We start from the raw sequence: 57096 nt of genomic DNA, 5'->3' as shown, positions 1-57096 counted from the left end.
GGGCCGGCGGCATGACCGGTCCGAGCGAGAACCCCGCAGACCTCGACCGGCAGGACCCCGAGGGCGAGATCGCCGCGCGCGCCGAGGCGTTCCGCAACTGGGGCCGCTGGGGCCAGGACGACGTGCTGGGCACCCTGAACTTCATCGACGAGGCCAAGCGGACAGAGGCCGCCGCGCTCGTGCGCAGCGGCGAGGCGATCTCGCTGGCCCAGGCGTTCGACACCAACGGCCCGCAGAAGGGCTGGCGCCGGCGCACCAACCCGGTGCACACCATGACGGACACCGGCACGGACGCCGAGCGTGGCAACCAGGGATTCCCGCACGGCATCGGCGGCGCGGACGACGTCATCGCGATGCCGCTGCAGTGCTCGACGCAGTGGGACGGGCTCGGGCACATCTTCGACCACGGCAACGCGTGGAACGGCCGGCGGGCGGGCGACGTCGTCACCAGCGACGGCGACCTCGTCACGGGCATCGAGCACGCGGCATCCGTCATCGTGTCCCGTGGCGTGCTGCTCGACGTCGGCCGCCACCTCTCGCCCGCGACCGGCGAGCTCGCCGACGGGTACGCCATCACCGTCGCCGACCTCGAGGCGACCATCGCGGCGCAGGGGGAGTCGAGCCGGGTCGGCCGCGGGGACATCGTGCTCGTGCGCACCGGCCAGTACGCGCGCACACGCCGCGACGGGTGGGGCGACTACGCCGGCGGACCGGCGCCCGGCCTCTCGCTCACCACGGCCGGGTGGCTGCACCGCAGCGAGATCGCGGCGATCGCCACCGACACCTGGGGGTTCGAGGTGCGCCCGAACGAGTTCGACGCACCCGCCTTCCAGCCGCTGCACCAGGTGGTGATCCCCAACATGGGGCTGACCATCGGAGAGATGTGGAACCTCGACGCCCTCGCCGACGCCTGCGCGCGCGGCGGGCGCTACGACTTCCTGCTCTCGGCGGCGCCGCTGCCCATCACCGGGGCCGTCGGATCTCCGATCAACCCGATCGCCATCCTCTAGCCACTTCATCCGCACCATCCAGAACAGGGAGGTTCTGACATGACCGCAGTCCGCAAGGTCGCCATCGCCGGAAGCGGCGTCGCGGGACTCGCCGCCGCCATCCAGCTCGCGAAGGCCGGCGTCGACGTCGACGTCTTCGAGGCCAAGCCCGAGCTCACCGCGCTCGGCTCGGGCATCTCGCTGCAGGGCAACGCGCTGCGGGTGTTCGACGCCCTCGGCGCGTGGGACGACATCAACGCCGCCGGCTTCGCCTTCGAGGGGCTCAACCTGCGCGCCCCCGGTCCCGGCGCCCCGGTCGTCGCGGCGCTGCCGGACCTCAAGACCGGCGGACCCGACTACCCGTCGAGCATGGGGATACCGCGGGCAGACCTGGCGCGGATCCTGTCCGAGCACGCGCAGAGGGCCGGCGCACGCCTGCACTTCGGTGCGGACATCAGCGGTCTCGACGCGCGCGCCGACGGCACCGTCGAGGTGTTCGTCGCCGGCGAGTCCGTCGGAGAGTTCGATCTGCTCATCGGTGCAGACGGACTCAACTCGAAGGTGCGCGGACTCATCGGCATCGAGACCAAGCCCGAGCCGACGGGCATGGGCATCTGGCGGGCCTTCGTCTCGCGTCCGGCGGAGGTGGAGAGCACGGAGCTCTACTACGGCGGACCGATGTACATCGCCGGCTACACGCCCACGGGCGACGACAGCATGTACGCGTTCCTGGTCGAGAAGGCCCAGGACCGCTTCGGCCTGTCCGACGAGGAGGCCAGCCGCATCATGCTCGAGGAGTCCCGCGCCTACGACGGGCCCTGGAACGCGATCCGCGCCGACCTCGAGAACGGTGCGCACGCGAACTACACCTGGTTCACCCAGCACATCGTCGAGGAGCCGTGGAACCGCGGCCGCGTCGTCATCATCGGCGACGCCGCGCACTCGTGCCCCCCGACGATCGCGCAGGGCGCCGCCCAGGGCTTGGAGGACGCGCTCGTCCTGACCGAGCTGCTGGTGCAGCGCGACGCCGTCGACCAGCAGCTGTGGGACGAGTTCCACGCGCGACGCCTGCCGCGGGCGAAGGCCGTGGTCGAGGCATCCGTGCAACTCGGCCAATGGCAGCTCGACGGCGTCCGCGACGCCGACGCCGGTGGTCTCATGTTCGGCATCGCACAGATGACGGCGCAGCCGGCATGACCACCGACGTCCACGCGCACCTCCTCCTGCCCGCCCTGCACGACGAGGTGGTGCGCCGTGCGCCCGAGCTCGTCGCCGAGGCGGCGGAGCTGGAGCGGCGCCGCAACGGCGTCGAGAGCCTCCAGGCGTCCGGCGCCATGGTCGGGGCACGCATCCCGAAGCTCACCGACGTCGGCGCCCGGCTCGCGGCGATGGACGCGCAGGGCGTCGACCGGCAGTGGGTGAGCGTCTCGCCCAACCACTTCTATCCGTGGGCGCCCGAGGGCCTCGCGGTGTGGGTGGCGGGGGAGACCAACCGGCTCATCGCCGAGCACGTCTCCCGTGCGCCCGACCGCCTCACCGGATTGGGCGTGGTGCCGCTGCAGCACCCGGAGCGGATCGTGGAGTACCTCGACGACGCTGTGCTCGGCCGGGGCCTCGCGGGCGTGGAGATCTCGTCGTTCGCCGGCGACGTCGAGCTGTCGGACGAGCGTCTCGAGCCGTTCTGGGCGCGCGCTGCCGAGCTCGGCTGCGTCGTGTTCCTGCACCCGTTCGGCTGCAGCCTCGACGAGCGCCTGGACCGGTTCTACCTGTCCAACACCGTGGGGCAGCCGACCGAGAACGCGGTCGCGCTGTCGCACCTCATCTTCGCGGGGGTGCTGGATCGTCACCCTGACCTGAAGATCGTGGCCGCCCACGGCGGGGGATACCTTCCGTTCGCGATCGGTCGCTCCGACCGCGCGTGGCACGTCCGCCCCGAGGCGCGCCGCTGCGCGCACGCGCCCTCGAGCTACCTCAAGAAGCTGTGGTTCGACACCGTCGTGCACGACCCGGTCGCGCTGCGGCACCTGGTCGAGGTGGCGGGCGGCTCGCGGGTGCTGCTGGGCAGCGACTTCCCGTTCGACATGGGCCTGGACGACCCGGTGTCGTTCGTGCGCGGCGCGGATCTGCCGCCGGAGCTGACCGAGCGCATCCTCTCGAGCAACGCCGAGGCGCTCCTCCAGACGCGGGTGCGCGCATGAGGATCGCGCGCTGGGAGTCCGGCGGCGCCGTCGGCGAGGGGTTCGTGGTCGGCGACCGCGTCATGCCGTTCCACGACGGCGAGACCGTCGCGGGGATCCTGGCGGGAGGGCTGGATGCTGCGCGCGCCGCGTTCGCGCGGATCGACCGGTCCGGCGGCACAGCGCTGGCCGACGTGCGCCTGCTGGCGCCGCTGGTCCCGGCATCCGTCCGCGACTTCGTGGCGTTCGAGGAGCACGTCGAGGGCGTGAGCGCCGGCGTGGAGGGCAAGAGCTTCGTCGCGCCGGAGTGGTACGAGGCTCCGACGTTCTACTTCACCAACCCGCACACGATCCTCGGCCCCGGCGACACGCTCCGGCCGCCCGTCACCGAGCGGCTCGACTTCGAGCTGGAGCTCGCCGTCGTCGTGGGGGGAGAGCCCGGTGCGAACCTCGACCCGGAGGCCGCGGCATCCCGCATCTTCGGCTACACGATCATGAACGACTGGTCGGCGCGCGACCTGCAGGGCCGTGAGATGAAGGTGCGGCTCGGGCCGGCCAAGGGCAAGGACTTCGGCACGAGCCTCGGCCCGTGGATCGTCACGGCCGACGAGCTGGAGCCGTTCCTCGACGCCGACGGGTTCCTCGCGGTGCGCGCCGAGGTGCGCGTCAACGGCGAGCTGATCGGCGAGGACCTCGTCTCGAACATGGGCTGGCCCTTCCCCGAGCTGGTCGCCTACGCGTCGCGCAACTCCCGCGTCGTGGCGGGCGACGTGCTCGGCAGCGGCACGGTCGGCAACGGCGGATGCCTCGGCGAGCTGTGGGGCCGCAACGGCGGCCTCGTCCCCCCGCCGCTGGGCGAGGGCGACGAGGTGCGCATGACGGTGGAGGGGATCGGCGAGCTCGTCGGTCTCGTGGGAGAGTCCGTCCCCGCCCCCCAGCCGACTGTGGCGCGCCCGCGCCCGCGTGTGCGGCACCGCGGCTGACAAGGCGTGCACTTATGTTGATTTCTTGCTAAAGAATGGCTAGAATCGACGGTGACGTCGGGGCCGCTGCCGGCCCGTCCCCTGCCGCGAAGGCGCGCGGGGGCACATCCCGTCGCGTCGATCGCCCGGTCGTACGGGCCACAACGCGTATGAGCATGTCACCCTGGCGGATCCGCCTCCTGATCGTCTCGCTGCTGACGGTCGCGATCCTCGGAGCGCTCGACCACACCATCGTCGCGACGTCCCTCGCGACCGTCGCCGGTGACCTCGGCGCCCTCGCCCAGATGGGCTGGATCGTCGTCGGCTACACCCTCGCCAGCACCGTGCTGCTGCCGATCCTCGGCAAGCTCGGCGACGCGGCAGGCCCGCGGGGCGTGTTCCTCGTGTCGCTCGTGCTCTTCCTCGTCGCATCGCTGGCGTGCGGCTTCGCGCAGGACATGCCCCAGCTGATCGCCGCGCGCGTGGTGCAGGGCATGAGCTCGGCGGGGCTGCACCTCATGTCGCAGACGATCGTCGCCCGGGTCACCACGCCGCGCGAGCGACCCCGGTACCTGGCGATCATCGGCGCCGCCTTCCCCGTCGCGATCCTCGTCGGCCCCGTGCTCGGCGGCCTGATCACCGACTACTGGGGCTGGCCCTGGGTGTTCTGGATCAACATCCCGTTCGGGGTCGCGGCGCTCCTCCTCGCGCTCATCGCCGTCCCGCGCCTCCCCGGCTTCGGTCGGCGGCGCTTCGACATCGCCGGCGCGCTCTCGTTCGCGGTCGGCATGGTCGCACTCGTGCTCGCCGTCACCTGGGTCGGCGATCCCGCGCGGGCCGCGGCATCCGTCGTCTCGTTCGTCATCGCCGCCATGGCCTTCGCGGCGTTCTTCCTCATCGAGCTGCGCGCCCCCGAGCCGCTCGTGCCGCTGCGGCTCTTCGCCGACCGGACCATCGCGGCCGGGACGGCGTTGTCGGCCATCATCGGCATCGGACTGTTCTCGATCACGGCGTACCTGCCGACCTACTTCCAGATGGCCTACCGCACCAGCGCGACCGTGTCGGGCCTCGTCCCCATCGCGACGGTGTTCGGGATGCTGGTGTCCAACCTCGCGACCGGATGGCTGGTGAGCCGCACGGGCCACTACCGCGTCTACTGCATCGTGGGCACCGCGCTCGGCGCAGCGGGACTCTTCGTGATGGCGCTGCTGCCGGTGGGGCTGCCGCTGTGGGTGCCGATGGTCGTCATGGCCGTCGTCGGGATCGGCACCGGGGCGTTCATGAGCCTCGTCATCGCCGTCGTGCAGAGCGCCGCGCCGCGCCGCGACACCGGCAGCATGACCGCTGCCGTCAACCTCGTGCGGCAGATCGGGTCGACCGTCGCGACGGCGATCGTCGGCGGTGTCATCGGGCTCGGCGTCGCGGCGCTCCTGCCGTCGTCCCTCGACGCCGCGACGCTGACGCCCCAGTTCGTGCACGAGGCATCCGTCGCCGTCCAGACGGAGGTCGCCGCCATCTACAGCAGCGTCTTCGCCCCGGTCTTCGCGGCGCTCGCCGCCACCTACGCCGTGGGCGTCGTCGCCGCCGTCCTGCTTCCCGCCGGGCGGCTCTCGGACGAGTCCGAGCACGCCCCCGCCCCCAGCTCCGAACCGCTCACCGCGTGACCAGAAGAGGTACTCCGATGTCTCACACCCCCATCGTCGCCATCGTCGGCTCAGGGCCGATCGGCTCCGCCTACGCCAGGGTGATCCTCGAGGGCTCTCCCGAGGCTCGGGTCGTCATGTTCGAGGCCGGCCCGCAGCTGACAGCGGTGCCCGGCGAGAGCGTCCGCAACATCGCCGACCCGGACGAGAAGGCCCGCGCCCGCGAGATGTCGCAGGGACCGCAGTCCGGCGCGTTCCGTGAGAGCCTCGGCATCCCCGCCGGGGTGGTCGTCGAGGGCATGTTCACGGCACGCCAGGGAACGCACCTGCTCGACTTCGGGGGACCCGGCTCGGCGCACGCCCCCACCTTCCCGGCAGCCGCCGCGGCCACCAACGTCGGCGGCCAGGGCGCGCACTGGACGTGCGCCATCCCGCGTCCCGCGTTCAGCGAGAAGGTCGACTTCATCGACGACGGCGAGTGGGAGGAGCTGATCACGGCGGCCGAGGCGCTGCTGCACGCGCAGAGCGCCGCGTTCGCCGACTCGCCCATCGGCTCTGCCATCCGCTCCCTGCTCGACGCGGAGTTCGGCGCCGAGCTGCCGGAGGGCTACGGCGTGGGCACCCTGCCCGTCGCCGGCGACCCGCAGCCCGACGGCTCCATGGTGTGGGCGGGCGCGAACACCGTCCTCGGCCCGCTCATCGAGGAGGGCACGCCCGAGTCGGCACGATTCGAGCTGCGCGACCTGACGCTCGTGCGCCGGATCGAGCACGAGGGCGGCGAGGTGACCGGCGTCACGATCGAGGACCTGCGCACGAAGGAGACGTCGTTCTTCCCGGCCGACGTCGTCGTGGTGGCCGCCGACGCGTTCCGCTCGCCGCAGCTGCTGTGGGCCAGCGGCATCCGTCCCCGCGCCCTCGGCCGCTACCTCACCGAGCATCACGTCGTCATCACGACCGTCGCCCTGGACGAGGAGCGCATGAGCGGCCTCATCTCGGAGGAGGCGTTCGCGGCCGAGCTCGCGCGCCGCGCGCAGAACGCGGCCGACCCGGTCGCCGCCGTCAACCGCATCCCGTTCTCGGAGCCAGACCACCCCTTGTCGCTGCAGGTGATGTACGCCGAGAACCCGCCGTTCCCGCTCGACCCGTCGCACCCGGCGGCGGGCAACCGGTGGGGCTACGTGAACATGGGCTACGGCGTGCGCAAGCACCCCCGCGTCGAGGACGGGGTCACCTTCGACGACGCCGAGCTCGACTACCGCGGCTTCCCGAACATGACGATCGAGTACGCGCTGACCGATGCCGAGCAGCCCGAGCTCGACGAGGCCCACGAGCGGGTACGGCGTGCCGGCGCGGCGCTCGGGGCGTTCGTCGCCGAGCCTCGGCTCCTACCGAACGGCTCGAGCCTGCACTACATGGGCACCATGCGCATGGGCGCTGCCGACGACGGCACGTCGGTCGCCGACCCGTGGTCGCGCGTGTGGGGGTTCGACAACCTCGTCGTCGGCGGGAACGCACTCATCCCCACGGCCAACACGATGAACCCGACGCTCATGAGCGTCGCGATCGCGGTGCGCGGCGCGCGCCGGGTCGTCGAGCAGGTGTCGGGCACGCGGGTCGAGGAGGTCGCCCGCTGACGCCGATCGTGCTGTCGAGATCGTGCGTTCTCGCCGAGATGACACGACGCGGGCGCCCAGGACGTGTCATCTCGGCGAGATCATGCGATCTCGGCGACGGGGCCGGGCGCGGCGGCTCCGTCAGGGCCTGCCGATGCGGTCGGCCATGAACTTGGCGCCGGCCGACGAGGTGGCGCCGCCGTCGACCGGGATCTCGGCGCCGGTGAGGTAGGACGCGGCGTCCGAGAGCAGGAACGCGACGAGCTCGGCGACCTCGTCGGCGTCGCCCAGCCGCTCGAGCGGCGTCAGCGTGAGCTGCGCGTCGCGCATGACCTCGGGGGCGCTCGCCGTCATGGGCGTCTCGATGAAGCCGGGGTGCACGACGTTGACCCGGATGCCCCGTGGGCCGAGCTCGGTGGCAGCCACGTGGGTGAGTCCGCGCAGGCCCCACTTCGACGTCGTGTAGGCGACGGGGTAGTGCGCGTTGAGCGCCGCCGACGATCCGATGTTGACGATCGACGACCCGCTGCCCATCAGGGGTGCGAGCGCCTGGATGCCGAGCATCGGCCCCGTCAGGTTGACCGCGAGCACGCGGTCCCAGTCGGCGCGCGCGACAGCGCCCAGCCGGGCGCGATGCGTGATGCCGGCGTTGTTCACCAGACCGCGCAGCGGCTCGCCGTGGAGGCTCTCAGCGAGCTCGGCGGCGAGGTCCGCCCAGCCGGCTTCGTCCGTGACGTCGAGCCGACGGTGCTCGATTCCCGGCGCCTCGGCGGTGGCATCCGTCACGTCCGTCGCGATCACGCGCGCACCCGCGGCCGCGAGCAGGCGGGCCTCGGCAGCCCCCTGCCCGCCGCCCGCACCCGTCACGACGACCGTGCGTCCCTCGAGCCCCGGATAGCTGGTCATGGGGCGACCGTAGCCCGTGCCCCGGGCGCGCGGGAACCCGCATCCGCTGATGGCCCGCATCGGAATCCGCGAATCCACCGTGCGGCGCGGTGGTGAGGGCGGCCTGGCGCGGTCACCCGTCGTGTCGAGCCGAGGATCAGAGCCCGCGCGCCGCCCGCACGAGCTCCGCGTAGACGCCCGCGCTCGGCTTGGCAGTCCGCTCGAAGGTCTCGCGGTCGACGGAGTGCAGCCCGAGCTTCGGGCCGTAACCGAAGATCCACTCGAAGTTGTCCATCAGCGTCCAGTGGCAGTAGCCGATCACGGGCACCCCGTCGGCGATCGCCTGCGCGAGGCCATCCAGGGAGGGCCCGATGAAGGCGGCGCGGATGCTGTCATCCTCGGTCCCGATCCCGTGCTCGCTCACGAGCACCGGCACCTGGGCGACCGAGTGCACGTATACGACGGCGCCGCGCAGCGATTCCGGCTCGACGGCCGTCCCCATCCCGTTCACGGCGACGCCGTCTGCCGGACGCACCTGACCATCCGGGCCGTAGATGATGCGCTCGTAGTTCTGCACTCCGATGAAGTCGTCCTCCCGGGCGAGTGCGAGCCAGTGCTCGTAGACCTCGGCGCGCTTGCGGTCGCGCAGCTCCTCGCCGCCGGGGGCGGCGACATCGTCGACGACCGCGAGTGACAGGCCCACAGGCAGCTCCGGCCGGCGCGCCTTGATCGCGGCCTTCGCCGCCTGATGGCCGGCAGTCATCCCCGCCCGCATCGCGGCGAAGTCCTCGGGCAGCATGACGTTGCCGGCGCGGTACCGCTCGACGCCCGCCGCCGCCGAGGCGGCCGCGAGCGTGGCGCGCTCGAGGTCGGCGACGAACGACGGCAGATCCGCCCACGTGAGCATCTCGGGCAGGTCGGGCTCGTTGAAGGTGACGGCGAGGCGGATTCGGTCGCCGAAGCGATCCATCACCGCGCCGCAGTAGCGGGCGAACAGCTCGGGCGCCTCGGGGTCCAGCCACGCTCCGCGCGCCGCGAACCAGTGCGGCGACGTGAAGTGATTGAAGGTGACGATCGGGGCGAGCCCGCGGGCGTGGCATCCGTCGACGACCGCCTCGTAGTGCGCGAGCGCCTCTTCGGAGAGCTCGCCCTCGGTGGGCTCGACGCGGGCCCACTCGACCGAGAAGCGGTAGGCGTTGAGGTTCATCCCGGCGACGAGGTCCAGGTCGGACTCCCACAGCTCCCAGCCGTTCGTCGCCTTGCCCGACCGGTCCTGGAACACCGATGGCGTGACGTTCTCGAGGAACCACGTGTCGCTGTGGACGTTGTCGCCTTCGTTCTGGTGGCCGGCGGTGGCGACTCCCCAGAGGAAGTCGGCGGGGAAGGATGCTGCGGGCATGAGTGGTCCTCTCTGACTCTCGTCCATCCTCTCACAGTCGTTCAGTGTGTGAAAACCTATTTCACTGTAAGCAACGCCTGAGATGGGCAGCGTTAGGCGTTCGCTAACGCAGCCCAGCCCGGATCCGAATGGCCAAACCGGCCGCACCGGGTCAACCTGTACCGAAGGATCGACTCCCGATCAGCGATCCGCGACCACTGAAGTCCGCACCAGCACACCACGATCACAGGAGATCAGGATGTCTCTAGTCACCACAGCGCGCGGCGCCGCCGTCCTTGCGGCCGTCGCCGCCTCAGCTCTGGCCCTCAGCGCCTGCACGGCGCCCGGCGGCTCGGGGGGCACCGGCGGCGAGCCCGCCGACACGTCGGTCCTCGTCATCGGCCTCGACTCCGACCAGGCCGCGCTCGGCTACGACCCGCTGCGCTACGGCAGTGGCCAGCGCATGTTCTTCGAGGGGATCTACGACTCCCTCTTCCTCCTCGACGAAGAAGGGCAGGTCGTCCCCGACCTCGTGACGAACTTCGAGTACAACGAGGACCAGACGCAGCTCACGCTCGACCTCGACACGAGCGCGGAGTTCGCCGACGGCTCCACCGTGACGGCCGATCTCGTGAAGCAGAACCTCGACTTCCGCGGTGACCCCGACCTGTCGGCGTACAGCGGATTCGCGGAGGGCGGCGAGCAGGAGATCTCGGAGGTCGCCGTCGTGGACGACGACACCGTCACGCTGACCTTCGCGGCTCCGCAACCCGGGTTCGAGGCCAACCTCGTGCTTCCCGCCGGCGCGATCGTGGGCGCCGCCGGCGTCGCCGACCGCAGCACCCTCGATGCCACCGCCGACGGCTCGGGACCGCTCGAGGTCGACACCGATGCCACGATCAAGGGCAACTCGTACCTGCTGGTCAAGAAGGAGGACCACCCCGACGTCGACGCGTACCCCTACGACTCGTACGAGTTCCGCCCGATCCTCGACCCGCAGGCGCGCGTGAACGCCGCCATCTCGGGCGAGGTCGACCTGGCCTTCATCACCAGCGCCACGCAGGACCAGGTCGAGGCCGCCGGGGTCGGACTCGTCGCCAACGGCGGCGTCGTGCAGAACCTGCTGCCGTTCGACAAGAACGGCAGCCTCGCGCCGCAGTTCGGCGACCCGCGCGTGTGGAAGGCCCTGTCGATCGCGATCGACCGCGAGGCCTACGTCGCCGCGGTGCACCCGGGTGACATCCCGACCGCGAACGCGCTGCCTGCCGAGAGCCCCGGCTACATCCCCGAGCTCGAGGACGACTACGCGTACGACCCCGAGGGGGCCAAGGAGCTCCTGGCGGAGGCGGGCTACCCCGACGGCTTCGCGTTCGACTTCACGATCAGCCAGCAGAGCCAGCGCGACCTCGAGGCGCTGCAGCCGTACTGGGCCGAGATCGGCGTGGACGTCTCGCTGAAGAACGCCTCGTCGACGGAGGAGATCTTCGCCGCCGTGCAGACGCAGCCCCTGGGTGGCCCGATCGCGCTGACGTGGACGAACCCTCCCGGCAACGTGTTCGGCGTGCTGTTCGGCTTCGCGAACTTCCACGGCGCCGAGAACGCCGAGATCCAGGCGGCGGCCGGCGCGTACGGCGCGGCGGCGGGCTCCGGTGATGAAGACGCTCAGGCGGCGGCCCTGACCGATCTCAACGCGGCGATCGTCGAGTCCGGCTGGCTGCTCCCGCTCTTCGAGCAGCTGTCTCCCTGGGCCTACAACGAGGCGGTCCTCGAGGAGCCGACCTTCCCCGGGACGGACTCGTTCCCGATCCTCTCGGCGCTCCAGCCGGCGTCCTGACAGGCTCCGGTGCGGCGGCGGCCCTCGCCGCCGCCGCGCCGGACACACCAGGGAGTGATGATGCTCACCTTCGTGCTCAGGCGGATCGCGTTCGCGATCCTCACCCTCGTCGTGGCCACGATGCTCGCCTTCGTGCTCGTCCACCTGTCCGGGTCCACGCCCGGCGGGGTGGCGCTCGGCATGGCGGGCACCCCGGAGCAGGTCGAGGCCTACAACATCGAGGTCGGCTGGTACGACCCGTGGATCGTGCAGTACCTCAGCTGGTGGGGACAGGTCCTGCAGGGAGACCTCGGCGTCTCGCTCATCGACGGGCGCCCGATCGGCCCCGACATCGCCAAGCGCCTGCCGGTCACCGCCGCCCTCGCCGTGCTCGGCACGCTCGTCAGCGCCCTCTTCGGGATCACGATGGGCGTCGTGGCCGCCGTGCGCGGAGGAGCGGTGGACCGCGGCATCACCGCGCTCTCCGGCATCCTGCTCTCCCTTCCCGCGTTCTGGGTGGGCGTCCTGCTCGTATACGTCTTCGCCGTCCAGATGCGGCTGCTTCCCGCGACGGGATTCGTGCCGTTCGCCGTGAACCCCGAGGCGTGGGCGAGGTCGCTGGTGCTGCCGGTGCTGACGATCGCGATCACCTCCGCGGCCGGCCTCGCGCGGCAGACCCGGGCCTCCATGGGAGAGGCACTCACCCAGGAGCACATGCGCACCCTGCGCGCCGTCGGCACGCCCACGTGGCGCATCGTCTACGTCCATGCGCTGCGCAGCGCAAGCCTGCCGATCCTGGCGAGCGTCGCGATCCAGTTCATCATCCTGTTCGGCGGCTCGGTCATCATCGAGGTGCTCTTCGCGCTCCCCGGCATCGGGCAGGCCATGCAGGCGGCGGTCGGCTCGGCCGACCTGCCCTTCGTCCAGGCGCTGGTGCTGGTCGCGACGCTCGTCGTCGTGGTCGTGAACCTCGGCCTCGAACTCCTCAACCGCGTCCTCGACCCGAAGCTGCGTGCATCATGACCATCGACACCACCTCGATCCTGCGCATCCGCAAGCCGCAGCGGCGGCTCGGCGGTCGCGTCCTGCGCTCGCCGGCGGCCGTGCTGTCGATCATCTGGCTGGTGGGACTCGTGCTCGCCTCGCTCACGTCGCCGCTGTGGCTGCGCTACGGTCCGCTCGAGCAGGACCTCTCGGCCGTACTCCAGGGCCCCTCGTGGGCGCACCTCCTCGGCACGGACGAACTCGGCCGCGACCTGCTCTCCCGCATCGTCACCGCGGCCGCCCCGACGCTGCTGATCGCGGTCATCACCCCGATCGTCGCCGTGCTGGTCACCGTCCCGATCACGCTGTGGGCGGCGCGCTACGCGCGCGCCGAGGGCGTGGTCAACCGGGTCAGCGAGATCGTGCTCTCCCTTCCCGGCACAGTGATCATCCTGGCGTTCATCGCCGCGGTCGGCACCAACATGCCGCTGGTCATGGTCGCCTTCGGGCTGCTGCTGTTCGGCGCGCTCTACCGCGTCTTCTTCGGTCAGGCGAAGTCGCTGCACCAGCAGCTGTACGTCGAGGCGGCCGCCGTCGACGGCGTGAGGCCGATGACGGCGAGCCTGCGCCACGTGCTTCCGAACATGTCGACCACGGTCATCGTCCAGTTCGTGCTGCTGTTCGGCGCGGCGATCGGGCTGCAGGCGGGACTGGCCTTCATCGGCCTCGGCCCCCAGCCGCCCGAGCCCACGTGGGGCGGCATGGTGCAGACCGCGTCGCAATACATCTTCCAGCAGCCCTGGATGATGATCCCGACAGGCGGCGTGCTCGCGCTCACGATCATCGCCGCGCACTCGCTGGCCGATGTGCTCGCCGGGGGCTCCGCGATGCCGCCCTCCCTCGTCTCACTGAAGCGCAGGAAGGCGCCGACGGATGCCCCGGCCGCTGCGGTGGGAACGCCCGCCGCGGCGCCGGCGCCGGTCGCGGCATCCGAATCCCTCGTTCCCGCGGATGCGGACGGCGCGCTGCTCGTCCAGAACCTGGTCATCGGCGTCGACGACGGGCCCGAGCTCGTCTCCGGTGTCTCCCTCCGCGTCGGGGCCGGCCGGGTGCTGGGCCTCGTGGGCGAATCGGGCTGCGGCAAGAGCGTCACGTCGTACGCGATGCTCGGGCTGCTCGCCCCGGGGCTGTCGGTGCGGTCCGGCAGCATCCGCTGGAACGGCGTCGACCTGGCCCGTGCCGACGAGAAGACGCTGCAGCGCACCCGTGGGCACGAGATCGCGTTCATCTCGCAGGAGCCGACCCGTGCGCTCGACCCGATGTTCACGGTCGGGTGGCAGCTCGCGGCATCCGTCAAGCGGCTCCGCGGCGTGGGTGGCCGCGAGGCGAAGCGCATCGCGCTGCAGCTGCTGACCGACGTGGGGATCGTCGACCCGCCCCGCGTGCTCAAGAGCTACCCGCACCAGATCTCGGGCGGCATGGCCCAGCGCGTCGCGACCGCCCTGGCGCTGTCGGGCACGCCGAAGCTGCTGATCGCCGACGAGCCGACCACCGCGCTCGACGTCACCGTGCAGGCGGAGATCCTCGGACTGCTGCGCGGGTTGATCGCCGAGCGCGAGATGTCGATCATCCTCGTGACGCACGACCTCGGCGTCGTCGCCGACCTGTGCGACGACGTGTCGGTGATGTACGCCGGGCAGATCGTCGAGTCCGGGACCGTGCGCGATGTGCTCGTGCGCCCCGAGCACCCGTACACGATGGCGCTGCTGGCCGCCGACCCGCACGCGATCATCGACTTCGAGGGGACGACCCGCCTCGCGTCCATCCCCGGTCAGGTGCCCCTGCCGGGATCGTGGACGAGCGGATGCCGCTTCGCCGCGAGGTGCCGGTTCGCCCGGGACGAGTGCAGGACAGCGATCCCGCTCCTGCCGCGCGCGGAGGGCGAGGGCGGCGTGCGCTGCATCCGCCGCGACGAGGTCGAGGGCAGACAAGAGGAGTGGCGCCGTCCGGTGGCCGTCGGAGGAGAGCTATGAGTGCGCTACAGCCTGTCGTGATCTCGCCGGACGCCCCGCTGCTGGAGGTGCGCAACCTCTCGATCCGCTACGGCCGGAAGGGGCCGCTCGCCGTCGAGGACGTGTCGTTCACGATCGGCCGCGGTGAGACCCTGGGCCTGATCGGCGAGTCGGGTTCGGGCAAGACCACGATCGGGCGCGCCATCCTCGGGCTGGTGCCGGTCACGAGCGGGCAGATCATCTTCGAGGGACGCGACATCACCCGGCTGAGCGCCGCGGATCGCCGCACCCTGCAGGGCGACCTGCGCGCCGTCTTCCAGGACCCGTTCTCGTCTCTCAACCCCCGCAGGCCCATCGGCGACGCGCTCGGCGAACCGCTGCGCGTCGCGGGCGTGCCGCGCGCGGAGCGCACGTGGAGGGTGCAGGCGGCGCTCGAATCCGTGGGCCTCGCGCCCGGCTCGGAGGATCGCTATCCGCGCCAGTTCTCGGGCGGTCAGCGCCAGCGCATCGCGATCGCGCGCGCGCTCGTCACCGACCCGCGCCTTGTCGTCTGCGACGAGGCGGTCAGCGCGCTCGACCTGTCGACGCAGGCGCAGGTGCTGAACCTGCTCTCGGACCTGCGCGCCGGCGCCGATCTCGGCTACCTGTTCATCGCGCACGACATGGCCGTCGTCGAGTTCCTCGCCCAGCGGGTGGTCGTGCTGAACCGCGGCCGGATCGTCGAGCAGGGCGAGACCGCCGAGGTGATGCGCAACCCGCAGGCCCACTACACCCGCGTCCTCATGGCGGCATCGCCCGTGCCCGATCCCGACGAGCAGGCCCGCAGACGCGAAGCATGGCAGGCGCTCAGGGCGGCGGCATCCGTCTCCGCCGCCTGAGCGGGGTCAGTGGAACGTCGCGTCGACGATCGGAGACAGGGCCTGGGCGGTCTCGCGGAACGACGTGACCATGGGGTTCGGGCTGTCGCTCAGGCTGCACAGCACGATGGTCGCCGGTTCGATGTCGGAGATCGGGATGAACGCCAGTTCGTCGCGGCGATAGTGCTGACTGGCCGACTGCCCGGCGATGTTCACGCCCGCGCCGGCGGCGACCAGCTCGAGCAGCCCCTCGACGCTGTCGGCGGTGGGTCCGCGCTGGGGTCGCGTGCCGTCGGGGCGAGGGTCGACGAGCCACCAGTTCACGACCTCGGCCGGACCGTTCGCCACCGAGACGAACATCTCGTCGCCGGTCTCGAGGATCGAGATCGACTCGCGTCCGGCGAACGGATGATCGGCCCGCACGACGAGCACGCGCGCCTCCCGCCAGAGCGGTTCGGCGCGGACGCGCGGCGGCAGCAGCATGGGCCACGGTGCGAAGACGACGTCGACGCGCCCGCCCTCGAGCTCCTCGGCGACGTCGAAGAAGCCCAGCCGGCGCATCTCGATGCGCGCCTGCGGGATCGCCTGCATCGTCGCCGCGATCGCCGCGGTCGTCAGGCTGCCCGCCCCGGCGGCCACGACCCCGACCCGCAGCATCGGAGCGTTGCGATCGCGTCGGATCGAGCGGCCCCAGCTGAGCAGCTGGTCGTGGTCGTCCTGCACCCGACGGGCGAGGGGCAGCAGCTCGCGCCCGTAGGCGGTCAGCTCCACCTTGCGGGGGCTGCGATCGAACAGCTTGACGTCGAGCTGCTGCTCGAGGCGGCTGATCTGCTGACTCAGCGACGGAGGCGTGATGCTGAGGCGTTCCGCAGCCCGTCCGAAGTGCAGCTCCTCGGCGAGCACACAGAAATAGCGGATCACGTGGATAGGCACATCCATGCTCCGAATCTTAGCTTCCGGCTAACGCCGGGTAGGGAGCTCGAACTTCCGCCTGCCGCGCGCTCTGGCGAGACTTGAGGCACCCGGAGCAGTTGTTCGGAACGACCCGATGCTCCGTCTGCCTAACGGCACCGCGTTCTTACAAGGAGGTAAGCATGACCACTTTCCCTGCTGACGACCCCGACAAGGTCCCCTTCGCAGGCGTCCTACCGGCGTCGCCCAGGCCGTTCGTCCTCGGCGAAGGGCAGGGGGAGAAGTCGCTCGTCTTCGACCAGCTCTTCTCGATCCTGCTGTCGGCCGACGAGACCGACGACCAGTACGGAGCCTTCACCATGGTCGGCCCGAAGGGCGACCGCATCCCGGCCCACAAGCACTTCAAGACGCACGAGATCTTCTATGTCGTGGACGGCGAGATCAGCATCTGGATGGACGACGAGGCCGACTACCACTCCAGGACCACGCTGACGACGGGTGACTTCGCATACATCCCCGCGAACATCGTGCACGCGTTCCAGATCCACAACACGACCAAGGTGTTCGGTGTGGGCACGGCCGGCTTCGAGCGGTTCTTCCACGCGATGGGCCAGAAGACCGATCTCACCGAGCCCCAGGGCGTCTACGTGCCCGACTACCCGACCATGCGTGCTGCGGGCGAGAAGTACTGGACGCAGTTCATGCCCGAGTTCCGGTTCCGCGACTGACTCCGATGCCCTCGATCCTCGAGGTCGACGTCGCCCAGCCGGAGGGATCCCGCCCGCTCTCGCTCGATCTGCGCACACCCGGCGCCGCCGGCGCGCCCCTCGTCGTGTTCCTGCACGGCGGGGGGTGGCGACGCGGCAGCCGCAAGGTGTTCACGCCCGGCATCGGCGACGCCCGGTCGTTCGACCGCATCGTCGCCGCAGGGTTCGCGGTCGCCTCGTGCGAATACCGACTGAGCGCCGAAGCGCGCTTTCCGGCGCAGCTGGACGACGTGGACGCCGCGCTCGCCTGGCTGCAGGCCCACGGCGCCGAACACGGAGCGGATGCCTCGCGCATCGTGCTGTGGGGGGTCTCGGCCGGTGCGACGCTCGCCGCGCTGGCGGGACTCCGCCGAGACGACATCTGCGGCGTCGTGGATTGGTTCGGACCGGCCGACCTGTTCGCGATGGCCGAACACGACACCGGCGAAGCGCCCGAGGACACCCGGGAGGCGCGGTGGCTGGGTGGCCCTGCAGCAGATCGCCCGGAGGTCGCACGTCTGGCTTCGCCGGCGCTGCAGGTGCACGCCGGGGCGCCCCCGTTCCACATCGCGCACGGCACGGCCGACGAGCACGTCCCCTTCGCGCAGAGCGAGGCGCTGGCCGCGGCCCTGCGTGCGGTCGGCGTCGGCGTCGAGCTCCGCCCCGTTCCCGGCGGCAGACACTTCTGGAAGGGGCTCGATGACACCGACGTGGTGTTCGATCGGGCCATCGACTTCGTCGCCCGCGTCACCGGGCACAACCGAGAGGATCACCGATGACCCGAACGCATGACGTCGCACTGGAGGGTGGCGGCTACGACTTCCGGGTGCGGGTCTACCCAGCCCGCGAGCCGAACGGCGCACTGCTGGTGTGGCTGCACGGCGGCGCATTCATGTTCGGCACGCTCGAGATGCCCGAAGCGGACCAGGTCGGCCGGCGCCTCAGCGCGGACGGTGTCACGGTGGTGTCGGTCGACTACACGCTGGCGCCGCTGGACGCCCTCGAGGTGCTCGGTCCGCCCGACCCCGACGCCGACACCCCGTCTCCCGAGCAGATCCGCGCCGAGATGGAGGCCGCCGGTCCCCGGGCGCGATTCCCCGTCGCCGGCTTGCAGATCGTCGCCGCCTTCGACTGGGCCGTCGCGAACGCCCGCACGTACGGCGCGGACCCCGAGCGGGTGTCGCTCGGCGGCGCGAGCGCCGGCGCGAACCTGTCCGCCGGCGCCGCGATGCGGCTGCGCGACCGCGGCACCACGGCGCCACGCGTGCTCGCCCTCGTCTACCCGTCGCTCCACGACGGCATCCTGCCGCCGAACGACGAGACCGCCGAGCTGTTGAAGGACGTCCCTGCGGCGCATCTGTTCACGCCCGAGAGCCGGGACGCGATCAACCGCAACTACCTGCCCGACGGCCACGACCCCGACGGCTACGCGTTCGCGGGCGGCCACGACCTGGCGGGCCTCCCCGAGGTGCTGATCGTCAACGCGGAGCTCGACAGCCTGCGGCCGTCGGGCGAGGCCTTCGCGGCCGAACTGGCCGCAGCGAGCGTCGACGTCCGCGTCGTACGCGAGCGCGGCGCGATGCACGGCTACCTGAACGAGATCGGGCATCCCGCCGCGGAGCACACTCTCGCTCTGCTCGCCGAGACCCTTTCTCCGCCGAGTGACCGCGTTCTCGACGAATGACCACGGTGTCGGCGCCGAGGACGTGGTCTCTCGACGAGATCGGGGTTACTCGACGAAGCCGGGGCTGGGGCGCCGGACTCAGGTCGAGCGCAGCAGCCGCGAGATGTCGTCGGCGGTCGCGTGCAGGCGCGTGAGCAGCGGGCCGCGCAGAGCGGCGACGTCATGACGCGACGACGCGACCGCGATGTTGATCGCCGCGGCGGGCCTGGAGGCATCCCGGCCGAAGACCGGCACCGAGACCGAGCGCAGGCCGGCGGCGACCTCCTGATCCTGCAGCGAGTAGCCCTGCTCGCGGATCTCCGTGAGCCGCGCGCGCAGCTCGTCGAGCGACCGGGCGGCGTTGGGGCCGGCATCCGCCCCGAAATCGTGGTTCGAAAGCGCCGCGGCCAGCTCGGCGTCGCTGAGATAGGCGAGCAGGAGTTTGCCCATGGAGGTGTACGCCGCGGGCAGCGTCGAGCCCACCTGGATGTTCGCGGTGACGAGGTCGGAGTTGCGCAGGCGCGCGAGGTAGAGCACCTGGTCACCGACCAGCACGCCGAGGTTCACGGTCTCGCCGGTCTCCTCGGCGAGGTGGCGGAGGGGCTGCTCGCTGAGCTGGACGAGGCTCGACCCGCGCAGCGCCGCCGACCCGAGGAGGAGCACCGCCACTCCCGGCCGGATGCTGCCGTCGGGCAGCCGCTCGAGATAGCCGCCCTCCTCGAGCGTCGCGACGACGCGGAACGCCGTCGGCATCGGGATCCCGGTGCGGTCGGAGACCTCGCGCAGCTTCAGCGACGTCACGGACTCGTCGAAGAGCCGAAGGACGTCGAGGCCTTTCGCGAGCGCCTCGATGCGGTAGCGGCTGGCGGTCTTCCCGGGTGTGTCGGCCGCGGAGTCGGCGTCGTCTCGGGCGGGCGACTCATCCGGAGTTTTCATCGTGTGAAACCGTATCTGCTGGTCTGGATGCCGGCAATGTCAGGGCCGCACGCGGAAGACGCGCAGCTGCAGGGCGAGCGTGGCGTAATAGCCCACGAGCACGGTGAGCTCGAACACGCCTTCGGCGCCGAGAGCCGCGGATGCCTCGTCCCAGGCCTCGTCGCTGAGATCACCGTCGAGCAGCCGCATGGTGGCGACCGCGACGACCGCGTCGACACCCGTGAACGACGTGATGTCGCCGTCGCGCAGCGCGCTGAGCTCGGGCGGGGTGAGGCCCACCGCCGATCCCACGGCTTCGTGCGCCTCCCGCTCGAACTCGCTGTCCCACCGGGCGGCCACCAGGAGGATGGCGAGCTCGCGGGCACGGCCTGTCAGGGTGCCGCGGTAGCGGAGGGCGGCCCCCACGCTCTGGAGGGCGGCGCCCAGCTCGGGGGCGAGCAGGAAGGCGTTGAACGGCCCGCGCAGCGAGCCGTCGGCGCGCGTGAGCGCGAAGTGCTGGGGTCCCTGCGCACGCGGTCCGCTCGCGATGGCGTCGTAGAGCTCCCGCTGCGCACCGGTCAGCGCCTTCGGGGGGAACGGTGGCACGCGCTCGGCCATCGGCTCGTCCATTTGACGGATCATGGCGATCAGTATACGTTCATTCAACGAAACCAACTTTCATTTAGTGAACTGAGCGAGAGAAGTGTCATGGCGGACACCATTCCCCAGCGGGGCGTCGACCCCGACTGGCTGGGCCTGAGAGGCTCGCGCGTCCTCGTCGCCGGAGCCGGCGGCATCGGCGGCGCGTGCGCTCTGGCGTACGCCGGGGTCGGGGCATCCGTCGCCGTCGTCGACCGCGATCAGCGTGCCCTCGATGCACTCGGCATGCACCTGTCGGAGATGAGTGCCCGCCACGAGCTGATCCAGGCGGACCTCACCGACCACGGCGCGGGGGAGCGGGTCGTCGCGGACGTCGTCGAGCGGCTCGGCGGCCTGGACGTGCTGCTGCACGCCGTCGGCATCAACGACCGGCGCCCGATCCTCGATTTCACCGAGGACGAGTGGGACCGCATCCTGCGCGTCAACCTCTCGTCGCTGTTCGGGCTCGCGCAGGCCGCGGGTCGGCACATGGTCGCGCAGGGGCATGGGCGCGTCCTGGCGCTGTCGAGCGTGTCGGGGCTGCTGGCCCACCACTCGCACGGCCCGTATGCGGCCTCGAAGGGCGGCATCAACCAGCTGCTGCGCGTCATGGCACGCGAGTGGGCCTCGGCGGGCGTCACCGTCAACGCGCTGGCTCCCGGCTACATCGAGACGCCGCTGACCGCCGGCCACCTGTCCAAGCCGGGCAAGCGCGAAGAGCTCGAGAGCCTCGTGCCGGCGGGCCGGCTGGGCACCCCGGACGAGCTCACCGGTCCCGCGCTCTTCCTGTCCTCACGTCATGCCGGATTCGTCACCGGCCATGTCATGTACATCGACGGCGGACGCACGCTCGTCTGAGCGCGCTCGACGATTGGAGAACCCATGACCGACCCCACATCCCAGATCTACCCCCGCTTCGCCGGCAAGACGGTGCTCGTCACAGGAGCCGGCACCGGCTTCGGCGCCGAGATCGCCGTGCGCGCCGCGCAGGAGGGCGCCAAGGTCGCCGTGCACTACCGCTCGTCGAGGGCGGGCGCCGAGGCGACGCTCGAGCGCATCCGCGAGGCGGGCAGCGACGGCATCCTGGTGCAGGCCGACATCGGCTCGTGGGACCAGATCAAGCGCATGGCCGACGAGGTGTTCGAGGCCTTCGATGTGCTCGACGTGCTCGTCAACAACGTCGGCGACGTCTCGAGCGAGCAGATGTCATGGCGCGACCTCACGCAGGAGGCCCTCGACGCGGTCGTCGACGTCGACGTGAAGGGCACGCTCCTCATGACGCACGAGTTCGGCGAGCAGATGCTCGAGCAGGGCCACGGCAACATCATCAACGTCGGCTCGACCGTCATCGTGCGCGGGTCGCCTCGCGCGCCGCAGTACGCGGCGGCGAAGTACGCGATCCTCGGCATCACGAAGTCCTACGCCAAGGTGCTGGCGCCCGCTGTGCGGGTCAACACCTTCGCTCCGGGCTTCATGGAGACCGAGCGTCTGCTTCAGCGCGAGGACTGGAAGAGCGGCCGGCGCGAGGTGCTGATCTCGCAGACGCCGATGGGCGTCATCCCGCCGCCGGAGTTCGTCGCCGGCACCTGCCTGTGGCTCGCGACCGACGAGTCCGCACACCTCACCGGCGGCTACCTGCTCGCCGACGGCGGCTTCAACATGGTCGGCGCCTGAGCGCCGCCGGACGACATCAAGGAGAAAACGACAATGAAGCTCATCACCTTCGACGGAGGCCGGGTCGGCCGTCTGGAACTCGAGGAAGGCGTCGTCATCGAGCTCGACGTGCCCTCCACCCGCGAGTACTTCGAGCGCGGCGGTCAGGTCACCGAGACCGGCGAGCGCCTCGCCTACGCCGACGTGACGCTCGAGGCGCCCATCCGCCCCAAGAAGTTCTTCCACACCGCGGGCAACTTCGCCGACCATCACAACGAGCTCGAAGCCGTCAACTGGTCGCACCCCGTGCACAAGGGCATCGTCTTCTTCCAGAACGTGGACGCGATCATCGGTCCGGACGATGACATCGTCTACCCCGATCACCTCACGAAGGAGATGGACTACGAGCTGGAGCTCGCCATCATCATCGGCAAGTCGGGCAAGTTCTTCGGCCCCGACGAGGCCGACGACTACATCGCCGGCTTCACCGTGTTCAACGACATCTCGGCGCGCGACATCCAGCGCAAGGAGATGGAGTCGGGCGTCTTCTCGTTCTCGAAGGCGATCGACACGTTCTGCCCGATCGGCCCGTGGATCGTCACGCGCGACGAGGTGCCCGACATGCACGAGCTGCCCATGCAGCTGCGCGTCAACGGCGAGGTGCGCCAGCAGGGCAACACCAACCAGACCCGCATCAGGTTCCCGCACCTCGTGGCGTACCACTCGCCGCAGATCTACAGCGCGGGCGACATCATCACGACCGGCACCATCTCAGGCGTCGCGGCGATCCAGGACGACCCGTTCGACTTCTACCTCAAGCCGGGCGACCAGATCGAAGCCGAGATCACCGGCATCGGGACGCTTCGCAACCGGGTCATCTCGTGGGAGGACCGCTACGGCGAGCCCGCTCCGCAGCGGGTCGACTGGTGAAGCTGGCCAACCTCGGCGGGCGCGCCGTCCTCGTGACAGAGGACCGCGCGGTCGACGTGCACCGGGCTTCGGCGGGCCGGTTCGGTCCCGACCCGCAGTCGCTGTTCGACGACTGGGCGTCGTTCGCGCAGTGGGCCTCGACGGCGACGGATGCCACGCCCGAGGCATCCGTCACGCTCGACGTCGCGGCCCTCGGCGCCCCGGTGCCTTGCCCGCGGCAGGTGTTCGCGATCGGCCTGAACTATGCCGAGCACGCGGCGGAGGCGGGATACCCGCCGGATTCGATGCCGGTGACGTTCACGAAGTTCCCGTCGTCGATCGTGGGGCAGGATGCCGTGGTCGAGCTGCCCGAGGGCCACGTCGACTGGGAGGTCGAGCTCGTCGTGGTGATCGGGCGCGAGGCGCACCGGCTCGAGCGCGAGCAGGCCTGGGATCATGTCGCCGGCCTGACGATCGGGCAGGACCTGTCGGAGCGCATCACGCAGCTGCAGGGCACGGCGCCGCAGTTCAGCCTGGGCAAGTCGTTCCCTGGTTTCGGTCCGACGGGCCCATGGCTCGTCACACCGGACGAGTTCGCCGACCGCGACGACCTCGCGATCTCGTGCCGCCTCTCGGGTGAGAGCATGCAGTCCTCGCGGACGTCGATGATGCTCTACGACGTGCCCGAGCTGCTCGTGCGGCTCTCGGCGGTGTGCCGGCTGCTGCCCGGCGACATCATCTTCTCGGGCACGCCGGCGGGCATCGGCAACCGCCGCACGCCGCCGCGCTTCATCGGCCCGGACGACGTGCTCGTGAGCGAGATCGAGGGCATCGGCACGCTCACCACGCGCTTCACCGCCGGCGACTGACCCCTGGACCCATGACCCCCTACGACCTGCGCGTCGAATACCTGCACGTGCCGATCGGCGTCGGCGCCCGCGAGCCCCGCTTCTCGTGGCTCGCCGACCACGTCCAGGACGCCTTCGAGCTGGAGGTGTCGACCGGTGGCCGGGTCGTCTGGGCGAGCGGCCCGGTGGACGGCCCGAACGGGGGACTCGTCGCCTACGCGGGGGAGCCGCTCGCCGCGAACGGCGCCTACCGGTGGCGGGTGCGCAGCCGGTCGCCCGAAGGCGGTTGGTCGGAGTGGGCGGCGTCGACGTTCGAGACGTCGCTCCTGGACCCCGCGGACTGGTCGGCGGCATGGGTCGAACCCGCGCAGCAGGAGGCCGTCGTCGAACGGTGGAGCATCGTGGACTGGGTGCGCGGGCTCGGCCCCCACACATCGCCCGAAGAGCGGCTGCGACCGCCGCAGCTGCTCCGCCAGCGCTTCGACGTCGGCCCCGGCGTGACCAGGGCGCGACTGTTCGCCGCCGCGCGCGGGGTCTACTCGCCCTTCGTCAACGGCGCCCGCGCGGACGACCAGGTGCTCGCCCCGGGATACGACAGCTACGAGCACCGCATCTCGTTCCAGGCCTACGACGTCACCGCCGCGCTCACCGAGGGCGAGAATGTGCTCGGCGTCGCGCTGGCCGACGGCTGGTGGGCCGGCCGAATAGGCCTCACCGGCTCGAGTGCGCAGTTCGGCCGCCGCACCGCGGCGATCTGGCAGCTGCACATCGACTATGCCGACAGCACGACGCAGGTCGTGGCATCCGGCTCCGACGTGCGCAGCGCGACAGGGCCTTGGGCGTACGCCGACCTGTTCGTGGGCGAGCGGTTCGACCGGCGTGCCGAGCCTGTCGGGTGGGACCGTCCCGGTTTCGACGACGGCGAATGGATGCCGGTGGCAGAGGTCGGCGCCGACCACGACGTGCTCGTGCCGTTCCGCGGCGAACCGATCCGCCGCGTGCGCGAGATGCCGGCGGTCTCGCTCGTCGACACCGATCAGGGCACCATCGTCGACTTCGGGCAGGTGCTCGTCGGCCGCGTGCGGCTGAGACTGCGGGAGTCGACGAACGGACAGCGGATCGAGCTCGAGCACACCGAGACGCTCGCCGCCGACGGCTCGTGGTTCGCGAACATCGTCGGCATCAACAAGGAGCAGACGGACGTCTTCGTCGCCGCCGGGGGACCCGACGAGTGGGAACCCGCGTTCACTTTCCACGGCTTCCGGTACGCGAGGATCAGCGGGCTGACCGCGCCGCTCGAGCCCGAAGACGTGGTGGCTGTGGTGCTCGCCAGCGATCTGGAGCAGACGGGCTCGTTCGTGTCTTCCGATCCCCGTCTGAACCGCCTGCACGAGAACGTGGTCTGGAGTCAGCGCGGCAATTTCCTGTCGGTGCCCACGGACTGCCCGCAGCGGGAGCGCGCCGGGTGGACCGGCGACATCCAGGCGTTCGTCGGCGCCGCGACGAACAACGCCCTGGTGCTGCCCTTCCTCGAGCGATGGCTCGACAATCTGCGTGCCGACCAGCTGCCCGACGGGCGGATCCCGATCTTCTCGCCGCGCTCGCCGTTCGACGCCGAGGCAGCGGACGCCGCGCAGGGCATCGGCTCGATCGTCGCGGCGGCCGGCTGGAGCGACGCCGTCGCGATCGTGCCGTGGACCCTCTACGAGCGCACCGGCGATCGCCGCGTGCTCGACGAGAACGACGACACGATGCTGCGGTGGGTCGAGTACCAGCGCGCGACCGCCGCGGCGGAGCTGCCCGAGGCGCTCGCCGGCGCCGGGCTGTCGGATGAGCGCCGGCGTGCGCAGGCGCTGCTCTACAACACCGGCCTGCACTTCGGCGACTGGCTGACCCCGAGCACGATGGAGGGCCGCCCGACGCACGAGGCGATCGGCGTCGCCCCGGCGCTCACGAGCGAGTACCTCGCGCCGATGTTCCAGGCGCAGACGCTGACGATCGCCGGACAGGCGGCGGCGGCTCTCGGACGACCGGCGGATGCCGCGGCCTTCGCCGCACGGGCGGCCGAGGTGCGCGCCGCCTTCGCCTCCGAGTACATCGACGCCGACGGCGACCTCCCCGTGCGGCTGCAGGGCGTCTACGTCGTCGCGCTCGCCTTCGACATGGTCCCGCCCGAGCTGCGTGCACGCACGGCGGCGCGGCTCGTGGAGCTCATCCGGGAGCGGGGGAACCGGCTCGACACCGGGTTCCTCTCCACGCCGTACCTGCTCGACGTGCTGTGCGACCACGGCTACGCCGACGTCGCGCGCACGCTGCTGTGGCAGTCCGATGCGCCGTCGTGGCTCTACGAGGTCGACCGCGGCGCGACGACGGTCTGGGAGACGTGGGATGCGATCTCGCCGGACGGCGCCATCCGGCCCATGTCGTTCAATCACTATGCGCCGGGCAGCGTCGACGACTGGCTGTACCGCCGGGTCGCCGGCATCCGCCCCACCTCGCCCGGCTTCCGTACCGCGGTGATCGAGCCCGGCTTCGATGCCGGGGTCGAGTGGGTGCGCGCGCACATCGGCACGCCGTTCGGGCGGCTCGCGGTCGAGTGGACCCGCGCGGCGGGCGCGGGGACGACACGCGGAGGGGTCGTGGGCACCGTCACCGTCGACGTGCCGTTCGGCGTCACGGCGCACCTCGTCGCGGGTGGGGTCGACGTCGCGCTCACACCGGGGCGCAGCACCCACGTGATCGAGCTCGGGGGACGGTGACACAGCCGGCGGATGTCGCCCCGTAGGTGCCGCGCCTCCTCCACAGGGCGGTCCTGCACCCTCTGGATCGGTGGTTGTCCACAGGGGTGAGGAAAAGACTTCTGATCTGGGCTTCGAATGTCGGTGGCTCTCATCAGAATGGGTGCATGACGAACCTCGCCGCCGCCCTCACGGCGCTCGGCGACGCGCTCGCAGAGCGTGTCGCGGCGGGATTCGGCGACGACGGACTGCGCCTGGCAGACGATGACGAGCTGCTGGCGACGCTCGCTGCGGTAGGGCGACTCCGCAGGGGTGCCGAGGCCCTGCTGGCGGAGGCGGTCGCCCAACTCATCGAGCGGGATGAGGAGCGCGCACATCCTGACCGGCTGACCGCGCGGAACGGATGCCGGAACGCCGGCGAGCTCATCCAGCGGGCGACGCGGGTGTCATCGCGCACCGCTGCCGAGGTGCTCGCGACGGCGAAGGCGGTGCGACGGTCCACGTCGCTGTCGACCGGCGAGGCGTTGCCGGCCGAGTTCCCGCACCTGCGTCTCGCGCTCGCGGCGGGTGCCGTGGGCATCGACGGTATGGCCGCCGTCGTCAGCGCATTCCGCGGGTGCGGTGCGGGTCGTGGCGAGCTGCTGGCGGCAGACGAGGAACTCGCTGCCGCGGCCTGCGGTGAGGGAGCGGATGCGGCGCCGCCGGCCACAGCGGACGACCTTCGCGCGTTCGCACAAGTGTGGGCTGCCGATCTCGATCAGGACGGCGACGAGCCGGCCGAGTCGCGCGCCATGCGAAAGCGGGGACTCACGATCGGGCGGCGAGGAGAAGACGGGCTCGTTCCGGTTCGGGGTGGTCTCCTCCCCGAGGTCGCAGCGCAGCTGCAGCTCGGGTTCGACAGTGTGCTGAACCCGAAGGTGGACGACGTGCAGGGGCCGTGCTTCTTAGAGAGCGATCCGAGCGATTGCGACGACTCGGTAGGGGGCGCGGCGGACCGCCGAACGCCTGCCCAGAAGCGGCACGATGCGCTGGCCGTGCTGCTGACGGCGGCCGCGGCATCCGGTGAACTGCCCATGCTCGGCGGCGCCGCACCGACACTGGTCGTGGCCGTGCGCGAACAAGACCTCGCGTCGGGGCGCGGGTACGCGCACCTCCCCGGCGACGACGAACCGGTCTCGATCGCCGCGGCCCGGCACATCGCCTGCGCGGGCGCGGTGCAGCGGATCGTGCTCGGCGCGGCCGGCCGGATCGTGTCGATGCGGACGCTCGATCGGGTCTTCAACCATCACCAGCGCCGGGCCATCACCCTGCGTGACGGCGGATGCCTCATCCCCGGGTGTCAGGTGCCGCCGCAGTGGTGCGAAGTGCATCACGTCGAGGAGCATTCGCGGGGTGGGTCGACGCACACCGACAACGGAGTCCTGCTGTGCTGGTTCCACCATCGCACCATCGACTCCGGCGGGTGGCAGGTGGCGATGGTCGAGGGGGTGCCGTACGTGAGAGGGCCGGCGTGGTGGGACGCCCAGCGGACGTGGCGGCCGGTGACGAGGTCGCCGATCCGACGACGCGAGCGGATGGCAGTGCGGCAGACGTGACCGCGTCGCGCCCTCGTATCGCGCGCCCGGCGTGTCGGGCTGCATGTGGCGCCGCCTCAGCGCACGCCCCGCATGAGCCGCAGCACGGGTTTCACTGCGGCGAGCAGCGCGAGGCCCAGCACGATGGCGATGCCGCCGAGGATCGTGAAGTAGGGCACCTCGTCCTCGGGGTTGTAGAACTGGGCGAGCCAGCCGGCGATCGCGGTGCCCAGGGCGATGGACAGGAAGTACAGCGCGACCATCTGGGTGTGGAACCGCTCGGGTGCGAGCTTCGTCGTCACCGAGAGCCCGGGTGGCGAGATGAACAGCTCGGCGATGGTGAACACCAACAGGATCAGCACGATCGCCAGCAGCGGCGTCGAGTTCGGCGCGCCGTTCGCCCACGGCAGGAACAGCAGGAACGCCACGCCCATGATCATCGCGCCGAGCGAGAACTTCATTGGCGCCGACGGCGCGCGATCGCCGAGCCTCGTCCAGATCGCGGCGAACACGCCGGAGAGGATGATCACGAACACCGGGTTGATCGAGTTGACCCACGACACCGGCATCTCCCACCCGAGGATCGTGCGGTCCAGCTGCTTGTCGGAGTAGATGGTCAGCACCGTGAACTGCTGCTGGTACAGCGACCAGAACCCGACGTTCACGACGAAGAGCGGGATGAACCCGATCACGCGCGACCGGTCGTCCGCGCCGATCGCACGCGAGGTGATGATGACCGAGAAGTAGGCGATCGCCGCCACGAGGGTGACGAGGATCACGATGCCGGCGAGGTTGTCGGCGCGGATCACCCCGGTGAGCACGAGAATGACGAGAACCAGGATGCCGGCGACCGCGACGCCGATCATGAGGCCGCGACGGTTCGCCGGCAGCGGGTTGGCGACGACGCGCGACGACGCGGGGAGCTGCTTCCGCCCGAACGAGTACTGCGTCAGCCCGATCGCCATGCCGACCGCCGCGGCGCCGAACCCCCAGTGGAAGCCGACGCTGCTCTGCAGGAACCCGGTCACGATGGGCCCGAGGAACGCACCGAGGTTGATGCCCAGGTAGAACAGCGAGAAGCCGGCATCCCGGCGCGGGTCCTTCGCCGAGTAGAGCGTGCCGACGACGGCCGTCGCGTTCGCCTTCAGCCCGCCGGAGCCGACGGCGACCAGGATGAGGCCGACGCCGAGCCCCCACACGCTCGGCAGCAGCGCCAGCGCGATGTGGCCGGCCATGATGACCCAGGCGCTGAAGAAGAGCACGCGCTCCGAGCCGAGCAGGCGGTCCGCGACCCACGCTCCGAGGATCGTCGACAGGTACACCGTGCCGCCGTACGCGCCGACGATGCCCGTCGCCGTCGCCTCGGGAATGCCGAGCCCGCCCTCGGACACGGAGTAGTACATGTAGATGAGCAGGATGCCCTGCATGCCGTAGAAGCTGAACCGCTCCCACATCTCCACGCCGAAGATGTGCGCGAGCGCCCACGGCTGCCCGAAGAACCGGGAGTCGTGGTCGGCGCCGTCGTCGGCGGTCGTCGCCGCCGCGTCCGTTCCGCTGCGGGCCGCTGCCGTCCGCGACGCCGCGCCCGTATCGCCCGATGCCGCGCCCGTGTCGCCGGCGGCCGCGGTGGCGCCGTCGGGCGGGCCGACCGGGACCTGCTCGCGTCGGCTCTCGGCATCCCGTGCGCCGTCCCCGAGCCGTGCGCCCTCGCCGTCGTCGAACCCCTGATCGCGCTCGTCCATGAGCTCGCCTCGCTCCCGTCGCCCCCCGGTTTCCCCGTCAGGGTAGCGGGCACCGCCCGCGCGCGGGAGGGGTGCTGCTCACTCCGGGAGGGACGGATGCCGCTCCTGCGGCGAGTGATGACGCGGGATGAACAGCGCCACGAGGAGGGCGACCACCGCGGCCGCGCCGCCGAGCAGGAAGGAGACCTGGAAAGCGGCGGGGCCGGGGACCGCCACGCCGTCGAGGTCGACCACGTAGGTGGCCAGCACCGCGCCGACGACGGCCGCGGCCGTGCTCGTGCCCAGCGAGCGGAACAGCGCGTTGAGGCCGTTCGACGCGCCCGTCTCGGACTGCGGCACGGAGCGCATGATGAGCATCGGCATCGCGGCATAGCCGAAGCCGATCCCGAATCCGATGCCGATGTTCGCGACGAGGATCTGCCACACCTCGCTCGCGAACAGGAGCGTGAACCCGTAGGTCAGCACGAGGGCGATGGCGCCGAGCACGAGGAGGAGCTTCGGCCCCATGGTGCGCGCAAGGCGCCCCGAGAACGGCGAGAGCACCATCATCACCAGGCCCGCCGGCATGACCACGAGGCTCGCGGCGACCAGCGACAGGCCGAAGCCGCCCACAGTGGCGGGCAGCTCGAGCATCTGCGGATAGACGACGTTCGACGCGAACAGCGAGAAGCCGAAGGCGATGGACGTGATGTTCGTCAGCAGCACCGGCCGACGCGCGGCCACGCGCAGATCCAGGAGCGGCTCGGCGATGCGCAGCTCGTACCAGCCCCACACCAGCAGCACCAGGAGGCCGCCGAGACCGCTGACCAGCGTGGCGGGCGACGTCCAGCCCCACTCGTTGCCGCGCGAGATCGCGAGCAGCACGCCCAGCAGGCCCACCGCGAGCCCGGCGGTGCCCACATAGTCGAACCGCCCACCCGTGCGCAGCGCGCTGACGGGCACGATCCACAGCACGAGCGCGAACACGACGGCGCCGAGCGCGGCCGAGACCCAGAACAGCACGTGCCAGTCGCTGCGCTCGGTGATGAGCGCGCTGATCGGGAGGCCGAGCGCGCCGCCGACGCCGAGCGTCGCGCTGATGAGCGCGATGGCCGAGTCCACCCGGTCCTCGTGCAGCACGTCGCGCAGGATCGAGATGCCGAGCGGGACGACGCCGGTGACCGCTCCCTGGAGCGTGCGCCCGATGATCACGCCGATGATGCCGGTGGATGCCGCGGCGATGACCGAGCCGACCACCAGCAGCGCCAGGAGCACCAGCACGATGCGGCGCTTGCCGTACATGTCGCCCAGGCGCCCCGCGATGGGCGTCATCACCGCGGCCGCCAGCAGCGTCGAGGTCACGACCCACGCGGTGTCCTCGCGGCTGGCGTCGAGCAGCTCCGGCAGCTTGGACTGGATCGGCACGACCAGCGTGAACATGAACGACGAGGCCAGGCCGGCGATCGCCAGGACCGCCACGATCGCGCCCTGGCGAGGCATCCGGGTGAGTCGGCTTCTCGCGTCCTCATCACCCGTGTGCATCAGTTCAGGCTATCGGCGCTCGGGCGGGCGGGCTCCGCGGGTGCAGACTGAGGGCATGGCCCCCACCGTGCCGCCGCCGGGCATCGACATCATCCCCCTCGACACCGTCGAGCAGGTCCACCTCGCCGCGCAGGTGCTGGCCGAGGTGTGGGGCGGCGACCCGGGCGGCATGCCGCCGAATCTGCTGCGCGCCCTCGCCCACTCCGGCAACTACGCGGTCGGCGTCTACGACGGGGAGCAGATGGTGGGGGCATCCGTCGCATTCTTCGGCGACCCCTCCTCGCGCTCGATGCACAGCCACATCACCGGGGTGCTTCCCGGTCGCCAGGCGCGTGGCGTCGGCCGTGTGATCAAGCAGCACCAGCGGGAGTGGGCGCTCGCCCGCGGGGTCGGCCACATCACCTGGACGTTCGACCCGCTCGTCGCCCGCAACGCGCACTTCAACCTGCGCGTGCTCGGCACCCGCGCGACCGAGTACCTCGTGAACCACTACGGCGCGATGGACGACGGGGTCAACCGGGGCGACCAGACCGACCGCATCATGGTGTCGTGGGCGCTCGCCGCGCCGCCGGTGCCGACGCCCGGCGACGACCGCGTGGTCGCGTCCGTCGAGATCCCGCGCGACATCGAGACGATGCGGCGGAACGCGCCGGCGGATGCCGCGGCCTGGCGTCTGCGCGTGCGCGAGCAGCTCACCCGGCACCTGGCCGAGGGTCTCGTGATCGGCGGCTTCGACGACGCGCGCGGCTACCTGCTGGTGCGCCGCTGACGCGTGGCGCGCCCGGTGCTACTCGCCCGGATCCTTCGTCGGGTCGCCCGGCCGCACGTCGGCGTCGTCGCGGATGTCGATGCGGGTGACGCCGTCGCGGTGCGTCACGTCGATCCGCGGATCGGCGTCGGACTCCACCGCGTTCGGCGCCGACGTCAGCTGATCGCGGCGCTTCTCCTCGTCCGTCATGCCGGTGCCGTCCGTCGCCCGGCCGCTGTCCTGCGCCATGCTCATCCCTTTCGCCACTCGTCGCTCTTCAGGTGCGAGCCCGCCTGGGGCCCCATCTGCAGCATCCCGCCGTCGACCGTCCAGCTCGCGCCCGTCACGTAGCTCGCCGCGGGCGACGCCAGGAACGCGACGACCGCCGCGATCTCCTCCGGCTTGCCGGGCCGCCCGAGCGGGATGCCCGGGCGGTGCGTGCGCTCGGCGTCCTCCGGGTCCTGGTCGGTCAGCGGCGTCGCGATCTCGCCCGGTGCGACGGCATTCGCGGTGATGGCGTGCTCGCCGAGCTCCTGCGCCATCGTCTCGATGAGGCCGCCCAGGCCGTGCTTGGCGGCGACGTAGGCGGCCGAGCCCACCCGGGGCTGCGTCTCGTGCACGCTCGTGATGGCGATGAGGCGCCCGCCGTGCCCGGCACGCACCATGTGCCGCGCCGCCGCCTGGAGCGCGGCGAAGGCGCCGTCGAGGTTCAGCGCGACGACCTGCCGCCAGTCCTCGATCGACACCTCGAGGAACGGGCCGCCGGAGCCGCCGCCGGCGTTGTTCACGAAGACGTCCAGCCCGCCGAGCCGCTCGACGAGCCCGTTGATCGCCGGCGCGACGCCGTCCAGGTCGGTGGCGTCGAACTGCGCCACCTCCGCGGTGCGGCCCCGCTCGCGGACGGCGTCGGCGGTGCGCTGCGCGCCCTCCTCGTCGCTGTGCCAGGTGATGCCGACATCGAGGCCGGCCTCGGCGAGGGCGATGGCCGTCGCCTGCCCGATGCCCGAGTCCGAGGCGGTCACGATCGCGCGGCGCGGGGAGAAGTCGAAGGTCTGCATGGGCTCGAGGCTACGAGCGCGCTCTCAGCGGTGGCACGGGGTTGCGCTCGCGGCGCCCCGGGGCTACGCGACGCCGCCGCCGGCCCCGTCGAGGACGACCGGAGGAAGGAGGAGAGATCGGCGGGAATCGTCCGCTGCTTCGCGTTTTTCCTCCGGTCGACCGCGGGTGATCCTGTCTAGGCTGACCGGCATGCCGACCTCGCCTGCGCAGTATCGCGCGCACTTCGACTTCGATATCCGCTTCGCCAACGGCGGTGCGCTGTCCGGCACGGGATTCCGGCTGGATCTGCCGTCGGCCGACGTCGCCGACGACGAGGTGGCGCGCCTCCTCGTCATCCACCTCGGCCTCGCCCTCGTCGACGAGGTCGAGCTGCGGGCCCTGCGGGTGGTCGAGGAGCCGCACCGCGGCAGCCGCGGCGTCGACGCCGGAGCGACTGCGAGGGAGGGCGCGACCCGCGTCGTGGACCTCAGCCACCCGATCCGCGCCGGGCTCGTCACGTACCCCGGGCTGCCGGCGCCGACCATCACGCCGCATCTCACCCGCGAGGACTCCCGCGCCCGCTACGCGCCCGGCACCGAGTTCGCGATGGACGTCATCACGATGATCGGCAACACCGGCACCTACCTCGACTCGCCGTACCACCGCTACGCCGAGGGCAGCGACCTCGCCGGGCTCGACCTCTCGACACTGGTGGGGCTGCGCGCCGAGGTGTTCCACCTCGAGGACGCGTGGGATGCCGCGCGCCGAGGCATCCGCTCCACCACCCTCGCCGATCGCGACGTGCGCGGAGCCGCCGTGCTCCTGCACACCGGCTGGGACCGCTGGTTCGGGCTGCCGGAGTACGGCGCCGGCGCGCCGTTCCTCACCGGCGAGGCCGCGCAGTGGCTGATCGACGCCGGGGCCGTGCTGGTCGGCATCGACTCGGTCAACATCGACGACGCCGACCCTGCGACGGGTGCGGGAGGAGGCGAGCGCCCCGCCCACTCGCTGCTCCTCGGTGCGGGGGTGCACGTCGTCGAGCACCTCACCAACCTCGGATCCCTGCCCGCGCGGGGTGCGCGCTTCACCGCCGCCCCGCCTGCCGTCGCGGGCTTCGGCACGTTCCCGGTGCGGGCCTTCGCCGAGGTCCCCGCCTGACGCACCTCCCTGCCTGACGGGCGTCCCTGGGTGCCGTAAGAGGGACGTATCAGCGCGAGGCTCCGCCGCTCTTCTCAGGCGAACGAGGAGAAGCCATGCGCGAGCACATCGAGACCCTGATCGTCGCCCTGACCGACACCATGCGCGGCCAGGCGCAGCACACCGCCCCCCGCGAGCCCCGCCGGCGCCGACCGCGCATCGCCCGCTCGACGTACGTGCCGGTGCGCCGCGACGTCGTGCCGCAGCGCTTCGCCCACTGACCCGCCACGCCCGGTCTCCAGGCCGAGGCACCGCTCGGGCCCGGGCGTACGCTGAGCGCATGCCCATCGCCACCCCGGCGGCATCCGTCGCCCTGCAAGGCTTCGAGCTGCGCGTGCTGCACGTGCCGCTGGTCGCCCCGTTCACGACGTCGTTCGGCACCGAGACGGTGCGCGAGGTCATCGTCGTCCGTGCGCTGACCTCTGACGGCGAGGGCTGGGGTGAGATCGTGACGCAGTCCGACCCGCTCTACTCGAGCGAGTACACGCAGGGCGCGTGGGACGTCTCGCTGCGCTTCCTCGTGCCGGCTCTGCTGGACCGCCACCTCATCGCCCCGCACGAGATCGCGGGCGCGCTCGAGCCGTTCAAGGGGCACCGCATGGCGAAGGCGGGCCTCGAGCTCGCCGTGCTCGACGCGGCCCTGCGCGCCGAGGGGCGCAGCTTCGGCGCATACGTCGGCGCCGTGCACGACCGCGTGCCGAGCGGGGTGTCCGTCGGCATCCAGCGCGACCCGGCCGCGCTCGTCGACACCGTGCGCGGCTACCTCGACGAGGGGTACGTGCGCATAAAGATCAAGATCAAGCCCGGCCGCGACGTGGCCGACACGGCGGCCGTGCGCGACGCGTTCGGCGGCATCCCGCTGCAGGTCGACGCGAACTCCGCCTACACGATGGCGGATGCCGACACCCTGGCGGAGCTGGACCGCTTCGACCTGCTCCTCATCGAGCAGCCGCTGCAGGAGGACGACCTCGTCGACCACGCCACGCTCGCGCGGCGCCTGCGCACGCCGGTGTGCCTGGACGAGTCGATCGTGTCGGACAAGGCCGCAGCCGACGCGCTCGCGCTGGGCTCGGCATCCGTCATCAACATCAAGGCGGGCCGCGTCGGTGGATATCTCGAGGCGGTGCGCATCCACGACCGCTGCCTCGCCGCCGGCGTCCCGGTGTGGTGCGGGGGCATGCTCGAGACGGGCATCGGCCGCGCGGCCAACGCCGCGCTCGCCGCCCTCCCCGGGTTCACGCTGCCCGGCGACGTCTCGGCGTCGGACCGCTTCTACCGCCGCGACATCGTCACCGAGCCGGCCGTCCTGGAGGACGGGCACGTGCGGGTGCCCACCGGTCACGGGCTCGGCGTCGAGATCGACCCGGTCGCCCTCGACGACTTCACCGTCGCGCGCGAGACGCTGACCCGGTAGCGGGGCGCAGATCCGGCCATGCGCGCGCAGCGGCGTACCGTTCGCAGGATGGAAGGGCGGCGAGCGCTGCGATACGCCGCCGCACGCGGGCACCGGCCGGGATCGGTCCTGCGAACGGTACGGCCGGCGGTCGAGAGGCCAGGCCGACGCGGGCGGATCGGCGCGGTTGTCGCGGGGATTCTGCTGCTCGCCGGCTGCACGCCGACACCGGCGCCGTCGGCCACGCCGAACCTGCCCGCCGGGGTGACCGTCGAGCTGCATCAGCTGCGCTCCGACGTCGGACCGCGACAGGCCCAGGTGCGGGTGGCGAACGCGTCCGATGCCGCGGTCACCGTCGGTGCCGTGCGCGTCGAAGACCCGCGGTTCGAGAGCCCGGTCACCCGCGTGATCGAGGGTCGCGTCAGCACGATCCCCGCGGGCGGCGCGGCCGACATCCGCGTCCAGCTGCCTCCCGTCGAGTGCTCCGTGCCCGACGACGGCGAGGCCGAGGCCGTGCTCGAGATCGTCGGCGACGACGGCAGCGCCGAGATGACGGCGTCCGCTCCCGATCCGCTCGGGTTCGTCGCGGCGCTGCACGCGCGCGAGTGCCTGCTCGAGCGGGTGACGGATGCCGCCTCCCTCGCCTTCACCGGGTTCACGCCGTCGCCCCCCGGCGAGCCGGCCGCCCTGGAGCTGACCGTCGCGCCCACCGGCGACGCCGCGGCGACCCTCGTCGGCATCGAGCGGACGAACCTGCTCGGATTCGCGGGACTCCCGCCCGAGGCGGACCTGTACCCGCTGCAGCGCGAGATCGCCGCGGCGGAGGCGGAGCCCTCGGTCGTCTCGCTTCCGCTGACACCGACCCGCTGCGACCCGCACGCCGTGCAGGAGGACAAGCGCGGGACGATCTTCGGCGTGCGCGTCGCCGTCGACGGCGAGGCGGGCGAGGTCGAGCTCTTCGTCGGCGAGGACATGCGGGGCAGGATCCTGTCGTGGGTCGCCTCCTGGTGCGGCTTCGCCGGCTGACCACCGCCGCGCGCCCCGCGCCGAGCGACCCGAAGTCCGCGCCACGAACGGCGAGCGGCCGGCCGCCCGAGGGCGACCGGCCGCGTCCGGCGCTGGTCGGGCTACCGCACCGTCACCGTGATCGCCTTGGAGCTGGTGGCCCCGGCGGCGTTGGCGAACTCCGCCACGTAGGTGTACGTGCCGGGCGCGCGTCCCGCGATCGCGGTCCGGGCCTGCTGCGCGTTCGGGGATGCCGCCTCGAGCGCCTGCTCGTCGATCAGCACACCGTTCTCGTACAGCCGGTAGCTCGTGCCGTTGGTGCCCCACCACAGGTTCGCGGTGACCGTGTAGTTCCCGTCCTTGTCGCGGTTGTCGTGCGAGAGGACGGGCACCGCGGGAGCGGCATCCGCCACCTTCACGGTGACCGACGACGTCGCCGTGGTGCCGGCGGCGTTGATCAGCTCACCCGTGTACACGTACGTGCCGTTGGGCTTGCCGCTCACGTCGACGGTCGACACCTGCGCGTTCGGCGAGTCGGCGCCCAGCAGCGTCGTCGAGATCAGCGCGCCGTTCTCGTACAGCCTGTACACCGCGCCGTTCACCCCGTGCCACAGATTCATCGACACCGTGAAGGTTCCGTCGTGGAGACCGTCCTCCCAGCCGGAGTTCGTCGACAGGATGCCGCGGCCCGGCGCCGCGGTCGGACCTGCGTCGTCGAACACGAGCAGCTGCGCCGACGCCTGGGTGACCAGGCCGTCGTGGTTCACGGCGTTGACCGTGAGCGTGTGGGTTCCCACCAGCCCGTCGAGCTCGATGACCTGGCCAGGGGCCACCGGCTCGCCGTCGAACGCGATGTCGAGGTTGCGCACGCCCGACTCCGGGTCGTCCGCGGTCACCTCCACCGTGAGGGCCGCCGTGCTCGCCAGCAGCGTGCCGTCGGCGGGCAGCCCGCTCACCACCGGGGCGGTGGTGTCGGTCGCCCCCGAGGGGTCGCCCGTCACCGCGATGCGCGGTGCCGGCGGCTGCTCCATGCCGTCGCCGAGGAAGAAGCTCGTCTGCGGCGGCTGGTTGTAGCCGGTGTTCTGCCACGCCACCGACAGGCGGTAGACCGGGTCGTGCATCAGCGTGCGGATGCGCAGGTCGGTCTCGTCCGTCGTGGAGTAGATGCGCAGCTCGGTCGAATCGGCCGACCGCCACGCGATCTCCTCGCGCCAGTCGCCGAAGAGGTCGGCCTGCACGTTGGGCGTGCCCTTGGTGTCGTTGTTCGACAGGGCGCCCTCGGCGCGCAGGATCACCTCCGACGACTGCGACTCCGCGTCCCACTTCGACACGGTCGGCACGCCGGTGCGCGGCCCGTCGTCGAACTCGTGGTCGACGATCTCGCGCAGCGGGTCGCCGTCGAACCAGGCGAGGAAGTTCGCCGCCGGGATCGCACTGCCGATGCGCTCGCCGTCCGCCGACATGAGGTACCCCTCGCGCGAGTTCCACGCGGCGTCGCCGCCGACCGCCCAGCCCTCGGCACCCTCGTAGCGGGGGTCGATGTCGCCGGAGGCGGCACGGCCGGTGTCGCGGTCCGCCGGGATGTCCCAGAGGATCTCGCCTGTGCGCGCGTCGCGCATGGTCGCGCCGCGGTTCTGCGACGAGCTCATGTCCTCGTGCGCCGCGAAGACCTCCAGGCCCGGGCGGGACGGGACGAGGTCCGACACGTGCAGCGCGTCGCCGTGGCCGAGCCCCGTCGCGTACAGCACCTCGCCGTCGTCGTCGATCGTCGCCGAGCCGAAGACGATCTCGTCCTTGGCGTCGCCGTCGACATCGGCCACCGACAGGTTGTGGTTGCCCTCGCCGTACAGTCCCTCGTTGCCCTCGTCGTTCGAGTCGAGCACCCACCGCTCGGTGAGCTGCTCGCCGTCGAAGTCGTAGGCGGCGACGACGGCGCGCGTGTAGTACCCGCGGCTGAACACCGCACTCGGGTGCTCGCCGTCGAGGTAGGCGGTGCCCGCCAGGAACCGGTCGACCCGGTTGCCGTACGTGTCGCCCCACGCCCCGACGTCGCCTCGGGCCGGCACGTAGTCCACCGTGTCGATGGCGGCACCGGTGGCGCCATCGAAGACCGTGAGGTACTCCGGTCCGGTCAGCACGTAGCCCGAGCTGTTGCGGTGGTCGGCGCCGGCGTTGCCGATCGGCTGACCGGTGCCGTCGATCGTGCCGTCGGCGGTCTTCATGATGACCTCGGCGCGGCCGTTGCCGTCGTAGTCGTACACCTGGAACTGCGTGTAGTGGGCGCCTGCCCGGATGTTCACGCCGAGGTCGATCCGCCACAGCCGCGTGCCGTCGAGGCGGTAGACGTCGAGGTAGACGTTCCCGGTGTACCCGCCGGACGAGTTGTCCTTCGAGTTCGTGGGATCCCACTTCACGAACAGCTCGTACTGACCGTCGCCGTCGACATCGCCGACGCTGACGTCGTTCGCGCGGTAGCCGTACGGCTGGCCGTCCTTGGAGTAGGCGTCCGCCGGCTTGTCCAGCGGCACCGAGCGGTACGCACCGGTCTGCACCGTGAACTCGTCGGTGTCGGTGACCTCCACGCCGTCCAGCACCTTCGTGACGAAGTAGACGGATGCCTCGTCCCCGGCCTCGTCCAGGAAGTCGGTCGAGTCGGTGATCGGCGTCGTGGTGACCCGCGCGCCGTCACGGTAGACGTGGAACGCCACGCTGTCGGGGTCGGTGCCGAGCATGCGCCACGAGACCAGGTTGCCGGCATCCGTCGCCACCGCCGCGGGAGCGCGATCGAGGTACTCCGCCTGCCGCTGCAGCACCGTCACGGCCTCCGTCTTCAGCTGTGCCGACGCCGCACCGGCGCCGCCCGCGTTCACCGGGACCACCGTGTAGAAGTACGGGATCGTGGTGAGCACCTCGCCGTCGGTGAACCGGCTCGTATCGGCCACGCCGATCAGTTCGCCGCGCTCGCCCTCCACTTCGGAGCGGAACACCAGGTAGTACAGCGCGCCCAGCGGCTGCGCCCACGAGAGCTCCACCGAGTTCTTCTCGATGGCCTCGACGGTCAGCCCGTCCGGTGCGGCCGGCGGCGTCACCTCCGGGTCGACGAAGGACACCTCGGCGGTCGCCGACGGCACCGACTCGAGCTTCGTCTGGTCGATCGCGGTCACGTGGTACTCGTAGTCCAGACCCACGCGGGCTGTCGTGTCGACGTACGCGGGCTCGTCGACCGCGGCGATCCGCACCGGCTTCGCGTCGAACGGGGACTGACGGTAGACGTTCCAGGTGAGGTCCGGCTCGGCATCCCACGCCAGCGAGACGCTGGGCGCGGCCGGGTCGGCGTCGACGTCGGTGACCTCGAGCCCCACCGGACCCAGCAGGATCGGCGTGATCTCCAGGCCGTTGAGACGTGTGCCCGACGCTGCGCCGTAGGCCTCGACGTTCAGCTGACCGTCGGTGACGAGGAACGGTCCGCGCAGCGTGGCGTTGACCGAGGCGCGGCCGGCGTTGCCCGAACCTGCGTCCCTGCCTTCGATGCGGAAGCTCGTCCGGCTCGAGCCGATCCAGTCGCCCGAGTACGTCTTCACCGAGTACGTGCCGTTGGGCACGTCCAGCGCGAAGGTCGAGCTGTCGCCGGGGAGCACGAAGTCGCGCACGAGGTCGTTCGAGCCCTCGGCCGCGCCGCGATCGCGCCCGGCGTTCGCCGGCAGGACGCCGAGGAAGCCGTAGCCGCGCTCGGTCGTGTACGTGAGGTCGGGAGTGACCTCGGTGTAGCCGGCCATGAGCGGGTTGCCCGCGAGCTGGAAGTCGTACTTGTACAGCGCCTGCTTCGTGGTGAAGGTCACCACGGCGCTCGGCTCGGAGTCGCCCCGGCCGTTGACCGCGACGACGCGGTACCGGTAGGCGGTGCCCTCCGCGAGACCCTGCACGATCGAGCTCGTCTGGGTCACCATGCCGACGAGGGCCCACTCCGGATCGGGGTCGGCGACGGCCTGACGGTGGATCTTGTAGATGTCCGCCGTCGGCGAGGCATCCCACTGCAGCGTCGCCCCGCCGTTGCTGATCGCACCCGCGACGAGATTCTGCGGCGCCGGCGGCACCTCGGCGGGCGGCTCGATGTCGGAGACCTTGGCCGCGAGCGGGGTGTCGAGGCCGGCGACGTCCTGCGCGACCAGGCGGGCCATCTGGATGGCGCCATACTCCTGGAAGTGCGTGTCGTCGACGGTCCCAGCGGGACGGTTGGGGAACACGCCGGGGTCGACGTGGAGGAAGACCGCCTTGGCCGCCTCCGGGCCGATCTCGTCGAGGTAGGCCCGGCTGGAGGCCGACAGGTCGACCAGCGGCACGTCCTCCTCGACCGCGAGCTCGGTCATCTTCGCCACGTACTCCGGGAAGCTGACGTTGAAGAGGCCGGTCGCGGGGTCGAAGCTGCGCCGCGACACCGGCGTGACGAGGATCGGGGTCGCACCGCGCTGCCGTGCGCCCTCCACGTAGACGCGCAGATACTCCTTGTAGTCCTCAGGGCTCGCGTAGCGGTCGTCGACGCCCTGGGTGGCGTCGTTGTGCCCGAACTGCACGAACAGGTAGTCGCCGGGACGGATGCTGCGCAGCACCTCGTCGAGGCGGCCCTGCGTGAGGAAGTTCTTCGACGAGCGGCCGCCGATCGCGTGGTTGGCGACGGCGATGTCGTCGGCGAGGAACCGATCGAGCATCTGCCCCCACCCCGCCTGCGGCGCGTAGGCGATCGGGTCGTAGGTCTGCACGGTCGAGTCGCCCGTGAGGTACGCCGTCGTGATGGCGCCCGCGACGCGCTCGGGCAGTCGCGTGATGGTGAGGGCGTTGACGGATGCCGCGTCCCCGCCGAACTGCAGGGTGAGGCGGCCGTCGACCAGGGCGATCGGGAACGCCATCTGCAGGTACGAGCCCGCGCCCTGCGGGTTGGACTGCACCTTCGCGATCGACTCCGCCGTCATCGTGGTGGTCGTCGGGCTCTCCTCGTCGCCCGCCACCAGCTGCACGGAGTAGTCGCCGGCGCCGAGATCCACCTCGAAGGTCGCTCCCGCGACGGCGACGAAGTCGCTGCGCAGGGCGTCGTCGGTGCCGCGGTCGACGTCGGGCGTCTCGGCGGCGGGGGCCGTCGAGAAGCCGTAGCCCCACTCGTCGCTGAACGCGGTCGACGAGGTGACGCCGAGCGCTCCCTCGGCCACCGCGCCGGGGCCGAAGTCGAAGGTGACGACGTCGCTCTCGGGGAGCGGGGCGGGCGCGACGTAGGCGGGCGCGATGACGACCGCCGACGCGGGGGAGGCCCCAGCCTGATTGCGGGCCGTCACCCGGTAGGACCATTCCGCCGAGGTGTCGACGGTGTCGGTGTGCCCGGGTGTCGTCAGCGTGGCGATCTCGGCGAAGACGCCGTCGGCGCCGGCGCGCTCGACGACGTACTCGTCGCCGTTGGCCACCGCCGACCAGGTCAGGACGACGGCTTCCCGCGTCACCTGCGAGACCGCGAGGTCGCTCGGGGCCTCGGGCGCGACGAGCGCGGGGATCACGCCGCTGCGCACCTCGGCGGTCCGCTCCGAGGTGCGGTCGTACGCGCTCACGGCGACCACCGCATACGCGTACGAGGCGCCCTCGACGACAGAGGTGTCGGAGTACGAGGGCTCCGTGGTCTCGGCGATCTGGGAGAACTCGCCGGTGGTGTCGCCGACGACGTCGGCACGGAGCACCTGATAGGTCGCGGCGCCGTCCGCGGGCGACCACGCGAGGTCGACGCCGTTCCAGGCGACCCGCGTGGTGGCGAGGTCCGCGGGGGCGTCGGGCACGACCGGCGCGACGACGAGGCCGTTGACGTACGCGCCGAGCCCGCTGCCGGTGAAGCCCACGGTGAGCTGGCCGTCTTCGACCGTGGTGCGGAACGTCTCTGTCGTGGTCGCCGCGCCGCCGGTGGTCAGACGGGTCTGGGCGATCCCCTCGAGCGACATCGTCGCGTTGGTGCCCGAGGTCCCCGTCAGGGCGTCGCCGATCGTGAGGGTCACGTCGTACTCGCCGACCGGCACGCCGTCGAGGAGGAATCCCCAGTTCGTCCCGGCGACGAAGTCCTCGGCGACGGGATCGGCTGGCGTGCGATTGCCCGTGCGGTCGCGGTCGAAGAGCGTGGCGCCGTCGGGCACAGTGATGCCCCACCCCGCTTCCGCCGTGTGGAGCGACGTGGTGAGCACCTGCTGCCAGCCGTCCGCCACGGGGCTCGACGCGGTGCCGAAGTCGAAGCGCCACGCTCCGTCCTCGGCGGGGGCGAGGGACGCGGCGGCCGGGGTCGCGGTGAGCAGGGCCGCGACGACGGCGGTGGCGCCGGCGATTGCGGCGAGGCGGAGCCCGTGGCGGGGAGCCCGGGGCATGGGGGCGTGGTCAGCGGGTCGCTGCGCGCCGTCGGCGCGTGCGGACACGTGGGGCACGGTTCCTCCTGTTGTCAGCATCGGCAAAGGATGACGGCGGCGGACGCGACATCGCGACAGCCGTCGACGTGAACCGGGCGCGTACGGACTCGAGCCCTGTCCGGTCGGGCCGGGGTGGGGATACTCCGGTCCGATTTGTTGTCGGCTCCGACGGAAAGCGTATTCCGATGGCAGCCGCTGGCAGTCTGACATGCGGCCGGGCGGAGGGGCAAGAGAATTCTGAAACGTTTTTGCGATGTCGCCACCGAGGCTTGCGCCACCGGCGACCTGTGGCCTAGGTTCTCGGGCGAACGCTTTCCCAAACCCCCGCCGCCGGGGTGCTTACGGACCACCCCGGCGGCGGGCCCGCGCCATCGCAGCGTCCGGGCGCCGCGCACGGCGGGCGGGCCGCCCCGCCGTGAAGTCGGGGGGAATCCCCCTCCTGCCGGTCCTGTGCGCGCCAGTAGGCTGACGCCATGACGACCCCTCCACCTCCCTCCGCGTACGGCGCCGCCCCTCCGCCGCAGCCGATGTCGCCCGCCGACGAGAAGCTCTGGGCGACCCTCGTGCACCTCGGCGGCCTGTTCTTCGGATTCCTGGCGCCGCTCATCGGCTTCCTCGTGCTCAAGGACCGGGGCCCGTTCGTCCGCGCCCACACCGCCACCGCGCTCAACTTCCAGCTCACCCTGCTGATCGCCTACATCGTGGGCGCGGTGCTGAGCGTCGTGATCATCGGCATCTTCATCCTCATCGCCGCGTACGTGCTCAACATCGTGCTGTGCATCGTCGCCGCGGTGAAGGCCAACCGCGGCGACTGGTACAAGTACCCGGTGACCATCTCCTTCATCAGCTGAGACGGCGCGGTCTGCCGTGGCGACGGCGGACGGCGGGGACGAGCAGGGGAGCGGACCGATGAGCGAGTATCCCGACATCTCGGACCATGGGCTGATCGGCGACCTGCAGACCGCCGCGCTCGTCGACACCGAGGGGTCGATCGACTGGTTCTGCGCGCCGCGGTTCGACTCGCCGAGCGTGTTCGGGTCGCTCCTGGACGCGCAGCGAGGCGGCTTCTGCCGCGTGCGCCCCGAGACCGACGACTACGTGACGCGGCAGCTGTACCTGCCCGACACGGCCATCCTGCTCACGCGGTTCATGACCGAGGAGGGCGTCGGCGAGGTCCTGGACTTCATGCCCATCGCGGGCGACGAGCCGACCGACCGGCACCGCATCGCCCGCCTCATCCGCGTCGTCCGGGGGTCGATGACGTTCGTCGGCGAGATCCGGCCCGCGTTCGCGTACGGGACCGTCGCCCACACCGGCGTCGAGCCGGCGGTCGGCGACGGGGTGCTGTTCCGCGGCGGCGATCAGGCGCTCACCGTGCACCGCGTCGGCGAGATCATCCGCCGCGGCGATCAGCAGGCCGGCACGATCGAGCTGATCGACGGCGGGCTGCGCGTCCACGGGACGCTCCACGCCGGCGATCGCACCGGCGTGCTCCTCGAGACAGGCGGGGCGGCGCCCCGTCGCGTCTCGATCGACGAGCTCGAGCGGATGTACACCGAGACGCAGCGCTTCTGGCGCGACTGGGTGGGGCGCTCGACGTATCGCGGACGCTGGCGCGAGACGGTCCACCGATCGGCCATCACGCTGAAGCTCCTCACCTACGCGCCGAGCGGCGCCCTGGTCGCCGCGCCGACGGCGGGACTGCCCGAGCAGGTCGGCGGCGAGCGCAACTGGGACTACCGATACACCTGGATCCGCGACGCGTCCTTCTCGGTGCAGGCCCTGCTGGGGCTCGGCTACCGCGACGAGGCGGAGGCCTTCGTGCAGTGGCTCACCGACCGGGTGCAGGAGAGCGCGGGCGACGAGTCCGGCCCGCTCAAGATCATGTATCGCGTCGACGGATCGTCCGATCTGGCCGAGACGACGCTGCCCGGGTGGCGCGGCTACCGCGACTCGTCACCGGTGCGCATCGGCAACGGCGCCGCCGATCAGCTGCAGCTGGACATCTACGGCGAGGCGATGGACTCGATCCGGCTCGCCGCCGAGCACGGCTTCCAGCTCAGTGACGGGGAATGGTCCGAGGTGAGCCGCATGCTCGACTGGGTGTGCGACAACTGGGACAGGCCCGAGGAGGGGGTCTGGGAGACCCGCGGCGGACGCAAGAAGTTCACGTTCGGCCGCTTCATGTGCTGGGTGGCGCTGGACCGCGGCATCCGTCTCGCCGAATCCGGCGGCCGGCCCGCCGACATCGTGCGATGGCGCGGCGGGCGGGATGAGATCTACCGGGCGCTCATGGCCACGTCGTGGGACGCCGATCGCGGCGCTTTCGTGCAGGCCGAGGGCAGCGATGTGCTGGATTCCGCGAATCTCATCATGCCGGTCATGGGTGTCATATCGCCGCGCGACCCGAGGTGGCTCTCGACGCTCGCGGCCATGGAGACGGAACTCGTGTCGGACAGCCTCGTCTACCGCTACAACCCGGCCGCGTCGCCCGACGGGCTGCGCGGCTCGGAGGGCACCTTCACGCTCTGCTCGTTCTGGTACGTCGACGCGCTCGCGCGCACCGGACGCACCGAGGAGGCCCGCCTCACCTTCGAGAAGATGCTCACGTACGCCAACCACCTGGGGCTCTACGCCGAGGAGATCGGGCTGACCGGCGAGCAGCTGGGCAACTTCCCGCAGGCGTTCAGCCACCTGTCGCTCATCAACGCGGCCGTGAACCTGGACCGGCTGCTCGATCACTAGAATCGACGGATGGCCGTTTCACGCGGCCGCCGGATCGAGTGCTCGCTCTGCGAGCGTATCGAGATCATCAGCACCCTCGTGCATCCCCTCTCCCGACCATTGGAGCCACCGTGGCCGAGCAGTCTCGCCTCGACAAAGTCATCAGCCTCGCCCGTCATCGCGGGTTCGTGTTCCAGGCAGGTGAGATCTACGGCGGATCCCGGTCGGCATGGGACTACGGCCCCCTCGGCACCGAGCTGAAGGAGAACATCCGCCGCCAGTGGTGGCAGACGTTCGTCCGCGGCCGCGGCGACATGGTGGGCCTGGACTCGTCGATCATCCTGCCCAAGCGCGTGTGGGAGGCATCCGGTCACGTCGCCACCTTCACCGACCCGCTGGTGGAGTGTCTGCAGTGCCACAAGCGCTTCCGCGCCGACAACCTCGTCGAGGACTTCGAGGCGCGCAAGGGTCGCAAGGCCGAGAACGGCCTCGCCGACGTGCCGTGCCCGAATTGCGGCACGAAGGGGCAGTACACCGAGCCGAAGGCGTTCTCGGGCCTGGTGAAGACCTATCTCGGCGTCGTCGACGATGAGTCGGGGCTGCACTTCCTCCGCCCCGAGACCGCGCAGGGCATCTTCGTGAACTTCTCGAACGTGCTCACCGCCAGCCGCAAGAAGCCGCCGTTCGGCATCGGCCAGGTGGGCAAGGCGTTCCGCAACGAGATCACCCCCGGCAACTTCATCTTCCGCACCCGCGAGTTCGAGCAGATGGAGATCGAGTACTTCGTGCCGCCGGCGGAGGCGCAGGAGTGGTTCGACCACTGGGTCGACGAGTGCTGGGACTGGTTCGTCGACCTCGGGATCGACCCGGCCAACATGCGCCGGTTCGACGTGCCCGAGGAGGAGCGCGCGCACTACTCCGACGGGACGATCGACGTCGAGTACCGATTCGGGTTCCCGGGCAAGGAGTGGGGCGAGCTCATGGGCATCGCCAACCGCACCGACTACGACCTCGGCAGCCACACCGAGGCCTCGGGTCAGAGCCTGACCTACTTCGACCAGGCGTCGGGCGAGAAGTACATCCCCTACGTCATCGAGCCCTCGTTCGGCCTCACCCGCAGCATGATGGCGTTCCTCGTCGACGCGTACCACGAGGAGGAGGCGCCGAACGCGAAGGGCGGCACCGACACCCGCACCGTCCTCAAGCTGGACCCGCGCCTGGCGCCGGTGAAGGCCGCGGTGCTGCCGCTGTCGCGCAACGAGCAGCTCTCGCCCATCGCGCGCGAGGTCGCCGAGACCCTACGCGGCCAGTGGAACATCGACTTCGACGACGCCGGCGCCATCGGCCGCCGCTACCGCCGTCAGGACGAGATCGGCACCCCGTTCTGCGTGACCGTCGACTTCGACTCGCTCGACGACCGCGCCGTCACGGTCCGCGACCGCGACACGATGGGGCAGGAGCGCGTCCCGCTCGAGGGTCTGCACGCCTACCTCGCGGAGCGGCTCAAGGGCGCCTGACCCCTCGCTCTCACGCGAGATCGGATGCCTCGACCCGGCCGGGTCGAGGCATCCGCCGTTCCACGGGTCTAGCCGTTCGCCGCGCTCTTCGCGCCGTCCGACGCCGCCTTGGCCGCGCCCGACACGGCGAGGCCGTCGGCGCCGGCGGCCTTCAGCGCGTAGCCCTGCAGGAGCGCGTGGAGGTCGAGGCCGGTGAGGCCCTTGACGACCTCGGTGCCCTCGCCGAGCACCTTGCCCACCGTCTTGGTCATCTCGGAGGCGCCGTCGGTCGAGACCACGGTGAGCTTGTCGATCGAGGCGATGGGCTCGGCGGCGGCGCGGACGATCTCGGGCAGGCGCGAGATGATCTCCTGCGCGAGCGCGGCCTCGCCGTACTTCTGCAGGGCGAGGGCCTTCGCGTCGGTCGAGGCGGCCTCGGCGAGACCCTCGGCCTGGATCGCGGACGCCCGGGCGTCACCCTCGGCCTTGATGCCGGCGGCGAGGGCGACCTGCTTGTCGCGCTCGGCCTCGCCCGACACGCGGACCGCGGTGGCGGCGGCCTCGGCGTCCTGCACGGCGGCGACCTTGTTGGCCTCGGCGATCTTCGTGCGCTTGTAGGCGTCGGCCTCGGTCGCGGCGTTCGCCGCATCGCGCTGCGCGGTCGCGCGCTGCACCTCGGCGTACGCCTGCGCCTCGGCGGGCTTGCGGATCTCGATGTCGAGGCGTTCCTGCGTCACCAGCGCCTGCTCGGTCAGCGCCTCGCGCTCCTGCACGGCGACGAGCTTGTCCTGCTCGGCGGTCGCCAGCTGACCGGCCGCCTGCGCCTCGGCGTTGGCGCGGTCGGTCTCGGCCTTGATCGTCGCCTGCTTGAGGGCGAGCGCCTTCTGGCGCTCGGCGATCTGCTCCGCAGCCTCGATGCGCGCGAACTCGCTGGCGCGGGACGCCTCGGCCTCGCTGATCTCGGCGACCTGGCGTGCGCGAGCCGCCTCGGCGCGACCGAGGTTCGCGAGGTAGTCGCTGCCCGGCGTCGAGATGTCGCTGATGTTGAGGAGGTCCACCTGGAGCCCCTGCTCGACGAGGTCGGCCTTGGTCTCGGCGACGACGCGGTCGGAGAGGCTCTTACGGTCGGAGATGATCTGCTCGATCGTCATGTCGCCCACGATGGAGCGGAGCGACCCCTCGAGCGATTCCTTGATGATCTCGGTGAGCAGGTCCTGCTGCGAGAGGAAGCGCTGCGCCGCCCGGCGCACGCCCTCTTCGGTGCCCGACACCTTGAAGTTGATCGAGGCCTTGATGGCGATCTTGATGCGGTTCTTGTCGACGCCCTCGACCGTGATGCCGATCTGGCGCTGCTCGAGCGAGATCGAGAAGCCCTGCTGGAGGATCGGCCAGACGAAGGTGCGGCCGCCGATCACGACGCGCTGGCCGCTGCCGATCTCGCTGGGGTCGGGCTTGCCCGCACCGCGGCCGACGATCACGAGCGCCTCGTTGGGCGGGACGCGCCGGATGCGGCGCGCGATGAACGTGATCAGACCGAGCACCGCCACGATGAGGGCGACGACCGCGATGACCTGGATGAGTTCGTTGGTCATGGACGACCTTTCCTGTGTGGGTGCCGCGCCGGGTCCCCCACCCGCACGCGGCCGGGACGAGGGTTACTCCGCGACGACCTTGACGCGGGTGCCGGAGTGCTCGACGACGCGGATCCGCACGCCCTCGACGATGGTCTCGTCGGCGTACGCGAGCCGGCGCTCGACCTCCTGCGGACCGTCGAGGCTCACCTCGCCGCCGGCGGGCGACACCGTGGAGCGGGTCACGCCCGACAGCCCGACCGCGGAGGCGGGTGCCCCGTCGGAGCTCTGCGTCAGCCGCTTCACGAAGAGCACCGCGATGAGGTAGGCCAGCACGGCGAGCACCGCCGCGAGCACGTACGCCCACACGGTGTCGAGGCCGCTGGTGTAGGTCAATGCGCCGGACGCCCCGAACACGACCGCGGCGATGCCGAGGGCGGTGCCCGAGATGGCGCCGTCGCCGATGTCGAAGTGGTCGAAGATGTCGCCGACGATGAGCGAGATCAGCAGGACGGCGAGGCCGACGCCTCCGACGATCAGGAACGGCAGCACGGGATCTCCACGAATGGCGAGGGGCGAGGTCCCCCCACCCTAGTGGGACTGGGTGTCTCACCGCTGGCGGGAACCGCCCGCCTGGGGAGAACCGGGTGCCCGGCCGCCTCAGTCCGTGACGGTGAGCGTCGCCGGTCCGGTGTCGCCCTCCATCACCTTGCGGTAGTCCTCCGCCACGATGTCGCGCAGGACCGCGGTGTCGACGGCCTCGAGATCCTTGATGTACAGGCAGCCGACGCCGGTGTCGTGCGGCCCGAGCTGCGCGAGGCGCTCCGCGTGCGCGTCAGTGCGGAGCAGATAGACGGTCGTCGCCTGCCTGCGCGGCGCGAACCCGGCGATCGGTGCGTCGCCCTCCGTGCCGGTCGGGTACCGGTAGTGGCACGAGCCGAAGCCGATGATCGTGCCCCACAGCTCGGGCTCGCGGCCCGTGACGTCGCGCATCAGCTGCACCATGGCCGCCGCGTCCCGCTGCCGCTTGGCGGGCGTGACGGCGGCGATGAACTCGTCGACGTCCCCTCCGGTCTTCTTCATCAGACCCCTCCGCCGCCGCTCTTCGCCGCGGACTTCATCGCGCGCTTGTGCTCGCGCACCTTGGTCAGCGATTCCGGCGAGACGATGTCGGCGACGCTGCGGTAGGACCCCTCCTCGCCGTAGGGGGCGGATGCCTCGCGCCAGCCGTCGCCGGTGTACCCGTACTGCTTGCCGAGCAGCGCGAGGAAGATCTTGGCCTTCTGCTCCCCGAAGCCCGGCAGCTTCTTGAGGCGCTTCAGGACGGTGGCGCCGTCCGGCTCGCCCTGTCGCCAGATCGCCGAGGCGTCGCCGCCCCACTCCTGCTCCACCGCGGCGCACAGCGCCTGCACGCGCGCGGCCATGGACCCGGGGAAGCGGTGCACCGCGGGCGTCGCCGCGAACAGCTCGGCGAACGCCTGCGGGTCGAAGCTCGCGAGTGCCGAGGCATCGAGCGTGCCCGCGCGTTCGGAGATCTTCAGCGGGCCGGCGAACGCGGTCTCCATCGCGACCTGCTGGTCCAGCAGCATGCCGATGAGGAGCGCGAGCGGGTCGTCGGTCAGCAGGCGGTCGGCGGCGTCGTCGCCCGTGATGTGGAGCGTCATGGCCCCAGTCTCCCACCCGCCCCGCCGCGGCGGCACAGTGCCGGAGCGGACGACCACCCGGATGGGAGGATGGATGCCGTGACCGACCCCACGCCCACTCCAGACGCCGCCGCTGCGTCGCCCGGAGCCTCCGGGCGCGTGGGCCCGGCCGCCGAGCCGCTCCCGGACCTCGTCGCCCACGCCCGCGACACGCGCGTCGTCGTGGTCGGCGGCGGCATCGCCGGACTCGTCGCCGCGTGGGAGTGCGCGAAGGTCGGCATGGATGTGACGGTGGTCGAGGCATCCGATCGACTCGGCGGCACGATCGGGGCGACGCGCATCGCCGGACTCGGCCTCGACACGGGCGTCACGTGCTGGTCCACCCGGGGCGGCGCGGTGCGCGCCCTGATCGACGAGGTGCTGCCCGACGCGGCGATCGTACGGCCGCGCGACGACAGCGAGTGGATCGCGGGACTGCCCAAGGGTGCGGCCGCACCGCTTCCGGCCGAGCAGGTGCTCGGCATCCCCGCCAACACGTGGGACGAGAGCGTGCGCCGCATCATCGGCTGGAGCGGCACGTGGCGCGCGTACCTGGACCGCCTGCGGCCGCCGCTGACCATCGGGAAGCAGCGCAGCCTCGGCCGGCTCGTCGGCGGACGCATGGGCGAGAAGGTGCGCGACCGCCTCGTCGCGCCGCTCAGCCTCGACCGTTTCGGCGTCGCGCCCGACGACGTCGACGTCGTGGTCGCCGCGCCCGGGCTCGGCTCGGCGCTCACCCGCACGGGGTCGCTGAGCGGCGCGGTCGCCGAGCTCCGCATCGACGCGTCCCGGGGTGGCTCGATTGAAGGACTGGACGGCGGGATGCCTCAGCTCGTCGCCGCGCTCGCCGCGCGCCTGGCCGAGCGCGGCGCCGTGGTGCACACCGGAGCCCGTGCGACCGGGCTGGCGCGGCACGACGGCGTATGGAGCGTCACGCTCGAGGAGCCCGCGGCGCCGGAGGGTGACACCGCGGCGCCGGAGGGCGAGCCCGTCCGGCCTGCCGAGCTCACCGCCGACGCGGTCGTCGTCGCCGCCGATGAGGCGGCCGCGCGCGCACTCCTCGGGCCGGTGCTCGGCGACGCCGCCTTCGCGCAGACATCGCCCGCCGGCATCGTCCGCGAGGTGGTGACGCTCGTGCTCGACGCGCCCGAGCTCGACGCGGCGCCGCGCGGCGCGCACGTCCACGCCGTCCCCGGCACCGGCCGGGCCAGCGGTCTCGTGCACGAGACCGCGCGGTGGGAGTGGCTCGCCCGCGCGGCGGGCCCGGGCCGGCACGTCGTGCGCGTGGCGTTCGGCGGGCCCGGCGCCGCACCGGCGACGGCCGGGATGACGGATGCCGACGCCGCCGCGCTCGCTGCGGGCGAGGCGTCCGCCCTGCTCGGCGTCCCGCTCGACGCCGACCGCGTCGCGGGCTTCCACCGGGGCGTGTACAGGCTGGCGCCGCCCGCCTCGGCGATGGGGCAGCGCGAGCGCGCCGCGGGCGTCCGCGCCGACGCCGGGAGGGTTCCGGATCTGGCGGTGGTGGGCGCATGGCTCGCCGGTAGCGGGCTTGCGCGGGTCGTCGCCGACGCGCAGAACCAGGCCGACGAGCTCCGTCGTCGCGTGCTGTGGGGAGCCGGGCCGAAGAAGTGAACACCGCGCGGCGAGCGGTGTCAAGGGTGGATGCCCTGATCGGCATACAGGGCTACCCTGGGAGCATCGTCAGGTCACACCGAGCGTGAGGAGACCTCATGAAGGGCAAAGCAGGACTCGTCGTCGGGATCGCCATCGGGTACGTGCTCGGGAGCAGGGCCGGTCGCGAGCGCTACGAGCAGATCAAGGAGCAGTGGCTCAAGGTCTGGAACATGGACCAGGTGCAGGAGCAGGTCGTCAAGGTCAAGGACTTCGCGAAGTCCCAGACGATGGCGCTGCCCTCGACCATCTGGGACTCGGCCGTCAAGGTCACCAAGGCCGCCGGTTCGAAGGGCACTCCCGGCGAGCGCCTGGACGCCGCGATCAAGGTCGGGAAAGACTCCTCCGACGACGTCGGCCGGGCGGCGCAGACCTCCGCGGAGGCCGTGAAGGACGCCGTGGACGACGCGGTCGGGGACCCCTCCGAGAACGGACGCGGCGGGGCCTGACGTGATGACCACACCGCGTGGCTTCCGCGACCGCGCGGACGACAGCCTGCTCACCCTCGTCGGGGAGATCCCGGAGCTGGTCCGCAACCTCGTCATCGCCGAGATCGACGCCGCCAAGGTCTGGCTCGCCCGGACGGCGAAGGACGGGGGCTGGGGCGCCCTGTGGGTCTTCGCGGCGCTGTTCGTGCTGTTCTGGTCCGTCCCCGTGCTCGGCACCTTCGTGATCGCCGGGCTGTCGTCCTGGTGGCCGGTGTGGCTCTCAGCGCTCGTTGTCTTCTTCGGCATGCTGATCATCACCGCGGTGCTGGCGCTGCTGGGCATCATGCGCTTCCGCAAGATCGGCGAACGCCAGAACCCGGTGGAATCGATCGCCCTCGACGTCAAGGAGGTCCGCGATGAGCTCTGACGCCGTCGTGCCGGTCCCGCGCACCGCCGTCCCCCTCGGCATCGCCGACCCCGTGGTGCAGGCGCGCACCGAGCTGAAGGCCGCCCTCGCCGCCATCGAGGAGAAGGCGAACCTGCCCCGGCGCGCCGGGCGCGCGCTCGATGTCGGGATCGACCGGGCCCGCACCTTCCAGCGCCGCAATCCCGCGCTGGCCGCCGTCGCGGTGATCGTGTCCGCCGCCGCAGTCGGTGCCGCGGTGTGGGGTTTCGTCCGCCTCTACACCCGCTGACCCGGACCGCTCCGCCCGCCGCCCTCGCCGCCACCGTCCCCCGACGGCGGTCCCCGCCTCCCGCAAGGAGGGGTATGCTCGTGAGGCAAGGCAGTGCAATGGTGCGTATGCTGCCGATCGCGCGAACCCGATTCCAATCGCGCAATCGGCTGCTCGAACGTCGTGGGCGGCCGACTGAGCACCATCGAGAGTCGACCCCCTTATGAACACCGCCGCAGCACAGCACCAGTCCGCCAAGCCGCTCACCGGCTGGCGCGTCCTCGTGCCCCGTGGCGGCCCCTGGGGCGACGGCGTCGCGGCCACGCTGCGCCGTCAGGGCGCGACCCCGGTCATCGCGCCGCTGATCAACTTCGCCCCGACCAACGACCAGGCCACCCTCGAGCAGGCGATCGCCGACCTCGCCGCCGGCGCCTTCGACTGGCTCACCGTGACCAGTGCCACGACCGTCGACGTGCTGTACGCCTACCGTGCCGTCGTGCCGCCGACGACCAAGGTCGCGGCGGTCGGCGAGACGACCGCGGCGGCGCTGCTCGCCGTCGGGTATCGCGTCGACCTCGTCCCCGAGCGCGACAACTCCGCCGCCGGCATGGCCGAGCAGCTCATCGCGCTCGAGCCGCAGGCCCGCGACATCCTCACCCTCCGCAGCGAGATCGCCAAGCCCGTGCTCACGCGCATGCTCACCGAGGCCGGCCACCGCGTCCGCAGCGTCGTGGCGTACCGCACGGTCGGGGTCCCCGTCACCGAGCGCATCGCCGAGGACGTCCGCTCCGGTCGCATCAACGCCATCCTCGTCACCAGCGGCTCGGTCGCCGAGCAGGTGCACGACCAGTTCCCCGTGATCCCGCGCACGACCCTGATCGCCGCCATCGGCCCGCGCACCGCCCGCGACGCCCGCCGCGCCGGGCTCGACGTCGACGTCGTCGCCGACGCGCAGACGGTCGACGCCCTCATCGACGCGGTCGGCAAGTTCGACCTGCCCCACGCCGCCGACGAGTTCGCCCCGAAGACGGGTGTGCTGCCGCAGCTGCGCGCCGACCGGAGCTGAGCCCGGTGACGGACTCACCGCGCGTCGTCGTGCTCGCGGGCGGCGTCGGCGGCTCCACGTTCGTGCTCGGCGTGCGCGACGCGCTGCGCGAGCGGGGGGTCGACGACACCGCCTCGGCGCTGACCGTCGTGGTCAACACGGGCGACGATCTGTGGCTCTCGGGTGTGCGGCTCCAGCCCGACGTCGACTCGATCACCTACGCCCTGGCCGGGGTGAACGACGCCGAGCGGGGGTGGGGCCGCCAGGGCGACAGTGAGCGCGTCAACCACGAGCTCCAGGAGTGGGGAGCCGGATGGCCGTGGTTCACCCTCGGCGACCTCGATCTCGGCACCCATCTCGCACGCACCGGGTGGCTGCGCGAGGGCGCGACGCCCACGGGCGTGCTCGAGCGCATGTCGCGGCGGTGGGACCTCGGAGCACGACTGCTGCCGATGACCGACGACGAGGTGGACACCGTCGTCGTGCTGAGCGACGGCACGCGCCTGCACTTCCAGGAGTGGTGGACGCGACACCGCGCCACCCTCGCTCCCGCCCGGTTCGAGAATCCGGGCATCGAGGCCGCGGCAGCCGCGCCCGGCGTGACCGCCGCCATCGCGGCCGCCGATGCCGTGCTCGTCGCGCCCTCGAACCCGGTCGTGTCGATCGGCCCCATCCTCGCCGTGCCCGGCGTCCGCGACGCGCTGCGCGCTGCGCCCGCCCAGGTGGTCGGCGTCTCGCCGATCATCGGCGGGAAGGTCGTGCGCGGCATGGCCGACGTGTGCCTCACCGCGATCGGCGTCGACACCTCGGCGGCCGCCGTCGCCTCCCTCTACGGTGCCCGCGGCACCGGCGGGATCCTCGACGCTTGGCTGATCGCCGAGGAGGACGCGTCCGCGTCCGACGAGGTGACAGGGCACGGCATCCGATCCCTCGTCCGTCCGCTGTGGATGACGGATGCCGCGCGCCGCGCCGCGCTCGCCGAGGCCGCCCTCGCGGCGGCCGGGGTCTGACGTGCCGGAACTCGCCTGGTCGGCGTGGGTGCTCCTTGGCGTCGCGGCGGTGATCGTCGGGCTCTCGAAGACCGCCGTGCCGGGAGCGGGGACCATCGCGGTCGCCATCTTCGCCGCCGTCCTGCCGGCGCGGCAGTCGACCGGCGTGCTGCTCCTGCTGCTGATCGTCGCCGACATCTTCGCGGTGACGATGTACCGGCGCCACGCCGACTGGCGCACCCTGCTGCGGCTCGCGCCGGCCGTGGTGGCCGGCGTGCTGGCCGGCGTCGTCTTCCTGTGGTTCGCCGACGACCTGTGGGTCAAGCGGACGATCGGCGTGATCCTCCTCGCCGTCATCGCGATCACGCTGCTGCGCCGGCGGTTCGTCTCGCAGGTCGACACGGACGGGCCGCACCGCGTCGCCGCCGCGACCTACGGCTCGCTCGGCGGGTTCACCACGATGGTGGCCAATGCCGCCGGTCCGGTGATGTCGATGTACTTCCTCGCCGCCCGGTTCGAGGTGAAGGCCTTCCTCGGCACCGCCGCCTGGTTCTTCGCGATCGTGAACCTCTTCAAGGTGCCGTTCTCGATCGGCATCGGCATCATCACGGTCCCGGGGCTGCTCATCGACCTGGTGCTCGTGCCGTTCGTGATCGTCGCGGCCCTGGCCGGCCGCTGGATCGCGGATCGGCTCGATCAGACGGTGTTCGAGCGACTGGTGATCGCGTTCACGATCGTGGGGGCGACGTACCTGCTCGTGTCGTAGGTTCTCGGGCGCGGTTCGGACTGGGATGGGGCTTCCCCGTCGTTCCGATCTTCGATCATCCACATGTGGATGATCCTGTGGACTCGAAGATGATGTCGGAGGTCGGCGCGACAATAGACGCATGTACGCACCGCCGCCGATTCTCGACGAAGAGGTCGAAGCGATGCTCTGGCGCGAGCGTGAGTCGGCCGCCGAGGGGTGGGAAGAGCCGTACGACGGGCCCCTGGAGACCGGGCCGCGCAGCGAGTCGAGGCACAAGTGGGACGTCGTGGCGATGCGCCGCGAGGAGCTGCTGTACAAGTGGGAGAGGGCCACCGAGCAGATCGCGCGGTGGCAGGGGGCGCAGGTGCGGCTGCTGGCCGAGGCCATGGACCTCGCCCTCGAAGACGGCACGATGCGCGACGACGCCCCGTTGTCGGTGCGCAACGTCGCCGCCGAGCTCGCGTGCGCCGTCGGCATGGCCGACCGCACGATCGAGCAGCGCATGGACGACGCGCTTGTGATGCGCGACCGCTTCCCGCAGACCATGTCGGCGCTCGAAACCGGGCGACTCTCGCTGCCGCACGCCCGGGTCGTGGTCGACGCGGGCGTGCGGGTCGCGTCACCTGAGGGCCGAGCGTCCTACGAGGCCGCCGTGCTCGAGCGCGCCGCCGGGCTCACGACCGGCCGCCTGCGCGTGGTCGCGACGTCGATCGCCGAAGACTACGCGCCGTCGACGATCGCCGAGCGCCACGCCGAGGCCCGTGTCGGGCGGAGAGTGACGCTTCACGACGTGGACGACGGGATGACCGAGTTGTGGGCGCTGCTCCCGTCGGTGCTGGCGCACGGCATCCACGATCGCCTGACGCGAATCGCGCGATCGGTGAAAGATGCCGCGGTCGGCACGGTCGGCGCGTTCGGCGCGTTCGGCGAGGGCGAGGACGCGCCTGATAGCCACGCCGGCACGATCGGTCTCGATGCTCACGACCCCGACGACCGAACGATGGATCAGCTGCGGGCCGACGCGATGTGCGACCTCGTGCTCACAGGTCATCCGACGATCGCGGGGGTCGACCGGTCCGGGGGTGAAGG

General features: G+C 71.5%; 50 protein-coding genes (2 of these 50 cut by a window edge). 36 read left to right on the top strand and 14 right to left on the bottom strand.

The window, feature by feature from the left end:
* The 7 genes from ACFRAL_RS00650 to ACFRAL_RS00620 all read left to right on the top strand — a co-directional run.
* A protein-coding gene (locus ACFRAL_RS00650) for a fumarylacetoacetate hydrolase family protein (protein WP_378878702.1) crosses the window boundary here: on the top strand, window positions 1-15 show its 3' end. 969 nt of this gene lie to the left of the window's left edge; only the last 15 of its 984 coding nucleotides appear in the window; the start codon falls outside the window, past its left edge; it ends in the stop codon at window positions 13-15.
* Window positions 12-1010 carry a cyclase family protein gene (locus ACFRAL_RS00645; protein WP_378878700.1) on the top strand — a complete coding sequence of 333 codons (999 nt, stop codon included), beginning with the start codon at window positions 12-14 and terminating at the stop codon, window positions 1008-1010. Before ACFRAL_RS00650 ends, ACFRAL_RS00645 begins: the two co-directional genes overlap by 4 nt.
* A 39-nt stretch (window positions 1011-1049) precedes the next feature.
* Window positions 1050-2186 (top strand): FAD-dependent monooxygenase, encoded by a 1137-nt coding sequence (locus tag ACFRAL_RS00640; RefSeq protein ID WP_378878698.1) that lies wholly within the window; start codon window positions 1050-1052, stop codon window positions 2184-2186.
* A complete protein-coding gene (locus tag ACFRAL_RS00635) occupies window positions 2183-3187 on the top strand; it encodes an amidohydrolase family protein (RefSeq protein WP_378878696.1) in 1005 nt (334 codons plus the stop codon). The genes ACFRAL_RS00640 and ACFRAL_RS00635 overlap by 4 nt, the downstream gene beginning before the upstream one ends.
* On the top strand, window positions 3184-4149 hold the full coding sequence (locus tag ACFRAL_RS00630; protein ID WP_378878694.1) for a fumarylacetoacetate hydrolase family protein: 966 nt from the start codon (window positions 3184-3186) through the stop codon (window positions 4147-4149). The genes ACFRAL_RS00635 and ACFRAL_RS00630 overlap by 4 nt, the downstream gene beginning before the upstream one ends.
* A 149-nt stretch (window positions 4150-4298) precedes the next feature.
* Window positions 4299-5792 (top strand): MFS transporter, encoded by a 1494-nt coding sequence (locus ACFRAL_RS00625; RefSeq protein WP_336394332.1) that lies wholly within the window; start codon window positions 4299-4301, stop codon window positions 5790-5792.
* Window positions 5793-5809: 17 nt separating this feature from the next.
* The gene (locus ACFRAL_RS00620) at window positions 5810-7405 is read left to right on the top strand and encodes a GMC oxidoreductase (protein ID WP_378878692.1); all 1596 of its coding nucleotides are present in this window, start codon (window positions 5810-5812) and stop codon (window positions 7403-7405) included.
* A 120-nt stretch (window positions 7406-7525) separates the two neighbouring features.
* On the opposite strand, the gene ACFRAL_RS00615 is transcribed toward ACFRAL_RS00620, so the two are convergent.
* Complete coding sequence (locus tag ACFRAL_RS00615) at window positions 7526-8290, bottom strand: SDR family NAD(P)-dependent oxidoreductase (protein WP_378878690.1); 765 nt, start codon at window positions 8288-8290, stop codon at window positions 7526-7528.
* 136 nt (window positions 8291-8426) lie between these two features.
* Window positions 8427-9668, bottom strand: a complete 1242-nt coding sequence (locus ACFRAL_RS00610) for a glycoside hydrolase family 1 protein (protein ID WP_378878688.1) — start codon at window positions 9666-9668, stop codon at window positions 8427-8429.
* Window positions 9669-9906: 238 nt separating this feature from the next.
* On the opposite strand from ACFRAL_RS00610, the gene ACFRAL_RS00605 reads away from it, so the two are divergent.
* From ACFRAL_RS00605 to ACFRAL_RS00590, 4 genes are read left to right on the top strand one after another with little or no spacing between them, the layout of a single operon-like run.
* Entirely contained in the window at window positions 9907-11481 is a 1575-nt protein-coding gene (locus ACFRAL_RS00605) for an ABC transporter substrate-binding protein (RefSeq protein ID WP_378878686.1), read from the top strand.
* 57 nt (window positions 11482-11538) lie between these two features.
* Window positions 11539-12483: an ABC transporter permease gene (locus ACFRAL_RS00600; protein WP_378878685.1), complete on the top strand. Its 945-nt coding sequence runs from the start codon at window positions 11539-11541 to the stop codon at window positions 12481-12483.
* Entirely contained in the window at window positions 12480-14477 is a 1998-nt protein-coding gene (locus tag ACFRAL_RS00595; RefSeq protein WP_378878683.1) for a dipeptide/oligopeptide/nickel ABC transporter permease/ATP-binding protein, read from the top strand. The genes ACFRAL_RS00600 and ACFRAL_RS00595 overlap by 4 nt, the downstream gene beginning before the upstream one ends.
* Window positions 14474-15334: an ATP-binding cassette domain-containing protein gene (locus ACFRAL_RS00590; protein ID WP_378878681.1), complete on the top strand. Its 861-nt coding sequence runs from the start codon at window positions 14474-14476 to the stop codon at window positions 15332-15334. The genes ACFRAL_RS00595 and ACFRAL_RS00590 overlap by 4 nt, the downstream gene beginning before the upstream one ends.
* Window positions 15335-15340: 6 nt before the next feature.
* Here ACFRAL_RS00590 and ACFRAL_RS00585 read toward each other — a convergent pair whose 3' ends face one another.
* A complete protein-coding gene (locus ACFRAL_RS00585; protein ID WP_194396795.1) occupies window positions 15341-16252 on the bottom strand; it encodes a LysR family transcriptional regulator in 912 nt (303 codons plus the stop codon).
* A 155-nt stretch (window positions 16253-16407) separates the two neighbouring features.
* Between ACFRAL_RS00585 and ACFRAL_RS00580 the strand changes: the two genes are divergently transcribed.
* Genes ACFRAL_RS00580 through ACFRAL_RS00570 form a run of 3 tightly spaced genes read left to right on the top strand, consistent with a single transcriptional unit; the run spans window position 16408 to window position 18655 of the window.
* Window positions 16408-16953: a quercetin 2,3-dioxygenase gene (locus ACFRAL_RS00580; protein ID WP_194396794.1), complete on the top strand. Its 546-nt coding sequence runs from the start codon at window positions 16408-16410 to the stop codon at window positions 16951-16953.
* A gap of 5 nt (window positions 16954-16958) precedes the next feature.
* Entirely contained in the window at window positions 16959-17750 is a 792-nt protein-coding gene (locus tag ACFRAL_RS00575; RefSeq protein WP_378878678.1) for an alpha/beta hydrolase fold domain-containing protein, read from the top strand.
* Window positions 17747-18655: an alpha/beta hydrolase fold domain-containing protein gene (locus ACFRAL_RS00570; protein WP_378878676.1), complete on the top strand. Its 909-nt coding sequence runs from the start codon at window positions 17747-17749 to the stop codon at window positions 18653-18655. The genes ACFRAL_RS00575 and ACFRAL_RS00570 overlap by 4 nt, the downstream gene beginning before the upstream one ends.
* 78 nt (window positions 18656-18733) lie before the next feature.
* Here ACFRAL_RS00570 and ACFRAL_RS00565 read toward each other — a convergent pair whose 3' ends face one another.
* Together ACFRAL_RS00565 and ACFRAL_RS00560 are read right to left on the bottom strand one after the other, a co-directional pair.
* On the bottom strand, window positions 18734-19570 hold the full coding sequence (locus tag ACFRAL_RS00565; RefSeq protein ID WP_378878674.1) for an IclR family transcriptional regulator: 837 nt from the start codon (window positions 19568-19570) through the stop codon (window positions 18734-18736).
* 39 nt (window positions 19571-19609) lie between these two features.
* On the bottom strand, window positions 19610-20191 hold the full coding sequence (locus ACFRAL_RS00560; RefSeq protein ID WP_378878672.1) for a carboxymuconolactone decarboxylase family protein: 582 nt from the start codon (window positions 20189-20191) through the stop codon (window positions 19610-19612).
* A 66-nt stretch (window positions 20192-20257) separates the two neighbouring features.
* Between ACFRAL_RS00560 and ACFRAL_RS00555 the strand changes: the two genes are divergently transcribed.
* The 6 genes from ACFRAL_RS00555 (at window position 20258) to ACFRAL_RS00530 (ending at window position 27931) form a co-directional block, all read left to right on the top strand.
* The gene (locus tag ACFRAL_RS00555; protein WP_378878670.1) at window positions 20258-21046 is read left to right on the top strand and encodes an SDR family NAD(P)-dependent oxidoreductase; all 789 of its coding nucleotides are present in this window, start codon (window positions 20258-20260) and stop codon (window positions 21044-21046) included.
* 24 nt (window positions 21047-21070) lie between these two features.
* On the top strand, window positions 21071-21862 hold the full coding sequence (locus ACFRAL_RS00550) for an SDR family NAD(P)-dependent oxidoreductase (protein ID WP_378878668.1): 792 nt from the start codon (window positions 21071-21073) through the stop codon (window positions 21860-21862).
* Between the two features lie 33 nt (window positions 21863-21895).
* Window positions 21896-22771 carry a fumarylacetoacetate hydrolase family protein gene (locus ACFRAL_RS00545; protein ID WP_378878666.1) on the top strand — a complete coding sequence of 292 codons (876 nt, stop codon included), beginning with the start codon at window positions 21896-21898 and terminating at the stop codon, window positions 22769-22771.
* Window positions 22768-23619: a fumarylacetoacetate hydrolase family protein gene (locus ACFRAL_RS00540; RefSeq protein WP_378878664.1), complete on the top strand. Its 852-nt coding sequence runs from the start codon at window positions 22768-22770 to the stop codon at window positions 23617-23619. The genes ACFRAL_RS00545 and ACFRAL_RS00540 overlap by 4 nt, the downstream gene beginning before the upstream one ends.
* Window positions 23620-23630: 11 nt before the next feature.
* On the top strand, window positions 23631-26357 hold the full coding sequence (locus ACFRAL_RS00535) for a family 78 glycoside hydrolase catalytic domain (protein WP_378878662.1): 2727 nt from the start codon (window positions 23631-23633) through the stop codon (window positions 26355-26357).
* Window positions 26358-26503: 146 nt separating this feature from the next.
* Window positions 26504-27931, top strand: coding sequence for a DUF222 domain-containing protein (locus ACFRAL_RS00530; protein WP_378878659.1), 1428 nt, complete (start codon window positions 26504-26506; stop codon window positions 27929-27931).
* Between the two features lie 56 nt (window positions 27932-27987).
* On the opposite strand, the gene ACFRAL_RS00525 is transcribed toward ACFRAL_RS00530, so the two are convergent.
* A complete protein-coding gene (locus ACFRAL_RS00525) occupies window positions 27988-29652 on the bottom strand; it encodes a peptide MFS transporter (RefSeq protein WP_378878657.1) in 1665 nt (554 codons plus the stop codon).
* A gap of 78 nt (window positions 29653-29730) precedes the next feature.
* Complete coding sequence (locus ACFRAL_RS00520) at window positions 29731-31131, bottom strand: MFS transporter (RefSeq protein WP_336395040.1); 1401 nt, start codon at window positions 31129-31131, stop codon at window positions 29731-29733.
* 97 nt (window positions 31132-31228) lie between these two features.
* Here ACFRAL_RS00520 and ACFRAL_RS00515 point away from each other — a divergent pair, with 97 nt between their 5' ends.
* Complete coding sequence (locus ACFRAL_RS00515; protein WP_378878654.1) at window positions 31229-31942, top strand: GNAT family N-acetyltransferase; 714 nt, start codon at window positions 31229-31231, stop codon at window positions 31940-31942.
* Between the two features lie 18 nt (window positions 31943-31960).
* Here the strand turns inward: ACFRAL_RS00515 and ACFRAL_RS00510 are convergent, their stop codons facing one another.
* Entirely contained in the window at window positions 31961-32170 is a 210-nt protein-coding gene (locus ACFRAL_RS00510; RefSeq protein WP_336394350.1) for a hypothetical protein, read from the bottom strand.
* 2 nt (window positions 32171-32172) lie between these two features.
* Window positions 32173-32979, bottom strand: coding sequence for an SDR family oxidoreductase (locus tag ACFRAL_RS00505; RefSeq protein ID WP_378878652.1), 807 nt, complete (start codon window positions 32977-32979; stop codon window positions 32173-32175).
* Window positions 32980-33169: 190 nt separating this feature from the next.
* Between ACFRAL_RS00505 and ACFRAL_RS00500 the strand changes: the two genes are divergently transcribed.
* From ACFRAL_RS00500 to ACFRAL_RS00485, 4 genes are all read left to right on the top strand, one after another.
* Window positions 33170-34117, top strand: coding sequence for a cyclase family protein (locus ACFRAL_RS00500; RefSeq protein ID WP_378878650.1), 948 nt, complete (start codon window positions 33170-33172; stop codon window positions 34115-34117).
* A gap of 95 nt (window positions 34118-34212) precedes the next feature.
* Window positions 34213-34377, top strand: a complete 165-nt coding sequence (locus tag ACFRAL_RS00495) for a hypothetical protein (RefSeq protein WP_336394353.1) — start codon at window positions 34213-34215, stop codon at window positions 34375-34377.
* Between the two features lie 59 nt (window positions 34378-34436).
* On the top strand, window positions 34437-35570 hold the full coding sequence (menC, locus tag ACFRAL_RS00490; RefSeq protein ID WP_378878647.1) for an o-succinylbenzoate synthase: 1134 nt from the start codon (window positions 34437-34439) through the stop codon (window positions 35568-35570).
* A gap of 243 nt (window positions 35571-35813) precedes the next feature.
* Window positions 35814-36575, top strand: a complete 762-nt coding sequence (locus ACFRAL_RS00485) for a hypothetical protein (protein ID WP_378878645.1) — start codon at window positions 35814-35816, stop codon at window positions 36573-36575.
* 101 nt (window positions 36576-36676) lie between these two features.
* On the opposite strand, the gene ACFRAL_RS00480 is transcribed toward ACFRAL_RS00485, so the two are convergent.
* The gene (locus ACFRAL_RS00480; protein WP_378880189.1) at window positions 36677-42988 is read right to left on the bottom strand and encodes a fibronectin type III domain-containing protein; all 6312 of its coding nucleotides are present in this window, start codon (window positions 42986-42988) and stop codon (window positions 36677-36679) included.
* A gap of 464 nt (window positions 42989-43452) precedes the next feature.
* Between ACFRAL_RS00480 and ACFRAL_RS00475 the strand changes: the two genes are divergently transcribed.
* The 3 genes from ACFRAL_RS00475 (at window position 43453) to ACFRAL_RS00465 (ending at window position 47220) form a co-directional block, all read left to right on the top strand.
* Entirely contained in the window at window positions 43453-43830 is a 378-nt protein-coding gene (locus tag ACFRAL_RS00475; protein WP_336394356.1) for a DUF4870 domain-containing protein, read from the top strand.
* Between the two features lie 58 nt (window positions 43831-43888).
* Window positions 43889-45724: a glycoside hydrolase family 15 protein gene (locus tag ACFRAL_RS00470; protein WP_336394357.1), complete on the top strand. Its 1836-nt coding sequence runs from the start codon at window positions 43889-43891 to the stop codon at window positions 45722-45724.
* A gap of 110 nt (window positions 45725-45834) precedes the next feature.
* The gene (locus ACFRAL_RS00465) at window positions 45835-47220 is read left to right on the top strand and encodes a glycine--tRNA ligase (RefSeq protein WP_336394358.1); all 1386 of its coding nucleotides are present in this window, start codon (window positions 45835-45837) and stop codon (window positions 47218-47220) included.
* Between the two features lie 68 nt (window positions 47221-47288).
* Here the strand turns inward: ACFRAL_RS00465 and ACFRAL_RS00460 are convergent, their stop codons facing one another.
* The 4 genes from ACFRAL_RS00460 to ACFRAL_RS00445 all read right to left on the bottom strand — a co-directional run bounded on the left by ACFRAL_RS00460 (window position 47289) and on the right by ACFRAL_RS00445 (window position 50434).
* The gene (locus ACFRAL_RS00460; RefSeq protein ID WP_336394359.1) at window positions 47289-48791 is read right to left on the bottom strand and encodes an SPFH domain-containing protein; all 1503 of its coding nucleotides are present in this window, start codon (window positions 48789-48791) and stop codon (window positions 47289-47291) included.
* A gap of 63 nt (window positions 48792-48854) precedes the next feature.
* Entirely contained in the window at window positions 48855-49322 is a 468-nt protein-coding gene (locus ACFRAL_RS00455; protein ID WP_336394360.1) for a hypothetical protein, read from the bottom strand.
* A gap of 108 nt (window positions 49323-49430) precedes the next feature.
* The gene (locus tag ACFRAL_RS00450; RefSeq protein WP_378878642.1) at window positions 49431-49853 is read right to left on the bottom strand and encodes a DUF1801 domain-containing protein; all 423 of its coding nucleotides are present in this window, start codon (window positions 49851-49853) and stop codon (window positions 49431-49433) included.
* A complete protein-coding gene (locus ACFRAL_RS00445) occupies window positions 49853-50434 on the bottom strand; it encodes an HhH-GPD-type base excision DNA repair protein (protein ID WP_336394362.1) in 582 nt (193 codons plus the stop codon). Before ACFRAL_RS00445 ends, ACFRAL_RS00450 begins: the two co-directional genes overlap by 1 nt.
* Window positions 50435-50512: 78 nt before the next feature.
* On the opposite strand from ACFRAL_RS00445, the gene ACFRAL_RS00440 reads away from it, so the two are divergent.
* The 8 genes from ACFRAL_RS00440 to ACFRAL_RS00405 all read left to right on the top strand — a co-directional run.
* Window positions 50513-52084 carry a protoporphyrinogen/coproporphyrinogen oxidase gene (locus tag ACFRAL_RS00440; protein WP_378878639.1) on the top strand — a complete coding sequence of 524 codons (1572 nt, stop codon included), beginning with the start codon at window positions 50513-50515 and terminating at the stop codon, window positions 52082-52084.
* Between the two features lie 98 nt (window positions 52085-52182).
* Entirely contained in the window at window positions 52183-52572 is a 390-nt protein-coding gene (locus tag ACFRAL_RS00435; protein WP_336394364.1) for a hypothetical protein, read from the top strand.
* A gap of 4 nt (window positions 52573-52576) precedes the next feature.
* Window positions 52577-52978 carry a phage holin family protein gene (locus tag ACFRAL_RS00430; RefSeq protein WP_378878637.1) on the top strand — a complete coding sequence of 134 codons (402 nt, stop codon included), beginning with the start codon at window positions 52577-52579 and terminating at the stop codon, window positions 52976-52978.
* On the top strand, window positions 52968-53246 hold the full coding sequence (locus tag ACFRAL_RS00425; protein WP_336394366.1) for a hypothetical protein: 279 nt from the start codon (window positions 52968-52970) through the stop codon (window positions 53244-53246). The genes ACFRAL_RS00430 and ACFRAL_RS00425 overlap by 11 nt, the downstream gene beginning before the upstream one ends.
* 202 nt (window positions 53247-53448) lie before the next feature.
* On the top strand, window positions 53449-54291 hold the full coding sequence (locus tag ACFRAL_RS00420; protein ID WP_336394367.1) for a uroporphyrinogen-III synthase: 843 nt from the start codon (window positions 53449-53451) through the stop codon (window positions 54289-54291).
* Window positions 54292-54296: 5 nt separating this feature from the next.
* Window positions 54297-55280, top strand: a complete 984-nt coding sequence (gene cofD, locus ACFRAL_RS00415) for a 2-phospho-L-lactate transferase (RefSeq protein WP_378878634.1) — start codon at window positions 54297-54299, stop codon at window positions 55278-55280.
* Window position 55281: 1 nt separating this feature from the next.
* A complete protein-coding gene (locus ACFRAL_RS00410; RefSeq protein ID WP_378878632.1) occupies window positions 55282-56025 on the top strand; it encodes a sulfite exporter TauE/SafE family protein in 744 nt (247 codons plus the stop codon).
* 121 nt (window positions 56026-56146) lie between these two features.
* Window positions 56147-57096 carry the 5' portion of a DUF222 domain-containing protein gene (locus ACFRAL_RS00405; RefSeq protein ID WP_378878630.1) on the top strand. It continues 496 nt past the right edge of the window, so only the first 950 of its 1446 coding nucleotides appear in the window; it begins with the start codon at window positions 56147-56149; its stop codon lies off the right edge, out of view.

This window comes from Microbacterium sp. NPDC056736 (assembly GCF_042790415.1).
GTDB lineage: Bacteria > Actinomycetota > Actinomycetes > Actinomycetales > Microbacteriaceae > Microbacterium.
This window is presented reverse-complemented; position numbering and strand designations above follow the sequence as displayed.

Excerpts from the sequence above, each read along its gene's own strand:
- ACFRAL_RS00460 (WP_336394359.1), bottom strand. The coding sequence starts at position 48,791 with ATGACCAACGAACTCATCCAGGTCATCGCGGTCGTCGCCCTCATCGTG.
- ACFRAL_RS00520 (WP_336395040.1), bottom strand. The coding sequence starts at position 31,131 with ATGCCTCGCCAGGGCGCGATCGTGGCGGTCCTGGCGATCGCCGGCCTG.
- ACFRAL_RS00570 (WP_378878676.1), top strand. The coding sequence starts at position 17,747 with ATGACCCGAACGCATGACGTCGCACTGGAGGGTGGCGGCTACGACTTC.
- ACFRAL_RS00615 (WP_378878690.1), bottom strand. The coding sequence starts at position 8,290 with ATGACCAGCTATCCGGGGCTCGAGGGACGCACGGTCGTCGTGACGGGT.
- ACFRAL_RS00450 (WP_378878642.1), bottom strand. The coding sequence starts at position 49,853 with ATGAAGAAGACCGGAGGGGACGTCGACGAGTTCATCGCCGCCGTCACG.
- ACFRAL_RS00545 (WP_378878666.1), top strand. The coding sequence starts at position 21,896 with ATGAAGCTCATCACCTTCGACGGAGGCCGGGTCGGCCGTCTGGAACTC.
- ACFRAL_RS00605 (WP_378878686.1), top strand. The coding sequence starts at position 9,907 with ATGTCTCTAGTCACCACAGCGCGCGGCGCCGCCGTCCTTGCGGCCGTC.
- ACFRAL_RS00470 (WP_336394357.1), top strand. The coding sequence starts at position 43,889 with ATGAGCGAGTATCCCGACATCTCGGACCATGGGCTGATCGGCGACCTG.
- ACFRAL_RS00555 (WP_378878670.1), top strand. The coding sequence starts at position 20,258 with ATGGCGGACACCATTCCCCAGCGGGGCGTCGACCCCGACTGGCTGGGC.
- menC (WP_378878647.1), top strand. The coding sequence starts at position 34,437 with ATGCCCATCGCCACCCCGGCGGCATCCGTCGCCCTGCAAGGCTTCGAG.
- ACFRAL_RS00560 (WP_378878672.1), bottom strand. The coding sequence starts at position 20,191 with ATGATCCGTCAAATGGACGAGCCGATGGCCGAGCGCGTGCCACCGTTC.
- ACFRAL_RS00635 (WP_378878696.1), top strand. The coding sequence starts at position 2,183 with ATGACCACCGACGTCCACGCGCACCTCCTCCTGCCCGCCCTGCACGAC.
- ACFRAL_RS00435 (WP_336394364.1), top strand. The coding sequence starts at position 52,183 with ATGAAGGGCAAAGCAGGACTCGTCGTCGGGATCGCCATCGGGTACGTG.
- ACFRAL_RS00420 (WP_336394367.1), top strand. The coding sequence starts at position 53,449 with ATGAACACCGCCGCAGCACAGCACCAGTCCGCCAAGCCGCTCACCGGC.
- ACFRAL_RS00535 (WP_378878662.1), top strand. The coding sequence starts at position 23,631 with ATGACCCCCTACGACCTGCGCGTCGAATACCTGCACGTGCCGATCGGC.
- ACFRAL_RS00510 (WP_336394350.1), bottom strand. The coding sequence starts at position 32,170 with ATGGCGCAGGACAGCGGCCGGGCGACGGACGGCACCGGCATGACGGAC.
- ACFRAL_RS00550 (WP_378878668.1), top strand. The coding sequence starts at position 21,071 with ATGACCGACCCCACATCCCAGATCTACCCCCGCTTCGCCGGCAAGACG.
- ACFRAL_RS00525 (WP_378878657.1), bottom strand. The coding sequence starts at position 29,652 with ATGGACGAGCGCGATCAGGGGTTCGACGACGGCGAGGGCGCACGGCTC.
- ACFRAL_RS00505 (WP_378878652.1), bottom strand. The coding sequence starts at position 32,979 with ATGCAGACCTTCGACTTCTCCCCGCGCCGCGCGATCGTGACCGCCTCG.
- ACFRAL_RS00580 (WP_194396794.1), top strand. The coding sequence starts at position 16,408 with ATGACCACTTTCCCTGCTGACGACCCCGACAAGGTCCCCTTCGCAGGC.
- ACFRAL_RS00475 (WP_336394356.1), top strand. The coding sequence starts at position 43,453 with ATGACGACCCCTCCACCTCCCTCCGCGTACGGCGCCGCCCCTCCGCCG.
- ACFRAL_RS00500 (WP_378878650.1), top strand. The coding sequence starts at position 33,170 with ATGCCGACCTCGCCTGCGCAGTATCGCGCGCACTTCGACTTCGATATC.
- ACFRAL_RS00640 (WP_378878698.1), top strand. The coding sequence starts at position 1,050 with ATGACCGCAGTCCGCAAGGTCGCCATCGCCGGAAGCGGCGTCGCGGGA.
- ACFRAL_RS00585 (WP_194396795.1), bottom strand. The coding sequence starts at position 16,252 with ATGGATGTGCCTATCCACGTGATCCGCTATTTCTGTGTGCTCGCCGAG.
- ACFRAL_RS00495 (WP_336394353.1), top strand. The coding sequence starts at position 34,213 with ATGCGCGAGCACATCGAGACCCTGATCGTCGCCCTGACCGACACCATG.
- ACFRAL_RS00620 (WP_378878692.1), top strand. The coding sequence starts at position 5,810 with ATGTCTCACACCCCCATCGTCGCCATCGTCGGCTCAGGGCCGATCGGC.
- ACFRAL_RS00425 (WP_336394366.1), top strand. The coding sequence starts at position 52,968 with ATGAGCTCTGACGCCGTCGTGCCGGTCCCGCGCACCGCCGTCCCCCTC.
- ACFRAL_RS00630 (WP_378878694.1), top strand. The coding sequence starts at position 3,184 with ATGAGGATCGCGCGCTGGGAGTCCGGCGGCGCCGTCGGCGAGGGGTTC.
- ACFRAL_RS00515 (WP_378878654.1), top strand. The coding sequence starts at position 31,229 with ATGGCCCCCACCGTGCCGCCGCCGGGCATCGACATCATCCCCCTCGAC.
- ACFRAL_RS00575 (WP_378878678.1), top strand. The coding sequence starts at position 16,959 with ATGCCCTCGATCCTCGAGGTCGACGTCGCCCAGCCGGAGGGATCCCGC.
- ACFRAL_RS00625 (WP_336394332.1), top strand. The coding sequence starts at position 4,299 with ATGAGCATGTCACCCTGGCGGATCCGCCTCCTGATCGTCTCGCTGCTG.
- ACFRAL_RS00445 (WP_336394362.1), bottom strand. The coding sequence starts at position 50,434 with ATGACGCTCCACATCACGGGCGACGACGCCGCCGACCGCCTGCTGACC.
- ACFRAL_RS00595 (WP_378878683.1), top strand. The coding sequence starts at position 12,480 with ATGACCATCGACACCACCTCGATCCTGCGCATCCGCAAGCCGCAGCGG.
- ACFRAL_RS00530 (WP_378878659.1), top strand. The coding sequence starts at position 26,504 with ATGACGAACCTCGCCGCCGCCCTCACGGCGCTCGGCGACGCGCTCGCA.
- ACFRAL_RS00590 (WP_378878681.1), top strand. The coding sequence starts at position 14,474 with ATGAGTGCGCTACAGCCTGTCGTGATCTCGCCGGACGCCCCGCTGCTG.
- ACFRAL_RS00610 (WP_378878688.1), bottom strand. The coding sequence starts at position 9,668 with ATGCCCGCAGCATCCTTCCCCGCCGACTTCCTCTGGGGAGTCGCCACC.
- ACFRAL_RS00600 (WP_378878685.1), top strand. The coding sequence starts at position 11,539 with ATGATGCTCACCTTCGTGCTCAGGCGGATCGCGTTCGCGATCCTCACC.
- ACFRAL_RS00645 (WP_378878700.1), top strand. The coding sequence starts at position 12 with ATGACCGGTCCGAGCGAGAACCCCGCAGACCTCGACCGGCAGGACCCC.
- ACFRAL_RS00565 (WP_378878674.1), bottom strand. The coding sequence starts at position 19,570 with ATGAAAACTCCGGATGAGTCGCCCGCCCGAGACGACGCCGACTCCGCG.
- ACFRAL_RS00430 (WP_378878637.1), top strand. The coding sequence starts at position 52,577 with ATGACCACACCGCGTGGCTTCCGCGACCGCGCGGACGACAGCCTGCTC.